This window comes from Lysobacter sp. ISL-50 (genome assembly GCF_018612875.1).
Lineage (GTDB): Bacteria > Pseudomonadota > Gammaproteobacteria > Xanthomonadales > Xanthomonadaceae > Lysobacter.
On the sequence record NZ_JAGGRI010000017.1, the window covers coordinates 173014 to 230684 of the forward strand.

The 57671-nt window shown below is 63.9% G+C and carries 34 protein-coding genes and 3 pseudogenes (2 of these 37 only partly in view); 16 read left to right on the plus strand and 21 right to left on the minus strand.

The genetic code is table 11. From position 1 onward, the window contains the following. Together J7J50_RS10795 and J7J50_RS10800 are read left to right on the plus strand one after the other, a co-directional pair. Nucleotides 1-218 carry the 3' portion of an aspartate aminotransferase family protein gene (locus J7J50_RS10795; protein WP_215055885.1) on the plus strand. The gene continues 1159 nt to the left of window position 1, outside the view, so only the last 218 of its 1377 coding nucleotides appear in the window; its start codon lies off the left edge, out of view; it ends in the stop codon at nucleotides 216-218. Between the two features lie 102 nt (nucleotides 219-320). After that, entirely contained in the window at nucleotides 321-545 is a 225-nt protein-coding gene (locus J7J50_RS10800) for a hypothetical protein (RefSeq protein WP_215055886.1), read from the plus strand. Nucleotides 546-610: 65 nt separating this feature from the next. Here J7J50_RS10800 and J7J50_RS10805 read toward each other — a convergent pair whose 3' ends face one another. Together J7J50_RS10805 and J7J50_RS10810 are read right to left on the minus strand one after the other, a co-directional pair. Then, nucleotides 611-1921 carry a VOC family protein gene (locus J7J50_RS10805; RefSeq protein ID WP_215055887.1) on the minus strand — a complete coding sequence of 437 codons (1311 nt, stop codon included), beginning with the start codon at nucleotides 1919-1921 and terminating at the stop codon, nucleotides 611-613. A gap of 91 nt (nucleotides 1922-2012) precedes the next feature. After that, nucleotides 2013-2675 (minus strand): hypothetical protein, encoded by a 663-nt coding sequence (locus tag J7J50_RS10810; RefSeq protein WP_215055888.1) that lies wholly within the window; start codon nucleotides 2673-2675, stop codon nucleotides 2013-2015. Between the two features lie 210 nt (nucleotides 2676-2885). Here J7J50_RS10810 and J7J50_RS10815 point away from each other — a divergent pair. Further along, nucleotides 2886-3463 (plus strand): annotated as a pseudogene (locus J7J50_RS10815) (IS5 family transposase); the annotation flags it as partial. A 158-nt stretch (nucleotides 3464-3621) separates the two neighbouring features. Here the strand turns inward: J7J50_RS10815 and J7J50_RS10820 are convergent. The 4 genes and pseudogenes from J7J50_RS10820 to J7J50_RS10835 form a co-directional block, all read right to left on the minus strand. After that, on the minus strand, nucleotides 3622-4167 hold the full coding sequence (locus tag J7J50_RS10820) for a GAF domain-containing protein (RefSeq protein ID WP_215055889.1): 546 nt from the start codon (nucleotides 4165-4167) through the stop codon (nucleotides 3622-3624). A 156-nt stretch (nucleotides 4168-4323) separates the two neighbouring features. Then, entirely contained in the window at nucleotides 4324-5325 is a 1002-nt protein-coding gene (locus J7J50_RS10825) for a TauD/TfdA family dioxygenase (protein ID WP_215055890.1), read from the minus strand. 14 nt (nucleotides 5326-5339) lie between these two features. Further along, on the minus strand, nucleotides 5340-5879 hold the full coding sequence (locus tag J7J50_RS10830; RefSeq protein ID WP_215055891.1) for a GNAT family N-acetyltransferase: 540 nt from the start codon (nucleotides 5877-5879) through the stop codon (nucleotides 5340-5342). 249 nt (nucleotides 5880-6128) lie between these two features. Next, a pseudogene (locus J7J50_RS10835) lies at nucleotides 6129-6616 on the minus strand (IS3 family transposase); the annotation flags it as partial. A gap of 448 nt (nucleotides 6617-7064) precedes the next feature. On the opposite strand from J7J50_RS10835, the gene J7J50_RS10840 reads away from it, so the two are divergent. Further along, nucleotides 7065-7877, plus strand: a complete 813-nt coding sequence (locus J7J50_RS10840) for a sulfotransferase (protein WP_215055892.1) — start codon at nucleotides 7065-7067, stop codon at nucleotides 7875-7877. A gap of 683 nt (nucleotides 7878-8560) precedes the next feature. Continuing rightward, nucleotides 8561-21328, plus strand: a complete 12768-nt coding sequence (locus J7J50_RS10845; protein ID WP_215055893.1) for an autotransporter-associated beta strand repeat-containing protein — start codon at nucleotides 8561-8563, stop codon at nucleotides 21326-21328. Nucleotides 21329-21373: 45 nt separating this feature from the next. Here J7J50_RS10845 and J7J50_RS10850 read toward each other — a convergent pair whose 3' ends face one another. The 4 genes from J7J50_RS10850 to J7J50_RS10865 all read right to left on the minus strand — a co-directional run bounded on the left by J7J50_RS10850 (nucleotide 21374) and on the right by J7J50_RS10865 (nucleotide 27429). Then, nucleotides 21374-23401 carry a serine hydrolase domain-containing protein gene (locus J7J50_RS10850; RefSeq protein ID WP_215055894.1) on the minus strand — a complete coding sequence of 676 codons (2028 nt, stop codon included), beginning with the start codon at nucleotides 23399-23401 and terminating at the stop codon, nucleotides 21374-21376. A gap of 91 nt (nucleotides 23402-23492) precedes the next feature. Then, the gene (locus J7J50_RS10855; protein ID WP_215055895.1) at nucleotides 23493-24536 is read right to left on the minus strand and encodes a helix-turn-helix domain-containing protein; all 1044 of its coding nucleotides are present in this window, start codon (nucleotides 24534-24536) and stop codon (nucleotides 23493-23495) included. Nucleotides 24537-24862: 326 nt separating this feature from the next. Then, nucleotides 24863-26359, minus strand: coding sequence for an MFS transporter (locus J7J50_RS10860; protein ID WP_215055896.1), 1497 nt, complete (start codon nucleotides 26357-26359; stop codon nucleotides 24863-24865). A 35-nt stretch (nucleotides 26360-26394) separates the two neighbouring features. Then, on the minus strand, nucleotides 26395-27429 hold the full coding sequence (locus J7J50_RS10865) for a LacI family DNA-binding transcriptional regulator (RefSeq protein WP_215055897.1): 1035 nt from the start codon (nucleotides 27427-27429) through the stop codon (nucleotides 26395-26397). A gap of 319 nt (nucleotides 27430-27748) precedes the next feature. Between J7J50_RS10865 and J7J50_RS10870 the strand changes: the two genes are divergently transcribed. From J7J50_RS10870 to J7J50_RS10880, 3 genes and pseudogenes are all read left to right on the plus strand, one after another. Then, on the plus strand, nucleotides 27749-30199 hold the full coding sequence (locus tag J7J50_RS10870) for a TonB-dependent receptor (RefSeq protein ID WP_215055898.1): 2451 nt from the start codon (nucleotides 27749-27751) through the stop codon (nucleotides 30197-30199). 280 nt (nucleotides 30200-30479) lie between these two features. Then, a pseudogene (locus J7J50_RS10875) lies at nucleotides 30480-32930 on the plus strand (exo 1,3/1,4-beta-D-glucan glucohydrolase); the annotation flags it as partial. Between the two features lie 47 nt (nucleotides 32931-32977). Next, complete coding sequence (locus tag J7J50_RS10880) at nucleotides 32978-33202, plus strand: hypothetical protein (RefSeq protein ID WP_215055900.1); 225 nt, start codon at nucleotides 32978-32980, stop codon at nucleotides 33200-33202. Between the two features lie 279 nt (nucleotides 33203-33481). Here the strand turns inward: J7J50_RS10880 and J7J50_RS10885 are convergent, their stop codons facing one another. The 9 genes from J7J50_RS10885 to J7J50_RS10925 all read right to left on the minus strand — a co-directional run bounded on the left by J7J50_RS10885 (nucleotide 33482) and on the right by J7J50_RS10925 (nucleotide 43633). Then, nucleotides 33482-34363: an alpha/beta hydrolase gene (locus tag J7J50_RS10885; protein ID WP_215055901.1), complete on the minus strand. Its 882-nt coding sequence runs from the start codon at nucleotides 34361-34363 to the stop codon at nucleotides 33482-33484. Between the two features lie 142 nt (nucleotides 34364-34505). Beyond that, the gene (locus J7J50_RS10890; protein WP_215055962.1) at nucleotides 34506-34784 is read right to left on the minus strand and encodes a hypothetical protein; all 279 of its coding nucleotides are present in this window, start codon (nucleotides 34782-34784) and stop codon (nucleotides 34506-34508) included. Further along, entirely contained in the window at nucleotides 34750-35598 is an 849-nt protein-coding gene (locus tag J7J50_RS10895; RefSeq protein WP_215055902.1) for a methyltransferase domain-containing protein, read from the minus strand. The genes J7J50_RS10890 and J7J50_RS10895 overlap by 35 nt, the downstream gene beginning before the upstream one ends. Nucleotides 35599-35659: 61 nt before the next feature. Beyond that, nucleotides 35660-36949 carry a salicylate synthase gene (locus tag J7J50_RS10900; protein ID WP_215055903.1) on the minus strand — a complete coding sequence of 430 codons (1290 nt, stop codon included), beginning with the start codon at nucleotides 36947-36949 and terminating at the stop codon, nucleotides 35660-35662. Nucleotides 36950-37325: 376 nt separating this feature from the next. Further along, nucleotides 37326-37631 carry a ubiquitin-like protein gene (locus J7J50_RS10905; protein ID WP_215055904.1) on the minus strand — a complete coding sequence of 102 codons (306 nt, stop codon included), beginning with the start codon at nucleotides 37629-37631 and terminating at the stop codon, nucleotides 37326-37328. Nucleotides 37632-37697: 66 nt separating this feature from the next. Then, nucleotides 37698-38807, minus strand: a complete 1110-nt coding sequence (locus J7J50_RS10910; protein ID WP_215055905.1) for a hypothetical protein — start codon at nucleotides 38805-38807, stop codon at nucleotides 37698-37700. A gap of 561 nt (nucleotides 38808-39368) precedes the next feature. After that, nucleotides 39369-41198, minus strand: coding sequence for a S8 family serine peptidase (locus tag J7J50_RS10915; RefSeq protein ID WP_215055906.1), 1830 nt, complete (start codon nucleotides 41196-41198; stop codon nucleotides 39369-39371). A 528-nt stretch (nucleotides 41199-41726) separates the two neighbouring features. Continuing rightward, nucleotides 41727-42713: a lipase secretion chaperone gene (locus J7J50_RS10920; RefSeq protein WP_215055907.1), complete on the minus strand. Its 987-nt coding sequence runs from the start codon at nucleotides 42711-42713 to the stop codon at nucleotides 41727-41729. Beyond that, the gene (locus J7J50_RS10925; protein WP_215055908.1) at nucleotides 42713-43633 is read right to left on the minus strand and encodes a triacylglycerol lipase; all 921 of its coding nucleotides are present in this window, start codon (nucleotides 43631-43633) and stop codon (nucleotides 42713-42715) included. The genes J7J50_RS10920 and J7J50_RS10925 overlap by 1 nt, the downstream gene beginning before the upstream one ends. A gap of 233 nt (nucleotides 43634-43866) precedes the next feature. Between J7J50_RS10925 and J7J50_RS10930 the strand changes: the two genes are divergently transcribed. From J7J50_RS10930 to J7J50_RS10965, 8 genes are all read left to right on the plus strand, one after another. After that, a complete protein-coding gene (locus tag J7J50_RS10930; RefSeq protein WP_215055909.1) occupies nucleotides 43867-44541 on the plus strand; it encodes a Crp/Fnr family transcriptional regulator in 675 nt (224 codons plus the stop codon). 295 nt (nucleotides 44542-44836) lie between these two features. After that, complete coding sequence (locus J7J50_RS10935) at nucleotides 44837-45079, plus strand: YegP family protein (RefSeq protein WP_215055910.1); 243 nt, start codon at nucleotides 44837-44839, stop codon at nucleotides 45077-45079. Nucleotides 45080-45092: 13 nt separating this feature from the next. Then, complete coding sequence (locus J7J50_RS10940; RefSeq protein WP_215055911.1) at nucleotides 45093-45740, plus strand: hypothetical protein; 648 nt, start codon at nucleotides 45093-45095, stop codon at nucleotides 45738-45740. 526 nt (nucleotides 45741-46266) lie between these two features. Beyond that, a complete protein-coding gene (locus J7J50_RS10945) occupies nucleotides 46267-47535 on the plus strand; it encodes a urate hydroxylase PuuD (protein WP_215055912.1) in 1269 nt (422 codons plus the stop codon). Beyond that, nucleotides 47525-48484, plus strand: a complete 960-nt coding sequence (locus tag J7J50_RS10950) for an aromatic ring-hydroxylating dioxygenase subunit alpha (protein ID WP_215055913.1) — start codon at nucleotides 47525-47527, stop codon at nucleotides 48482-48484. The genes J7J50_RS10945 and J7J50_RS10950 overlap by 11 nt, the downstream gene beginning before the upstream one ends. A 69-nt stretch (nucleotides 48485-48553) precedes the next feature. Further along, nucleotides 48554-49594 (plus strand): urate hydroxylase PuuD, encoded by a 1041-nt coding sequence (locus J7J50_RS10955; RefSeq protein WP_215055914.1) that lies wholly within the window; start codon nucleotides 48554-48556, stop codon nucleotides 49592-49594. Continuing rightward, nucleotides 49591-50955: an MFS transporter gene (locus tag J7J50_RS10960; RefSeq protein WP_215055915.1), complete on the plus strand. Its 1365-nt coding sequence runs from the start codon at nucleotides 49591-49593 to the stop codon at nucleotides 50953-50955. Before J7J50_RS10955 ends, J7J50_RS10960 begins: the two co-directional genes overlap by 4 nt. 98 nt (nucleotides 50956-51053) lie before the next feature. Further along, complete coding sequence (locus J7J50_RS10965) at nucleotides 51054-52034, plus strand: Rieske 2Fe-2S domain-containing protein (protein ID WP_215055916.1); 981 nt, start codon at nucleotides 51054-51056, stop codon at nucleotides 52032-52034. A 131-nt stretch (nucleotides 52035-52165) separates the two neighbouring features. Here J7J50_RS10965 and J7J50_RS10970 read toward each other — a convergent pair whose 3' ends face one another. Both J7J50_RS10970 and J7J50_RS10975 read right to left on the minus strand, forming a co-directional pair. After that, nucleotides 52166-55477, minus strand: coding sequence for an autotransporter outer membrane beta-barrel domain-containing protein (locus J7J50_RS10970; protein WP_215055917.1), 3312 nt, complete (start codon nucleotides 55475-55477; stop codon nucleotides 52166-52168). A gap of 434 nt (nucleotides 55478-55911) precedes the next feature. Further along, nucleotides 55912-57671, minus strand: the 3' portion of a protein-coding gene (locus J7J50_RS10975; RefSeq protein ID WP_215055918.1) for a winged helix-turn-helix domain-containing protein. 892 nt of this gene lie beyond the right edge of the window; the window shows 1760 of its 2652 coding nt (coding positions 893-2652); its start codon lies beyond the right edge, outside the window; the stop codon is at nucleotides 55912-55914.

Genomic DNA, 57671 nt, shown 5'->3' on the forward strand with positions numbered 1-57671 from the left:
GCCGTGAACCCTTGGTGCCCTACAACGCGACTGGCGACGAAAACCGTCCCATGGCTGAGCTCGTCGCGGCATGCAAGGCCCTTGGGTTGTGGCCCTTCGTCCACTTCAACCGGGTACATGTCGTACCGCCACTCACCATCGATGAAGCGGACTTGCGAACGGGCCTGGCCATCATCGATGACGCTTTGAGCGCTGTGGATCGCTATGTAACGCGATAGCCGGCGTGCGTATTCGGATACCACAACGCGCAGGTCAGCGCGCATGGACGGCTGCGCCTTCGAAAAATCACGAGCCTGTAGGGAACCGAGGCGGCCGTTGGCTTGATCGAGAAAATGATCGGAGCGTTGGTCGATGCTGGATTTGATCGTCTGTGGTTTACCGTGAAGCCCGACAACGCACACACGCGCGATGTCCATCGTCGGATCGGCGCAAGCGAGATCGACAGCCGGAAGGGATTTCGCGCGCCTGGAGATGAGGTGATCATCGGAGAAATGCGGAGGCCGGCAATGGAAGCGTTCTGGCAAAAGTACGCTGCAGCGCGCTGAGCAAGGCATGGCCGCCAATAAAGCCCCGGCCAGCCGGGGCTCTATATTATTGCCTGCTGACAGGATCAGGCCGCAGCCGCTTTCTCCACGATCGCATCGAGGCCGAAGATGTCCTTGGTGCTGTTGGAGAAGATCACCGAGAAGACCTCGTCGTGGTTGCGGAAGGCCTTGAACTCCAGCGAATTGCCGCTCGGATCGTTCAAGAACATGGTGGCGTGTTCGCCGGGCATGTCGCGCATGCGTACATGCGGCGGATCGATGAACGCGTAGTCCTTGGCCTTGATTCGTTCGGACAAAGCGCTCCAGTCCTGCCAGTTGAGATTCATGCCGAAGTGCGGAACTTTCACGGTCTCGCCGTAGAACGCCGAGCCGAAGGAACTGTCAGAGCCATCGGCAGCTGTGGGCGTCTGATGGATCACCAGATGATGGCCGTAAAAGTCCAGGTCAATCAGGTTCTTGGTTGACCGTCCTTGTTTCGCTCCGAGCACGTCACAGTAGAACTGGCGGGCTTCCTGCAGGTCATGCACGCCGATGGCCAGATGAAACTGATGGATGGCGCCGCCGTCCTTGCCGGCCGTCGGCCCCAGTACGACTTCGGCGATGGCGGCTCGCTCACCGGCGTCCTGGTCGTTGAGCTTGGTCGCCTCGTCCTGAATATTTTTCCAGAACGCCGACCATGCCGTCATGCTGTCGAAGAAGCCTTCCTGGAGCGCCTCCACGCTGCCGCTATCCATGCTGGTGACTTCGTCGCTGATGAGCTTGCGCAAATTCTCGCGATGAGCGATGTCGTGCTCACCGACGTGCAACTCCCAGAACTTCCAGGCGATCTTGTCTTTATTCGCCCGGATGTATGGATTAAGAACCAGATGCTCGTACAGGCGCGCCAGATAGATCTGGCAGACGCACTCGCCGCCCATGCCGCGCAGACCGATGCCGTATGCCGAGTTGTACGCAGGGTCGATCAGGTTGGAACGCGCGTCTTCCAGGAGTTTGATGTTGCTCGCGAGCGCCAGCTTGTCCAACGGCGGATGAGCGATGCCCAGGCTGCCGAGAAACTCGTCGTAGAGCTCTGGATGGGCCTGGGCGTGGTCGCCACCGCCCAGCTCATCGAGCAAAATGTCGGCGAGGAAGCTCCGCATCCGGCCGGGCTTAAGCCTGGCAATCAGCAATGCGATGTCGGTGATGTAGTAAACGGTGAAGTACCGATACTGCACGAGTAGCGTAAACAGGCGCTCCGGGCTGGCCGTCTCCACGAAGGAGAACATATCCTTCGCGTGGTCGACCGTCTTATGCTGGAGATCATCGGCCAGCTTCCAGAACTGATCGATGTCCACGTTGCTGTCGGAGAAACGCTGTGATGGCGAAACAGTCTTCATGTTGATCATCCGTCCTATGGCTTCAAGAGTGAATGACATTGCATTGGTTGGGCCAACGGCCTGTGCCGCACTTTGCCGTGGCTCTCCTTGACTACGTTTTTTTGCGGCGTGGGAAACCGCGCACGCTCTTTCCCTCAACGACCTTCTTCTGCGCCAGGTCCAAGTCGCTACGACGGCGATTGCTGCTAGGGCTATCAACCAACCTTGTGCGACGGAGAACCAAGCGATCACGCCCCCTGCGGAACCCGCAGCGATGGCGGGACCGATTAAAAGGAATGGCGCCGCGCGCCGCACAGGCTGCGGCCGCAGTTGCGGTGGCGGCGACGACCGCCTTAGTCGCCGTGCCCTCGATGGTCTTGGGCGCCACAGGGCTATCGCAGGAACCGCAGCAACCATTGGCGGCGGCTGTTGGTGTGTCGGCCTGAAATGGGGCTGGCAACGTGTCGGCGTCATCCGCGGCGCCGGGAGGCACAGTGATATGAAGTTCGATCTGCTCGTCATAAAGCGAGGTAGCGAACGAGAGAAATGAGCAGCACTCCTTCTCGCGCGCGGCCAATTCCTCAATCTGCGGCCGCGCCGGCGCGGCGCAGATGAGAACCAGGGAACTGTCGCGGCGTTCGGAATGCAGGAGATGTTCCCGATTCAGCTCCGCGATCCCGGCCAGTCGCTCTTGGAAACCCCGGGCTTCCAGTGAGCAAGTGACGCTCAGGTCAGTTCGTTGTTCACAGGCGCTTTCCGGCTGACTGGATTGCATCGTAATCCCTCAAGCTCCTTTAGGTTCAAGCCCCGGGCCGTGTTCATACAGCTCTGAGGCCTGAACTGAAGAGGCCTGGACTGAGCGAAACAGGCCATCACCGTGACTTTCAGATGCTCGACATCTTTTTCATATCATATGCAAGCATGCTCTCCGGAAGAACGGAAAGGGTTCACGAAAAGGAAAGAGATGCGATTGCTCCAAGAACATCGCGGACAGAGCCTGCGTGCGGGCACGATCGTGGATGCGACGATCATCGCTGCGCCAAGTTCGACCAAGAACTCAGGCGGGGAGCTCGATCCGGACATGCACCGGACGAAGAAAGGCAATCAGTGGCACTTCGGGATGAAGGCGCACATCGGCGTGGACGAGCGATCCGGGCTGGTGCACCACGTGGAGTGCACGGCGGCGAACGTGTCCGAGGTGACCCGGACCCATAAGCTGTTGCACGGCCGGGAAGACACGATCAGCGGGGACAGTGGCTATCTGGGCGCGGACAAGCGCGAAGAGTTGCAAGCGACGAAGGCCGCGTTCTGGATTGCCGAGAAGCGATCGAAGGTGCGAGTGATCAAGAGCCAACGCGAGCGGCGCTGGGCCGAGTGCTGGGAGCATCGCAAGGCCAGCCTTCGGGCCAAGGTTGAGCACCCGTTCGGGTGATCAAGCGCCAATTTGGCTATATGAAAGTGCGTTATCGCGGTCCGGCCAAGAACACGGCGCAAGTGCTGACGTTGTTTGCGTTGTCGAACTTGTGGATGGCACGCCGGCATTTGATGCCGGTAGTGGGATAGCTGCGCCTGACGCGCGGGAAACCCCGCGCAAATACGCTGAAATCGGCGTCTGCCTTATCTGATTGAGGCTATCCCCGACAGAGTCCGGATTTTACGCTGCTCGCGCGAGTTGTTCGGACCTTCCCTAAGAAGATCTCAATGTTGGCTTGAGATCGAAGTTATGGAGGATTGCGCGCGGTATTTTTCGCGGGATCTTGAACTGAACTCTGCGCCTCGATGGCTCTTATTTCCTCCACGAAGGCCGGGATCAGATAAGGGGCGACGCAAGCGCCAATTTTCACGTGGTCGTTGGTGAAGTAATTCTCGCGATGAAGAAGGTTCATGGTGCCGAGTATCTGGCCATGAAGGACGACGGGAATATTGATGGCAGAACCGAGGCCAAGGCTGGCTATTAGCCCGTAGTCGGGGAATGCCCATTGTATGTCCCTGCTGGTACGACCCAGCCAGGGCTTTTTGCCTTCTAAGACCGCTGAGCTCCAGGGCGTCGTGCCGATGCGTTTTCGCCCTGCCAGGGGATAGGCAGCCTTATTTGAACTCCAGAAGCGCTCCATCTCACTGCCGCCTGGAAGAATCGCAAGGAGTGTAAATAGGCGATGGCCTACGAGGTGCTGCATTGCAGTTTCCACGGCGTAATAGATGTCGGCGCGGTCACCTGATTGCGCCAGTGCATCGGCAATCCTTTCCATCTCGCTAAATTCATTCACGGCGGATTGGGTTGTCAGGTTGCGCGCAGCTTGCGCACCGGAAATGGGAAATGGATGTTGTGGAAGGGAAGGGCTGCCCAGTTCGGGCAGCCGTCGCCATGCGGAGCCGAGCCGTCGCTTTGGCAAGTCCCGTGGCCATGTTCCGAGTGGCTCGCGTCATGCAAGGGCCGCGGACCGGATGCGCTGATCAGGCGCCCGAAGTTGAAAAGGCACCACGTCAGCATGGCGCGCCGGAATGGAATGAGATGAGCCGCGAACAAATATTCGGGTGAGCCATCGATCCGTGCCGTCAAATCGCGGCGTAAAAGGGGTGCGAGCGTGCGAAGTGCGAATATTGTCGATGAGAACAAGGTCGCCAGGCTGCAGGTAGACAGTAGCTGCTACCTGGTCGGCCGCCGTGGAAAAGGCTTGAAGTGCCTCAGCGGCCTCCTCCGTTTCATGCGGCAAAATGAGTGAGCCGTCATAGCGAAGATTGTCATCGCCATCAGTAAGTAAAAACAGTCGTGTGGTGGGGTCGGGGTCTGCATCGCTTCGGAATGCCAAGTCCACGTGCCATTGCAATGGCGTGGTGCGAAGTGTGTGCAAATCTCTTTCGCCAAGCATTGGCGCTATTTTACGAACCGATGTAATTCGCGTCTGGGCTACGTGCTCATGATCAGCGCGGGCGCATGCGATTACAAGGTAATCGGGCTGCTGGACGTGGTATGCCATTTCCGTATGGAATCGAAGTTCCGTATCGTAGTTGTGCGCGGTAAGTCGATGCGCACCTAGCGCCGGATACACGTCCTGAAAGACGCTCCCGAAGCGATTCTCTTTGTATCCTGTGGCCTTGCCGACGACCATTCCAATGAGCGCGATCCAGGCTTCCGTATCTAGCAACGGGCGATCGACGGGAGTTGGATAACTTGATGGCGTCGGAGGGAGGGCATCTTCGTCGATCGGCAGCCCCTTCAAATGCAGGAAGCCATCATCGTTTCCGCGCTGTCTGAAGTCGCTCACGCGCTTCAGCAAAGGTGCTGGAATTTCGACAGATAGCTGAGCTGCTACCGAGAAAAATCCTGCAAGGTCTTGGCGGGGGTGGGTCGGTAGTCTGCGCTTGAGTTCACAAAGGGCGTCGTGAAATGGGCTGCAGTCAATCGTGCACATTGAAGTTTGCATAGGAGTCTCCATCCTCAAAGTTGCATGTGCATGTGATATACGGCAACGGTGCCGCGGGTTGGGTGGCGGAAGGCATTGGGGACCGTGGCCACGATTTGAAATCCGAGGCTCTGCCAGAGCCGGACTGCAGCTACGTTTGACTCGACGACAGCGAACGCTTCCATGGCGTTGTATCCAGTACGACGAGTAGCATCGATGACGTGCATCGACAACGCTCGCCCCACGCCTCGACAGCGATGCTCCGGGCTCACCATCAGATCGAAATTTGCGATGTGGTCGCCATTTCCGTATCGCATCGGTTTGGTTTGCATTGCGGCGACAACTCTTCCGGATTGTTCGGCTATGTAGACAGCTGAGCGAGCTGGCTTAAACCAAAGAGCGAATGCGTCTTCCTGTGTCGAATTGCGTGCGTATGGATGAGTTTCTCCGCAGGCAACAACTGCATTCCAGATAGGCCAGATGCTAAGCCAGTCACTGGCATGAGCATCGCGAACGACTAGTTCGCGTTCCGTAATTCCGCTAATTTTAGGCGGTTCGATGACTGCAATGGACATTGGCGTCCCCATTGATGAACTCGGCGGGACTATTGTCTTTCTCTCGCTGTTAAAAAGGGTCGCTTTGCACATAATGTGCAACGCTAACGGAGGATCACGTTCCCTAACGGCTTCGATCTCGTGGCTGTGCGCGAACCTGTTGTGCATCGCCGCGTTTCATTGAGTCGATCAGCGCATGTTATTTCTTCGCTGGGAATTCATCATCGAAGACGCGGTGGACTGCCGAGGAAATTAAAACACTGCCAAACTTCAAAGTGAGGTGCTTTCAAAGGTCTCGAGACTGACGCCGCCGAGGTGGCGATGGCGGCGGGTGGGGTTGTAAAATATTTCGATGTAGTCGAAGACGCCGGCGCGGGCCCAGCCCCGGGTTTTGTAGACGCGTTTGGGAATGCGCTCCTTCTTCAAGCTGCTGAAGAACGATTCGGCGACGGCATTGTTTCAGCAGTTGCCCCGTCGACTCATGCTCGGCGAGAGGCGATGCGAACGACAGAACCGCTGCCAATCATCGCTGCCGTACTGTGAGTCTTGGTTTGAATGGACGATCACGTCCTGGCCTGACCTGGCTTGCGCCGCCACAACGCCATCAACAGCGCGTCGAGCACCAGGCCGCACGCCATGGTGGGTTTCATCGATCGACCCACGAGCTTGCGTGGGTACAGATCGATCACCGCGGCTAGGTACAGCCAGCCTTGCCAAGTTCGCATGTAGGCGATGTCGGTGACCCAAGTGCGAATGGGTGCTTCAGTACCCACGCTCAGGTTTCACGGTGAGCTTGGGCCGAGCCAACGGTGGTCAATGGGGCCTGAAGATAGTGGTGCAGCGTGGGATCGTCACGCGGTGCGTTGGGTATGCAGATCTTTCTGAAGTGACGAATCTCTCAGGCGGTAGGTCCGGACGGCACTTGTGTTTTTTTGTGCCGTAGCTACTTGTGGTGCGGGAGAAAAGAGTGAGCTATGGCGACTAACTTTCCTTGCTTAAGTTCATGAATGCGTAATAGGATCTGACGTAGACCGGATGCAGTTTGTGCCGGGAGGGGCGGACGCTGTTGAGGGCTATTGGGCTGCATGAGCGCGGCGGCGTCGCTGCCAGAGTTTCGTCGCAGGCCATGATGGCAACGGCTTCGACGCGACCTTCGGTCCGACCCAAGACGACGGTCCCGGAGCCGGGAAGATTAAAGGGGGAAGGATGCGACCTGTTCATTTCATTTCAGGCTTGCCCAGGTCCGGCTCCACGCTGTTGGCGGCCTTGCTGCGACAGAATCCCCGGTTTCACGCGCATATGAGTGGCCCGCTTGCCGGCATGGTCGATGCCATGTTGGGCGAGATGAGCGGGCGAAGCGAGTTCTCAGTATTCATTACCGATGAGCAGCGACAGCGCGTGTTGCGCGGCCTCTTCGCAAGCTACTACGGCGCCGAGTTCGCGACGGACGTCATCTTCGATACAAGCCGCACATGGTGTTCGAAGCTGCCGGTGCTCAGCGAGCTTTTCCCGGACTTCAAGATCATCGCCTGCGTTCGCAACCTGTCCTGGATCGTCGACAGTTTGGAAAGGGCGGTGCAGAAAAACGCGCTGAGCCCATCCTTCATGTTCAATTTCCAGACCGCAGGTACCGTCTATAACCGTACCGAAGGCATCGCCAGTGGCGACGGCATCCTGGGGCATTCCTTCAACGGGTTGAAGGAAGCGTTCTATGGCGAGCACGCGCGGCATTTGATGCTCTTGCAGTACGAAACGCTGGCGCGCGATCCGGCCAGGGCCATGTCGGCGGTCTACGACTTTATCGGCATGCCGCTGTACCAGCACGATTTCGAGAACGTGCAGTTCGATGTCAGCCAGTTCGATGCGCACACCGGCATGCCGGGCTTGCATGCCGTCGGCAGGAAAGTGGCTGCTCCAGAACGCAAGACGGTGTTGCCACCGGACATCTTCCGGCGATTCGAGAACGAGGCGTTCTGGCTCAACAGGCAGGCGAATATCCGTGGCGTGCGCGTAGTGTGAGCCGCCTCATTTTTCGAGGCGCGCCATCGGCTACTCTCGGCTACTAGATCCGGCTCGAGGTGAGCGAGCCGTTGCTGGAAAACGTCCGCGGCCGATGGGTACAGTCGTCCTGGAAGGAGCGTCACGAATGCTAAGCACTTGTCTGTATTCGCCCGCTTGGCCATCGTGACCCTCTGCCAAGAAGACTTGGAACGGGCGCCAAGATTCTTCCTGATTTCCTTTCAAGACGATCGGGTCTCGCATCAATGGAGGAAAGGATGCGTAGCCATAACCGCTTGACGCAATCTCCATGGGGGTAGGGGTTACGGGCTTCGGTGTTACGCAGGGGGCAATTGCGTTCCAACCGTCGGCTCCGAATGACCGGAGTGGCGGGCGAATGCCGCGCCGGGCGTGGCAATTTCTGCGGGTCCGCATTCCACTGAATCCAGAACAGCCGCTTCGGTTGGCCGACGATTGATTCGCTTTCGCGCGCGTCGTCGCGCAGTTCGCAGGTTTCGAAATCAGCGTTCTTGGATTTTCGTACGTGCAGCATCTAGGCGCAGCGGCGATCTGAAGTCGCGCGTGCGCCGGTAGTAGCGGCAAGTTCCGCCGCCAGGAATCGCGCGTCCAAGTTCAGCGAATTTTAGTCCAACCCGGTCCTGCCAGTTTCTGGTCAGGACGATCGCCGGCCAAGGGGAGTTCCCATGAATCGTGTCTTCCGCATCATCTGGTCCAAGTCGCTGCGTGCGTGGGTCGTCACCTCGGAGCTGTCGTCGGGGCGCGGCAAGGGCGGGCGCACGGTCGACGAGCGAGCCATGACGGTGGCGGAGGGTACGCTCGACCGCAAGGCGATCGAGGGCTCGCCGCCGACGATGATGGGGCCGTTGCGCGCATCCATTCTCATGGTGCTGCTGACGGCTTGTGCACCGGCTTGGGCCGCGGATCGTTGGTGGGATCCCAACCACACGGCGGTGGGCATCGGCGGAGCGGGCACGTGGGGGACGAGCGGCGCGTTCTGGAGTCCGAACAGCGACGGCGTCAGCGGCCCCTTCAGTGCATGGAACAACGGTGCGCTGGACGACGCCTTCTTCGCAGGCACGGCCGGGACGGTGACCCTGAGCGGCGCCATCGCCGTCCACAACATTAACTTCCAGACCTCCGGCTATACGCTCACCGGCGGCAGCCTGACGCCGGGCGGCGCCACTCCGACGCTTGCGGTGGCCACTGGCACGGCGACCATTGATTCATCGATCACCAGTGCCAGTGGATGGATCAAGGCCGGCGGCGGCACGTTGACGCTCAACGGGAGCAACAGCTTCGGCGGCGGCATCGACATCAATGGCGGCGGATTGGTGTTGAACGCGGCCAACAGCTTCACCGGGAACATCAATGCGACGGGTGGCAACCTGAGTATCGGCGCGATCGGCAATGCGGCCTTGGGCAATGTTTCCAATCAGATCTACCTGGCCGGCGGGAAGTCCTTCTCGTCGGTCGGCGCGATCTCGAACCGCACTGTCAACCTCACCGGCGGCATCGCGTCCATCGGTGGGGCCGTCGGCAGCCTGTTCTATACCGGTGCTGGCGGCCTGAATGTCGCCAGCGGCGTGGCGCTGACCAATGATGCGAACAATTACACCGGGCAAACACAATTCACCCAGACCAACGGCAACTTCAGCTTCAGCTCGATCGCGGACCTGGGCGTCGCGAGCGCCCTGGGCGCCCCTACGACCGCAGCGAACGGGACCGTCGTGTTCGGCCCGGGTTGTTGCCAGACTTTCGGGCATTACCTCAGCTATACCGGCACCGGTAACAGTTCCAACCGCAACTGGCTGTTCCAGCCAGGCAACTACGCGGGCCCCGCTTACCTGTACAACTCCGGTAGCGGCACGCTGAGACTAACCGGCGACATTTCCGCTACTGCCGGCACGAACAATGGCATCGGGTTCATTGCCAATACCGCCGACCTCGAACTGCTGGGGGTGATCAGCAGCAACAACAACCGCACCATTTCTTTCAGCGCCACCAGCGGAAATGCGGTCCGACTGGGTATCGCCAACACGTTCACGGGCGCGGCTGCGATCGGCGGTGCCGGTACGGTCGAGGCGTCGGTGATCGCCAATGTCGGTGTGGCCGGGTCCTTGGGGGTCAGCTCGGTTTCCATCAATGGCGGCAACCTCTCCTACGTCGGTGCCGGCGAATCGAGCAACAAACCCTGGGGCATCTCCAATGGTTCGCTCAACAGCAACGGCACCGGGGCGCTATCGCTTAGCGGAACGGTCGGCATTGGCGGTACCGCCACCCTGGGCGGCAACTTCACCGGCGCCGACAACGTCATTTCCGGCGTCGTCTCCGGCGCGGGCAGTTTGCGCAGCGCGGGCAATGCCACGTGGACGCTGACCGGCGCCAACACCTATACCGGTAGCACCATCGTCGACTCCGGCGTGTTGCGTGCCGGCACGGCCAACGCTTTCGGCGCGTCCACCGCCGCGCAGGTCAATGGCGGCACGCTGGACCTCAACGACTTCGACAAGACCTTCACCACGCTCGCTGGCACCGGCGGCACCGTGGACCTGGGCACCGCCACGCTTACCTTGCAGGCGGCGGCGGGCACCACGGCGAGCTACGCCGGCAACATCACCGGCAGCGGCGGACTCACCAAGCTCGGCGCCAGCACGCAGACGCTGACCGGCGCCAATACCTACACCGGCAACACCACGATTGGCGGCGGCGTCCTGGCCCTGGATTTCAGCCCCGCCGGCGGCCCGGCCGGCAACATCGTCAGCAGCAGTTCCACGCTCGACATGGCCGGCGGACGCCTCAACGTCATCGGCGCGGCGGGCGAGAGCAATACTCAGACCTTCAATGGTCTCAACATCAGCGCAGGCAACAACACCCTCGACGCCAAGTCCGGTGCCGGCGGCAGCCTGACCGTGAATCTGGGAGCCATCACCCGCACGGGCGGGTTGATGAATTTCAACTTGCCGGTGAGCGGCAACATCACCACCACCAACATCACGTTGGGTGGATGGGCGACGGTCAACGGTACGGATTACGCCAAGGTGGTGGGCGGCAACATCCTTGCGTTCACGCCGCTGGACTACACCAACAAGGACAACGCGGCCAATTGGCTGGACAACGAATACATCACCGATTCCACCGGCTTCTTCAATACGGTGAGCGGCACCAAACAACTCGCGGGCCTGCGTTATACGGTGGCCAACTCGACCACGGTGACTGTCGATCCGGGCCAGACCCTGGGCGTGGACGGCACGATCATCGTCGCGCCTTCGGTGCTGAACACCAATCAGGTGATCACCGGCGGCACGATGACCGGCGCCAATGGCGGCGACCTGGGCATCCAGCAGAACAGCACCGGCAACTTCACCATCGCTTCGCAGATCATCGACAACGGCGCGGGCATGGGCTTCGTCAAGGCCGGCACCGGCCTGGTGACCCTGAGCAACCCCAACAACAGCTACACCGGCGGCACGCGCGTGGCGCAAGGCACGTTGTCGGTGGGCAGCGTCAAGAACGGCGGCGTCGCCAGCAGCATCGGCGCTTCGTCCGCCGCATCCTCCAATCTGGTGCTGGAAGGCGCCACGCTGCGCTATACGGGGGCCGGCGATACCAGCGACCGCGGATTCACCTTCGGCAAGTCGGGCGCCATCGTGGAAAGCGGCGTGGAAGTGACCAACGCCGGCGCCAACCTCAGCTTCGGCGGACTGGTGACCAGCCCGGACGGCGCCAACTTCACCAAGAGCGGCGCCGGCACTTTGACACTCGCCAATGCCGCCAACGACTTTACCGGCATCGTTACCGTCAACGGCGGCCTGCTGAGCGCGACGACGCTGGCCGACGGCGGCCAGGCGAGCAGCATCGGCGCGGGCGGCAGCGCTTCGGCCAACCTGGTCCTCAATGGCGGCGGCCTCCAATACACAGGCGGCACGATCACCACCAACCGCGGTTTTACCCTGGGGAACAGCGGCGGCATCATCGATGTGACCGCCGCTGCCACGACCCTGACCGACAGCGGCATCGTGACGGGCGGCGGCCGCTTGACCAAGAACGGTGCCGGCACGCTGGTGCTGACCGCCGCCAACACGTATACCGGCGGCAACACCGTCAACAACGGCGTCCTGCGCGCGGGTGCCGCAAACGTGTTCGGAGCGTTGACCGCTGCGACCACCAATCTGGCCGATACGGCCGGCGTGATGCTTGACCTCAACAACTTCAACAACGTCATTGGCCCGCTCAACGGCGGCGGCGCCAATGGCGGCAACGTGACGCTCGGCTCGGGCACGCTGCGCATCGCCGCTGGCAATGGCAACTATTCGGGCGTGATCAGCGGCACCGGAGGCGTCTGGCGCACCGACGGCGGCACGCAGACCTTCAACGGCTGCAACCACACCTACACCGGTGTCACCAACTTGCAGGGCGCAGTCCTGAGCGTCAACTGCTTGGCCAACGGCGGCGCGGCCAGCGGCATTGGCGCGTCCAGCAGCGCTTCCTCCAATCTCGTCTTCACTAACGGCAACCTCAACTACACCGGCGGTACCGTCAGCATCGATCGCGGGTTCAGTCTTACAGGCTACGGCGTCATCGATGTGGTCAACGGCACGACGCTCGGCTTCAGCGGCCAGGTCGTCGGTGGAGGCGAGTTGTACAAAGACAACGCCGGCACGTTGGTGTTGTCCGGCAACAACACCTACACCAGCAACACTCGCGTGAGAGGCGGCATCTTGCGCGCCGGCTCGGCCACGGCCTTCGGCACCACCAACTCATTCTGGCTGGACAATACCGCCGGAGTATTGCTGGATCTGAACAATTTCAACGCCAACGCGGGAGCCCTGATCGGCGGAGGCAGCTTGGGCGGCAACATCGCATTGGGTACGGGCACGCTGACGATCAGGGATGGACTCAATCAGACGTACGTCGGCGCGATCACCGGCACCGGCAACCTGGTGAAGAATGGCGGCGGCAACCAGAGGCTCGCTGGCTGCAATAGCACCTACACCGGCGGCACCACCATCAACGCCGGAATCCTGTCGGTCGATTGCTTGGCGGACGGCGGTCTCAACAGCTCGATCGGCGCCTCGACCTCCGACCCGGCCAACCTGGTGATCAACGGCATGCTGAATTACGTCGGTGATGGTGACAGCACCGACCGACGGTTCACCATAGGCACCAGCGGCGCTACGCTGAGCGCGTCCGGCACCGGTATCGTCGAGTTCACCAATACCAATCCGGTGACGCTGTCTGGCGCGAATACCGCCCGCACGCTCACCCTGACGGGCACCAACACCGGCTACAACCTCCTGGCCGCGCAATTGGACAACAACGGCGCGGGCATCACCTCGCTGACCAAGGCCGGCACGGGCACTTGGCGCCTGACCAATGCCAACAGCGCCTACACGGGCGTCACCCGGATCAACGGCGGCGTGCTCAGCGTCGATCAGTTGGCGAACGGTGGCTTGGCCAGCAGCATCGGCGCCTCGTCCAACGCGGCGGGCAATCTGGTGATCGGCAACGGCTCCACGCTGCGCTACACCGGCGCCGGCGATGCCACCGACCGCCGGTTCACCTTGGACACCGGCGTCACCTTCATCGAATCCTCCGGCACCGGCGCGCTGCAGTTCACCAACACCGGCGCGGTCGCCCTCACCGGCACCAATGCCACCCGCACCATTGCCCTGGGCGGCACCAATACCGGCGCCAATACGATGGGCGGCGCCATCGGCGACAACGGCACCGGCAGGACCACGCTGGCCAAGAACGACAGCGGCACCTGGATACTCACCGGCAACAACACCTACACCGGCAACACCGTCATCAACAACGGCAATCTGATGATCGGCAACGGCGGCACCACCGGCAACGCGGGTGCGGGCAACGTGATCGTGGATTCGCCGACCTCCACCTTGTCGCTCAACCGCAGCGACACCTTCACCTTCAGCGGCACGTTGAGCGGCCCCGGCACGCTGGCGCAGATCGGCTCAGGCACCAGCGTGCTGACGTCGGCGAACAACCAGATCGGCGCCACCACGATCGGCGGCGGCACGCTGCAGGTCGATGGCGGTCTGACCACGCCGACCCTCGGTATGACCGGCGCCTCGGCGCTGACCGTCAACGGCGCGGTGCAGGCCACTGGCGGCACGCAGGCCGCGCTCACCGGCGATGCCGGCAACCAGAGCATCGTCGTCAACGGGACGCTGCTGGCCAACGGCGATCTGGGCGATGGCAGCGATACGGTCAACCTGACCGGAACCTTGAACACCGGTGTGGGCGCCCTGAACCTGGGCGCCGGCGACGACACCCTGACCTTGAACGATGGCGCGGCGATTGCCGGCGTCGGCGTCGATGCCGGCACCGGCAGCGCCGACAATCTGGTGATCAACAACGCCGCCGACCTGACCTTCAGCGGTGCCGGCGTCGCCGGCTTCGAACAGCTGACCAAGCAGAACACCGGCGTGCTGACGATGACCGGCAGCCAGGCGTTCAGTGCCGGCACCGCGATCCAAGGCGGCACGCTGGACGTGGACGGCGCACTGGACACGCCGACCGTGGCGATGTCCGACGGCACCACCTTGAACGTGGACGGCACGGTGCAGGCCGCGGGCGGAACGGCGACCGCGATCATCGGCAGCGCCGGCGTCAACACCCTCCTGGTCAACGCTGGCGCGACCTTGATCGGCAACGGCGACCTGGGCGCGGGCAGCGACGTGGTGACTCTCGGCGGTACCTTGAACACCGGCGCGACCGCGCTGAACCTCGGCGACGGCGACGACACCCTCACCCTGACCGACGGTGCGGCGCTCGGCGGTGTGGGCGTCGCCGGCGGCGTGGGCGGCAACGATCGGTTGGTGCTCGATACGGCCTCGGGGCTGGTCTTCGACGGCGGCACCACCGCCGGCTTCGAACTCCTGTCGAAGCAGGGCGCCGGCACCGCCACGATGACCGGCAGTCAAAGCTTCAGCGGTGGCACCACCATCGATGGCGGCACGCTATCCGTGGTCGGTGCGCTGGAAACACCGACCGTGGCCATGGCCGATGGGACGACGCTGTCCGTCCAAGGCTCGATGCAAGCGGCCGGCGCGACGACCGCGACGATCACCGGCAGCACCGGTGCGAACACCGTCAGCGTCGGCGCCGGCGGCAATCTGCTGGCGAGCGGCGACCTGGGCGACGGCAACGATATCCTCGATGTGGCTGGCCGTCTGGACACCGGCGCCGGCGTGTTCGACCTCGGCGCCGGCGACGACACGCTGACCATCCACGATGGCACCAACATCGTCGGTACGGTCGTGGCCGGAGCGGGCAACGACACCTTCAACACCAACATCGCCACTGTCGCCGATCTCGGCGCGGTGCAGGGCTTCGAGACCCTGAGCAAGAGCGGTGCCGGCGTGCTCAACCTCAACGGCCCGCTGAGTTCGGACTTCACCACGGTCGATGTGCAGGCCGGCGTCTTGAACGTGAGCGCATCCGGCAGCGTCACCGCGGCCCCGGGCAACGTCCTTACGACCACGGTCGGCGCGGGCGCGACCTTGAACGTGGACGGCAGCTACGGCTGCGGCGCCGGCAACGACAGCATGAGCGTGTCCGGTACCGTATCGGGCAGCGGCACCATCGACCTGTGCGGCGGCGACGACACCTTGACGCTCAACGACGGCGCGGTGCTGAGCGCGGCCGTCAGCGGCGGCACCGGCACCGGCGATACGCTCGTGCTGAATAACGCCGGCGCGTTGAGCCTGGATGCCGGCAGCACCAGCAACTTCGAAGTACTGCAAAAAGACAACGCCGGCGTGGCGACCCTGACCGGGGCATCGAGCTTCGCCGCCGGTACCGCCATCCTCGGCGGCACCCTGGATGTGGACGGTTCGCTGGAAACGCCGGCCGTCACCCTGGCCGACGGCACCGTGCTCAACATAGACGGTTCGCTGCAAGCGGCCGGCGCGACCGCTGCGACCATCACCGGCAGCACCGGTGCGAACACCGTCAGCGTCGGCGCCGGCGGCAATCTGCTGGCGAGCGGCGACCTGGGCGACGGCAACGACCTCCTCGATGTGGCCGGCCGCCTGGACACCGGCGCCGGCGTGTTCGACCTCGGCGCCGGCGACGACACTCTGACCATCCACGATGGCACCAACATCGTCGGTACGGTCGTGGCCGGAGCGGGCAACGACACCTTCAACACCAACATCGCCACTGTCGCCGATCTCGGCGCGGTGCAGGGCTTCGAGACCCTGAGCAAGAGCGGTGCCGGCGTGCTCAACCTCAACGGCCCGCTGAGTTCGGACTTCACCACGGTCGATGTGCAGGCCGGCGTCTTGAACGTGAGCGCATCCGGCAGCGTCACGCCGGCACCGGGCGGCAGTCTGACCACCCACGTCGCGAGCGGCGCCACCTTGAACGTCGACGGCAGCTACAACGGCGGCAGCACCGCCGATACCTTCACCGTCTCGGGCACCGTCAGCGGCAGCGGCGGCATCGACCTGGGCGACGGCGACGACACCCTGACCTTGAACGACGGCGCGGTCCTGGCCAACGCGATCAGCGGCGGCGTGGGAGCGGGCGATGCGGTGGTGCTCAACAACGCCGGTGCCTTCACTTTCGACGCTGCCAACACCAGCGACTTCGAAGTGCTGCAGAAGAACAACGCAGGCGAGGCGACGCTGACCGGGACGCAGAGCTTCGCCGGCGGTACCGCCTTGAACGGCGGCACTCTGACCGTCGCCGGTAGTCTGGACACGCCGACCGTGACGATGGCCGACGCCACCACGCTCAACGTTGGCGGCAGCATGCAAGGCGGAGCGGGCACCGCTGCGGCGATCACCGGCAGCGCCGGCAGCAATACCGTCAACGTGGCCGCGGGCGCGAGCCTGTTGGCGAACGGCGATCTGGGCGACGGCAGCGACATCCTGGATGTCGCCGGCAGCCTCGACACCGGTACCGGCGTACTCGACCTCGGCGCCGGCGACGACACCCTCAGCATCCACGACGGCACCATCCTCCTCGGCACGGTCGCGGCCGGCGCCGGCACCGATCTGTTGAACGCGAACATCGCGACCAGCGCCGACCTCGGCGCGGTGCAAGGCTTCGAGGCGCTCAGCAAGACCGGCACCGGCGCGCTCAATATCAATGGCCCGGCGGGTTCGGATTTCGTCACCGTCGATGTGCTCGCCGGCAGCTTGAACATCGCCGGCGCCGGCAGCGTGGTCGCGCAGAACACCACCATCGCCAGCGGCGCGGCCTTGAACCTGGTCGGCAGCTATGCCGGCACCGCCGGCAACGACAGCTTCACCGTGGCCGGCACGGTCGCCGGCACCGGCACCTTGAGCCTGCTCGACGGCGACGACACCTTCACGATCCGGGACGGCGCCGATCTGTCCGCGCTGAGCAGTGCCGTCGACGGCGGCACCGGCAACGACACTTTCGTGGCCGACCTGACCGGCACGGCGACCCTGGGCGGCGCGGTCAACTTCGAGACCTTGACCAAGACCAATACCGGCACCTTGAACATCGACGGCCCGGCCGCGTCGGCCTTCACCACGGTCAATGTCGACGGCGGCACCCTCGACATCGGTGCCGGCGGCAGCGTCAGCGGCGTCAACACCGCCACCGTGGCCAACGGCGCCAGCCTGATGGTCGACGGCACGTTCGGCTTTACCTTGGGCGCGGACAGCTTCACGGTCGCCGGCAACGTCAGCGGTTCCAGCGTCATCGACATGCTCGACGGCGACGACCACCTGATCCTGCACGACGGCGCCGACATGAGCGGCCTGGCCACGCCGATCGACGGCGGCGCCGGCATCGACACCCTGACCGCGGACTACGCCGGCACCGCGACCCTCGGCGGCGCCACCCGCTTCGAGACCCTGACCAAGACCAATACCGGCACCTTGAACATCGACGGCCCGGCCGCGTCGGACTTCACCACGGTCAACGTCGACGGCGGCACGCTCGACATCGGCGCCGCCGGCAGCGTCAGCGGCGTGGTCACCACCACGGTCGCCCACGGCGCCACCTTGAACGTCGACGGCAACTTCGCCGGTTCGGCCGGCGGCGACACCATGACGGTGTCCGGTGCCATCGCCGGCAGCGGCGCGATCGCCTTCGATAACGGCGACGACACCCTGACTCTCAACGACGGCGCCGACCTGAGCGGCTTCAGCGGCCTGCTCGACGGCGGCGCGGGCGGCGATACGGTGGTGCTCAACAACGCCGGCGCGCTGAGCTTCGGCGCCGGCAGCGTGGCCAACTTCGAATTCCTGACCAAGAACAACACCGGCACCGCGACCCTGACCGGCGTCCAAAACTTCAGCGGCGGCACCGCGATCAACGGCGGCGAGTTGGCGGTCGCCGGCGCGTTGAGCACGCCGACCGTGACGATGGGCGACGGCACCGGATTCACCGTCGACGGCAGCCTGGACGCAGGGGCGGGCACCGCCGCGGCGATCACCGGCAGCGCCGGTGCCAATACCGTGACTATCAACGGCACGGCCCTGGCCAGCGGCGATCTCGGCGCGGGCGAGGACGTGCTCGACGTGGTCGGCACCCTCGACACCGTGGGCGGCGTCTTCGCCCTCGGCGACGGTGACGACAGCTTCGTCGTCCATGACGGCACCACCGTGCTCGGCACGATCGACGGCGGCGCCGGCCTGGACACGCGCGTCTACGACATCAACCTGAGCGCCAATCTGGGCTCGCTGGCCAGCTTCGAAGGCGTGACCAAGACCGGAACCGGCGTACTCAACGTCGCCGGCCCGGGCGCGACCGACCTGCAGGAAGTCAGCGTGCTCGGCGGCACCTTGAACCTCGGCCCCGCCGGCAGCGTGGTGGCGACCGCGGGCCGCTCGCTGGCCACGGTGGTCGCGGCCGGCGCCACCTTGAACGTCGACGGCAGCTACGGCTGCGGCGCCGCCAACGACACCATGGCGGTATCCGGCACCGTGTCCGGCAGCGGCACCATCGACCTGTGCGGCGGCGAAGACGTGTTGACCCTCAGCGACGGCGCCGTGCTCAACGCAGTCGTCAGCGGCGGCGGTCACGGGACCGGCGACACGGTGGCGCTCGACACCATCAATGCCTTCAGCCTCGATGCCGGCAACACGATCAACTTCGAGTTCCTGCAGAAGAACGGCACTGGCGAAGCCACGCTGACCGGAGCGCAGAGCTTCAGCGGCGGCACCACCCTCAACGGCGGCACCCTGAGCGTGGCCGGCACCTTGCAAACGCCTACCCTGGCGATGGCAGACGGCACCACGCTGGCGATCGACGGCACTGTGCAGGGCCTCGCCGCGGGCCAGACCGTGCTGACCGGCAGCGCCGGCACCAACACGGTCGAAGTGGCAGCCGGCGCCCGCCTGCTCGCTTCCGGCGATCTCGGCGACGGCGACGACGCGTTCGATCTGGCCGGCACGCTCGACACCGGCAGCGGCACCTTGGCGCTCGGTAGCGGCGACGATCGCTTCATCGTCCACGAAACCACCGTCGCGACCGGCACGGTCGAGGGCGGCCTGGGCAACGACACCCTCGAGGCCAACATCGGCGGCGGCTTCAACGTGCCGCTGGGCAGCATGCTCGGCTTCGAGTCGCTGGCCAAGTCCGGTGCGGGTGCGCTGCAGATCAACGGACCGTCCGATTTCATCAACGTCGAGGTGACCGGCGGCCTGCTCGATGTCGCCGCCAGCGGCAGCGTGGCGGCGCAACACACCACTGTCGCGGCCGGCTCGACCTTGAAGGCCACCGGCCTGTACACCGGCACCGCCGGCAACGACACCTTCGGCTCCGCCGGCACGGTGATCGGCAGCTTCGAGTTCGGCACCGGCAACGACACCGCCGATTTCCGCGGCGGCGACCTGAGCGGCCTGGTCCGCTTCGACGGCGGCGCCGGCGGCGAGGACCGGGTGAACTTCCACAGCATGACCCTGGACCAGAGCGACGTCAGCCCGCTGTCCAACTGGGAGCGCGTGGATCTGCTCGCCGGCACGCAATTGACCCTGACCGCAGCGTTGAACCTGGCCGGCGGTTTGCTGTCGATCGACGGCAGCTCGGAACTGATCGGCATGAGCGGCGCAAGCCTGACCGGCAACGTGGCCAACTCCGGGTTCATCCGGGTCGGCGGTACTCGTTTCGGTATCAGTGGCAACTACACCGGGGGCGGCGGGCTGGCATTGACGGTATCGCCCGGCAGCCAGGCCTCGGGCGGCCTGGACATCGGCGGCGACGTCATCGGCATTACCGCGGTGACCTTCCTCGGCGACGGCAGCGAGACCCCGCAGCAGCCGGCCTCGATCCGGGTGATCTCGGCTCCCAACGACAATGCGGCCACCGCGGGCAGCTTCACCGCGGCGAGCGCGAGCGACGGCGTGGTGCGCTTGAACGGCAGCGTATTCCCGTGGACCTTCGACCGCCAAGGCGATGGCTGGTATCTCAACACCGAAGCCAGCGACATCCTGCCGGAAATCGGCGGCTACGCCGTGCTGCCGAGCATCGGTGCCGCCCTGATCCAGGAGAACAACCGCCTGTTGTTCGAACGCATGGCCGGCGTGCGCGGCGACACCCCGCGTTGCGGCTCGCACGAAGACGAGATGGAGCGCGCCTCCTGGTCGCTGGAAGGCGACTGCCACGGCTTCTGGATGGCGGCCACCGGCAGCGAGCTTGAGATGGGCGCCAACCCGGGCTTCGCCTTCAGCGGCGACACGCTCGGTCTATACGTCGGCGCCGATGCGCTGTTGCAGGAGCGCGAAACGCGCAACCTGCGCGGAGGTCTGTTCATCGCGTTCCAGCACGGCAACTACTGGGCCAGCGGCGCCAATTCGACCGACCTGCAAGGCATCGGCGAAGCCAACGTGCGCGTCGATACGCCGATGGTCGGCATGTACGGCAGCGTGAGCTGGAAGAGCGGCACTTACCTCGACATGACTCTAGTCGGCCAATTGCCCGAGGCCACCATCGCGGTCGCCGACGGCTTCAAGGAAGAGATCGGCGGCAACAGCCTGACCGCGAGCGCGCAGATCGGCCATCGCTTCCACCTGGGCAACGGCTGGACGGTCGAGCCGCAAGTCAACTTGAGCGCCAGTGCGATGCAGTGGGAAGACAAGCTCGATGCCAGCGGCAAGCAACTGGTCATGGACGACGACTTGTTGGGAACCGCGCGAGTTGCCGTTCGCGCCGACAAACTGTTTGAGACCTCGGGCGGCGCACGAGTGCGGCCATGGGCAACGCTTGGCGTGCAGGACACCGTGGGCGAGAAGGACAATGCTCTCGTCGTCTTGCCGCCCGGCGCGACCGCACAAGCGCAGGCGTTCCCGAACCACGAACTGGGCTTGATGGCGACTGTCGACGTCGGTGTGGAAGCCGAGTTGAATGAATCCGTTAGCCTGTTCGGTGTGCTGTCCTACGGCGAAAGCCTGGACGGCAGCGACGCTAAGCAGCGCCAAGCTAATCTTGGGATCAGGATTCGCTGGTGAAGGCGAGTGCCTCATGGTCCAGCTGCGTCCCAGTGCAAGCCGGTCTCAATCCGCTTCAGTGAAAACATATTCGTTCTGCGCATCCCGCAAGCTCAGCGTTCGCCCGGATGGGGAGCTGCCGGCGACCAAGGGCGGCGGCGGGCTGGGAATCGCGCCGACGAACTCGACGGCGCCATCGGGACCGCGACGCGAGGCGACCGGCATGTCCCAGGCGTCGAAGCGGAAGTGCAGCTTGTCCTGGGATCGCTCCACGCGCAGCTCGCCGAGCAATTCATTGCGATAGCGCGACGCGAGCAAGGCCGCGTGTTCGCGGCCGGCCGGGAACGTCCATTCCCGGCGCCGGGTCTCGCGCTGCTCGCGCTCGGTTGCCGCGGCGGCGGCCACCATGCTGTCGGCCTCGGGCTGTCCGTCGAACACGACCTCCATCAGCTTCCTCGGCAAGGCGTCCATCAACACGTTGCCGGTGCTGGAGTTCATCAGGACGACCAGGCCGACGTCGTGCTCGGGCCACCAGACCATGTTGCTGCGCTGTCCGTACAGGCGGCCGCCGTGGTACAGCATCGGGGTGCCGCTCGACGCATCGGTGTCCAGGCCCAGCCCGTACCAGGCTTGCCGGCCGGTGCCGATCTGCGGTTTCCAGCGCTCGCGCAGCGCCGACTCAGAGAGATGGCGGCGGCCGCCGGGCAGTCGCCCGCCGCTCAGTTCCAGTCTCAGATAGGCGAGCAAATCGTCGACGTTGCTCCATGCGCCGCCGGTCGGGCGCACGGCGTGCATCTGACGGTCCCGCCTTGCATCGACGAGTGCGATGCCGCCGTCCATGCCCACGCCGTGCGAGCGCGCGAAGTTGCCGCGCATGGCCCGGTCGAAGTCGAAGGTGGTGCGCGTCATGCCCAGCGGTTCGAACACCCGCGTCGCCATCGCCCGGTCGTAGGCCTGGCCGAACTCCAACTCGGGATAGGCGACATGGCCGCCCAGGTAACCCGCGGCGGCGGCCGGCGGATTCGTGTACTGATAGCTGCTGCCGAATGCGCTGGTAGGGCGCATCCGGCGGAGGATGTCGAACACGATGGACGCCGGCGCGTCGGCCGGCGCGAACTCCCAATCCAGGTTCCGGTAAGGCAGCCCGGCGCAGGCGCAGGAAAGATGCCGGACCTGCATCTTTGCGGCGACGTCCGCGTCGGCCAGCGCGAATCCGGGCAGCAGTTCGGCGACCGGCGTATCCCAACGGAACCGGCCTTCATCGACCAGCTTGGCCAGCATCAGGGTGGTCAGGGATTTGGTGTTGGATGCGATCGGGTACAGCGTGTCGGCATCCACCGGCTCGGGCTTGCCGTTCTCGCGCACGCCGAAGCCGCCGGCGTACACGACCTTGCCGCCCTGGACGATGCCGATCGAGATTCCGGGCACACCCAGCAGCAACCGCGACCGGCCGACGAAGGCTTTCAGTTCATCGAGCTTATCCGCATCGAACGCGTGCGCCTTGCGGCCGGCGAAGCGCTCCCTGACATAGCCGGCCGGCAGGAATTCGTCGCGGATCAGGCGCAGGTCGGCCGCGCGCTTGCCGGCGAGGGCCGTGGCGATGTCGTCGATGCGCACGACCCAACGCGTGCCGTTGCGCATGGCCCGCGCGCTGAGCTGGCGCGGCTCGCCGGCCGGGGCGCGGTAGATATGGTTGCGGCCGTCGGTCCAGCCGTTGCGGTTGGCCAGCGGCGGCGCCATGAGCGGTTCCGGCGGCGGCCGGCCGGCGTAGCGCATCCAGGCCTGCGCCACCGCGTCCGCCGCATTGCCGGCATCGACTTCGACCAAGGCGATCCACGATCCGCCCTCGGGAGCCTGCAGCACGACTGCATGGCCGCGCCGTGCCTGGGTCCAATCCGGTGGAACGATGTAGCCATGCCCTGAGGGCGTCTTGCCCGGCGTGCCCATTGCCGATTCGGCCGTCGCCGCGCTGCCGGCCGTTTGCGCCCAAGTGGCGCCCCCTGCCGTGCAGGCCAGCAGGGCGGCGAGCAGGCACCGTCGAAGCGCCGCGGCGGTCGCGGATGAAGGCGTGCGTTTCGGCAAGGCGTGCGACATGGATCGCTCCGTTGGGTGAACGGCGCCCAGTCTGGCTAAATCCGCGCCGGATCTATTCCTGGCGCGCCTTGCCGCGCTGCGGAAACCTGTTTCAGGAGTCGCGCGCGCCGGCGAGCTGAGCCTGCCGCCAGGCCGCGGGCGTCATGCCTTCCAGCTTCTTGAAGCTGCTGTAGAAGGTGGACATGGACAGGAAGCCGGAGGCTTCGGCCACGTGCTCCATCGCCACGTGGCCCGGTTCGCGCAACAGCCGCTTGGCGGCGCCGACCCGCAGTTGCATCAGGTAGGGCTTGAAGGCGGTCTTGTGGTTGTCGTTCAACAGTTGCGACAGGCGCGCCGGCGGCAGATTCAGGCGGCGCGCGACCCGGGCGAGATTCAGGCGCGCGTCCTGGTACAGCGCTTGTTCGGCCATCAGCCGGTGCAGGGACTGCAACGCGGCCCGCGCCTCGTCGTCGGCGATCTTGCGGTCTTGGTAGGGTGCGGCGGCGACGCGCGCCTGGCGCCGGGCGAGCAGCACGACCGCGCCCAGGTAAAGCACCAGCGAGAACGACAGCGCGCCGACGATGTACGAGGTCAGCCCGGCGGTGAAGTACGCCAGCCAGACCACCGCGACCCCGGCGATCACCGCCGCGGCATGGCCCCGGCCGATGCCGTCGGCGGCGGCCGCCGGATCGGTTCGCCGGACAGCGCGCAGGTACAGGCCGACGGCGGCCAGCAGGCAGGCCAGCCAGCTGTAAGTCACTCCGCGCCAAACCGGCATGCCCCACCATTGCGGATGGTCGGTATAGGGGAAGGCCGCACCGAACCCCGTGGCGGCCGCGAGCAGGCCCGCGGCGACCATCCAGTCTCTGCGCGTGCGCTCGCCCGCCGGATCCGCCCACGCCCGCACGAAGCCGACCAGGCAGGGCCCGATCAGGAAACAGGCGGTCAGGCCCACTTGCAGAACCGTCCGGGGAATCTCCGGGTAAAAATAGAACAGCACGGACTTCCCGGTGCGGATGCTGATCGCCAGGATCAGCACCGCCAGCCACCGCTGCGCCGGCGTGACCGGGCGCCGCAACAGCAGATAAGCGGCCAAGACCGATCCGTTGAACGCGCCCAGGCCGGCGAAGAAGAACAGCATGTAGGGAGCGATCATGATGGCGGCATGGGCGAAGGCAGCCTGGGCGGGGTGGGGCTGCATCGGCGGAGGATACGGCTTGGGAGCACGAGATGCCCTGGATATCCGAGCGCCGCGAAAATTTTCTGGATGCCGGCGATGTTTGTCGGATACATCATCGATCCGGCGAGATACATCAACGCCAGCAGCGCAGTACTGATCCAGTAGATCTACTTCTGCATCAGGTCATTGCCGCGCTGGTGGGGCGTCGGCCTGCCCTGGCGGACCGACCGCCGGTTGCGGCCATGGTCGGCGGTACCGCGCTGCGCAGGGCCTGGCTACTGTGCGCAGGTACGTCGTCGGCGTCATGGCGGGCGGCTATTTCCAGCGACGTCGCCGACGCGTAAGACACAAAGCGCCGCCAGCAATAAACTGATGCCGCCGATCAGCAGGGCGAAAATAGGCGCATTGCCGAAGAACGTCTTCAACAGGAAGCCGAGGAGGCTGGCGGCGAGCAATTGCGGGATGACGATAAACAGATTGAAGATGCCCATGTACACGCCCATCTTCCCCGCCGGCACGCTGTCGGACAGCATCGCGTAAGGCAGGGACAGGATGGACGCCCAGGCGAAGCCGACGCCGACCATCGACAGCAACAACCAGTGCGGATCGCGGATCAGCAGGAAGGACAGCAGGCCGCAGCCGCCCAGGACGAGATTGATCAAGTGGCTCAGGCGCAGGCCGAGCCGGCGCGTCATCCATGGAATCAGCACCGCTGCGAAAACGGCGAAACCGTTGTAAGCGGCGAACAGCACGCCCGCCCAGTTCGCGCCGTCGTTGTAAGCGGCCGAGCGCGTGTCCGCCGCGGCGAAATGCACGCCGGTTACCGCCGCCGTCGTGTAGACCCACATGGCGAACAGCGCGAACCAGGAAAAACACTGCACGGGCATGAGCTGTCTCATGATCGTGGGCATCGTCAGCAGGTCGGCGATGATCGCGGTGACCGGATTGCGCGCGCGACTGTAGCCGGCGATCAGCTGTATCGCCCCGTAGGCGAACAGGCCGGCGGCAACCAGGTGCAGGCGCGCATCGGCCTGGCTCAGGTGGATCGTGAGGAACGTTGCCAATCCGGCCGCGCACCCAAGCATGCCTTTGTATCGAACGTGCGCCGGAAACGGCGGTGGCGGCGTTGCCGGCGTTGCGTCCTCGAACGCGGCGAGCGCGTCGGGCGGATACTCGCGCGTCGACAGCACGGTCCAGGCGAGCGTGCCGAACAAGACGGCGGCGCCGAGATAGAACGCCAGCTTCACCGTGTCCGGTATTTCTCCGGCGGCGGAGAGGTTGCTGACTCCGCATTGGGTGAGCAGCCAGGGCAGCAGGCTGGCGATGATGGCGCCCGCCGCGATGAACGTGGTCTGCATCGCGTAGCCGGCCGGCCGCTGCGACGACGGCAGCTGATCGCCCACGATCGAACGCAACGGTCCCATCGAGACGTTGATCGCGGCGTCGAGGAGCCACAGCAGCGCCGCCGCGCTCCACAGCGTCGGCGAATTCGGCATCGCGATCAGCGCCAATGCGGCGAGGATGGCGCCAGCGAGGAAATACGGCCGGCGGCGTCCGAGCCGGCCCCACGTGCGATCGGAGCAATAGCCGATGATCGGCTGCACCAGCAGGCCGGTGAGCGGCGCGGCGATCCATAGCGCGGGAATATCGTCGATGCTGGCGCCGAGGGTGTGGAAGATGCGGCTGACGTTCGCATTCTGCAGCGCGAGGCCGAACTGCAGCCCCACGAAGCCGAAGCACATGTTCCAGATCTGCCAGAAGCCGATCGCAGGCTTGCTCGTCGTGGCAGGCGTGGACATTTGGCGTCGGCGTGCGGCGTTCGCGGCGGCGTCGCTCAGCGCCGCTTCGCCGCAACGGGCGCGGGTCCGCCCGATTGCCGGATCATGAGTTCATACGGCACGCGCACGAGCGAGCCCGCCTGCGGGTCGCGGATCGCGGCGAGCAGTTGTTCGGCGGCGATGCGGCCCATCTCGCGGCACGGCTGTCGCACCGTCGTCAGGCTGGGCCAGATCTGGCGCGAGGCCGGCGTGTCGTCGAAACCGAACACGGACAAGTCTTGCGGGACGCGCAGACCGCGCTCGAACGCCTCGTGCATGACGCCGCAGGCGCTGTCGTCGTTGGCGGCGAAGATCGCGGTGGGTGGATGCCTCAGATCGAGCAGTTGCCTCGTACCTTTGACGCCGTCGTCGAAGGTGAAACCGCCATCGACGACAAGCTTGGGGTCGAAAGGGAGGCCCGCGCGGCGCAGGCCGTCGCGATAACCGGCCAGGCGCCAGGCACGCCCGCCATGCAGCGCGGGGCCGGCGATGTGGGCGATGCGACGATGACCGAGCTCGACCGCGTGCGCGATCATCTCCACCGCCGCCTTGCGCTCGTCGAGGATAGTGCCGATGCGTGCGTGGCCGAGCTTGGCCTTCGCGGAGATCGTGGCGTAGCGCATGCCGAGGGCGTCGAGACGGTGCAGCAGCTTGACGTCGTCGGCGAACGGCGGCACCAGGATCAGGCCATCCGGACGGTATTGCTCGATCGATTCCTCCACGGCGCGGACATGGTCGGCATTGGAATATTCGAGCGGACGCAGCATGGCGCTGTAACCCTGACGCTCGCAGGCGGCGAGCATGCCGACAATGATCTCCATGATGTAGCTCGATGCCGCGGCGGGATCGTCGTACACCAGCGAGATCAGGTAGGAGCGGTTCCCCGCCAAGCTGCGCGCGGAAGGATTCGGGCGGTAGTTAAGCGCCTGCGCCGCCGCCTCTACCTTCAACCGGGTCTTCTCGCGCACGTTCGGCTCCCGGTTGAAGACGCGCGAGACGGTCGTCATGGAGACGCCGGCGGCCTGGGCGACGTCTTCGATTCTGGCGCGCATCAATGCGTTTCCGAAGGGGTTGGGGGCGAATCATGTTATCGCACACCGCGATGGCGGGGATGAGGTCGCCGCGCGAAAACCGCGGTTGCGCAGGCATCCGCCCCAGTGAACGTCGCGCAGATTCGTTGCTGCGGTGCGGCATCCACGCCTCGCGCGACGCGAGGCCGTGACGCCGTAAGAGCAAATTGGTAGCGCTACCATTTTCACATTGACAGCGCTTCCATTCGGGCGTATCACTCGCTCCGCCCCACGCCGGCCAGCGGCGATTGCCGCCATGAGAGCTGGAAGATGGGAACGTCCGAACTGGAGGGAAGAGGACATGGCGTACCGCTTGCACGCGCTGTATGGCGCGATTCTCGTCGTACTCGTTTCATCAACTGATGCTTTGGCCGGACCTGCCGATCAGCCTCAGGCCGCGGGTCCCGCACAACCGCAGACGCCTGCGGCAGCCGCGCCGCAGGAAAGCGCGCCCAAGACGCTCGACGGGGTCGTCGTCACCGGCACCAAGCGCGAGACGCCGCTGCAGAAGACGCCGGTCGCGATCAGCGCGCTCAATGCCGAGACGCTCGAGAAAGAGCGAGTGATGACCGTGCAGGACCTCACCAAGCTGGTGCCGAGCATGCAGGCCACCCGGCAGGGCGATCACGACGTGATCACCATGACCCTGCGCGGCATCGGCAACGACCAAGCCAAGACCGAATACGCCGATCCGGAAGTGGCGATCTTCGTCGACGGCGTGTATTCGCCGCGGGCCGAAGCCGCCGCCGGCCTGCTCCTGGACGTGGCGGCCGCGGAAGTGCTGCGCGGTCCGCAGGGCACGCTATGGGGTCGGAACTCCACGGTCGGCGCGGTCAACTTCCGCACCGCCACGCCGGAGATCGGCAGCTACTTCGGCAACGTCCAATTCAGCGTCGGCAACTACAACGCGATCGGCGCGCGGGCGGTGGTCAATCTGCCGATCAGCGACACCTTCGCGATGCGCATCGCGGTCGCTCAGGAACAGCACGATGGCTATGTCGATTATCAGAACCCGGTGGGACAACTGCCCTCTGTCGACGCGCAGCGCGCCGCCCATGCGGCGGCCGGCGGCAGTCCGGCCACGTTTCGGCCCATCAATCCGAACCAGTACGTCACCGGCGGCGACAAGTACAGCGCCCAGAACCAATCGGCCGCGCGTGTCAGCGCGTTGTGGCAGCCCAACGATGCCTTCAGCTGGAACCTGGCGCTGGAGTACTTCCGCGATCGCGGCACGCCAAGCATGAACCTGATGCAACGCCCGCGGGCCGGCCAGGACTTCTGGTCGGCGCTGATCGACACCGCGCCGTACATCGAGCGCGACTCTTATGCGCTGCGCAGCCGCATGGACTGGGATATCAACGACGGCCTGCGGCTTTCCTACATAGCCGGTTTCAGCCGCTTCGACGGCCGCTCGACTTACGACCAGGACAGCGGCGTGCTGGTGCCGACCTGCTTCGCCTGCGGCCCCGCGCAGTTCCAGGAAGACCGCACCAACGATTCCGAATACAAGACCACCAGCCACGAGTTCAACCTGTCCTCGACCGGCGAACAGGCCGTCGACTGGATCGTGGGCCTGTACTACGCGGCCGAGAAGAATTCGATCCGCTTCGACATTCCAATCTTCAACGGAACTCAAGAAGGCACTGTCGCCTGGCAAGGCTCGTTCATCCAGCCCAAGGAGACGGTGGATTCGTACGCGGCGTTCGGCCAAGCCACCTGGAATGTAAACGACAACTGGCGCCTGACCGCGGGAGCGCGCTATACCGACGACAAGAAGAGGAATGTCGGCGGCCGCGGCTGGGGCTGGGCCTACGACCCGAACGTGCCGCAGGTTCCGATTTCCCCAGGCGCGTATCCGAGTCCGCAAAACGGATTCAACGTCTCCACCGTCAACGACGGCGAGTACGGCCACAGCCAGGTAACGTGGCTGGCCCGCACCGATTTCGACGTCGGCGAGAAGGGGCTGCTCTACGCCAGCGTCTCCACCGGCTACAAGTCCGGCGGCCTGCAAGACGGCGGCGCGACCTACAAGCATGAGGAGCTGACCAACTACGAGGTCGGCGGCAAGTTCAGTTTCCTGGAAGGGCGCCTGACCTGGAACAGCGCGATCTACTACATGGACTTCAAGAACTTCCAGTTGTCGGCGCCGGTCACCTTTCCCGACGGCAACCGCGGCCTGGGTTTCAGCAACGTGAAAGACAGCACCAAGGTGTGGGGCTACGAGAGCGAACTGTCGGCGCTCATTGGCGAGAACGACCGCGTCAATCTGACGGTTTCGGGCATTCCGAAGAAGGACCTGGGCACACTGCTTTACGCAGGCAGCAACGACTACCAGGGCTTGCCTGCGTGTCCGCCGGAGTCGGGCATCAGCAACTGCATGAACGTGACGGGCAACGAATTGCCGCATGCGCCCGACTTCGCGTTGACGCTGATCTGGGAGCACGACTTCCACCTCGGCAACGGCGGCACTCTGACGCCCCGATTGACGGGGCATTACGAAACCGAAACCTGGCTGAGCGTGTTCAACCTCGGCAACGAGGACAAGCAAAAGTCCTACGGCCGTGGCGACTTCTCGCTGCGTTACGAGGAACCTCAGCGGCGCTGGTGGGCCGGCCTGTACGCGCAGAACTTCACCGACGAAAAAACGCGTACCGCGGCGGGCCGTTTCAACCCCGGCGCCGGCGAGTACCTGTGGGTGTCGCAGTACTTGCCACCGCGCACGTACGGAGTGAACTTCGGCCTGCACTTCTGATAGGCATCCGGCTTTCCTCGCTCGCACTGCGGGCGGGGAAACGTCGCTGCGCACATCGCGATTCGCTCCTGCCTTGGGTGGCCTTGCGCAGGGGCATGCGGCGTCGCGGACGATCCCGCACGCCGCCCGCACGGACATTATGGAGCACGGTTTGAAAATCGTATCGAAGAATCTTCCGCTGCGCGCAGTGGCGCTGCGTCGGAAAGGGCTGGTCTTGGCGGCAGCGCTGGGTTTGACCGTCGGCCCCGGCGTCGCCGGGAACGCGCCGTCAGGCGGCGTGATCCAGCCCGAGCGCTGGCCGGCACCGGCCTGGCCGTTACCGGCCGATCCGGCACTGGAGGCGCGCGTCGATGCGCTGCTGGCAACGATGACGCTGGAAGAAAAAGTCGGCCAGATCGTGCAGGGCGATATTTCCAGCCTCACCCCCGATGATGTGCGCAAGTACCGCCTCGGTTCGGTGCTGGCCGGCGGCGGCTCCGATCCGGGCGGCAAGTACAACGCCGCGCCGGCGCAATGGCTGGCGCAGGCCGACGCGTTCTACGAGGCCTCGATGGACACCCGCGGCGGCGGCAAGGCGATCCCGATCCTGTACGGCATCGACGCGGTGCACGGCCAGAGCAACGTGATCGGCGCCACCGTGTTCCCGCACAACATCGGCCTCGGTGCGACGCGCAATCCCGACCTGATCCGCGAGATCGGCCGGATCACCGCGATCGAGACGCGGACCACCGGCATGGAATGGACCTTCGCGCCCACCGTCGCGGTGCCGCGGGACGACCGCTGGGGCCGTAGCTACGAAGGCTATTCGGAAGATCCGAAGCTGGTCGCGGGCTACGCCGGCGCGATGGTCGAAGGCCTGCAGGGCAAGGTCGGCGGCAAAGAGTTTCTGGACGGCGCGCATGTGATCTCCTCGGTCAAGCACTATCTCGGCGACGGCGGCACAAGCGACGGCAAGGACCAGGGCGATACGCAGATCGGCGAGGCCGAGCTGCGCGACATACACAACGCCGGATACCCGCCCGCCATCGCCGCCGGTGCGCAAGCGGTGATGGTTTCCTTCAGCAGCTACCAGAGCGTGAAACTGGCGGGTCACAAGCCGCTGGTCACCGACGTGCTGAAAGGACGCATGAACTTCGGCGGCTTCGTCGTCACCGACTGGAACGCGCACGGCCAAATCGCCGGCTGCGACAACACGCAGTGCCCGGCGACGGTGAACGCCGGTGTCGACCTGGTAATGGCGCCCGACAGCTGGAAACCGTTCTACGAGAGCACGCTGGCCGCGGCGAAGGCCGGCACGATTCCGGTGGCCAGGCTCGACGATGCGGTGCGGCGCGTGCTGCGGGTGAAGTTCCGGCTCAACCTGTTCGACGCCGGCAAGCCGTCCCAGCGCATGCTGGGCGGCAAGTTCGAGTTGCTGGGCGCCCCCGAGCATCGCGCGGTCGCGCGCCGGGCGGTGCGCGAATCGTTGGTGCTGTTGAAGAACCAGCGCGGCGTGCTGCCGCTGGACCCGAAGAAGAAGCTGTTGGTCGCAGGCGACGGCGCCGACAGCATGGCCAAGCAGAGCGGCGGCTGGACATTGACCTGGCAGGGCACGGGCACCACGCGCGCGGATTTCCCCAACGGCGAGACGATCTGGGACGGGCTGAAGACTGCGGTGCAGGTGGCTGGCGGTAGCGCCGAGCTCGCGCTCGACGGCCGCTATCGGAGCAAACCCGACGCCGCCATCGTGGTGATCGGCGAGAACCCTTACGCCGAGTTCCAGGGCGATCTGCCAACGCTGCTTTACAAGCCCGGCGACGACAGTGAGCTTGCGCTCATCAGGAAACTGAGGGCCGACGGCATTCCCGTGGTGACGGTATTCCTCAGCGGCCGGCCGCTGTGGACGAACCGCGAGATCAACGCGTCCGATGCTTTCGTCGCGGCCTGGTTGCCGGGCAGCGAGGGCGCCGGCATCGCCGATGTTCTGCTGCGCAGGCCTGACGACGGCATCCATTACGACTTCAAGGGCAAACTCAGCTACTCCTGGCCGCGCCGCGCCGATCAGTACGCCAACAACGTCGGCCAGAAGAATTACCGCCCGCAGTTCCCCTATGGCTACGGCCTGACGTATGCCAGCACGGGCGATCTCGCACCGCTGCCGGAAACCGCCGGCGTATCGCTTGCGCAAGCACAACCGGGCCAGTACTACGGGCTTGGCATGTTGGCGCCGGGACTGTCGCTGGCGCTGGAAGCCGCCGACCAGCGCACTGTCAGCATCAAGACGCTGCCCGCGGCGCTGGACGACGGCAGTATCCGCATCACCGCGGTCGATCACCGGCGCCAGGAGGACGCGCGGCGCGTGACCTGGTCGGGGTCGGCGCCCGCGCGCTTGTCGTTGATCGCGGACGCGGCGAAGGACCTGACGCGGGAGGCCAACGGCGACGTGCAGCTGTTGCTGGCGCTTCGCGTGGACGCTCCACCGAAGGGTGAGGTAACCATGAGCGTTGCCTGCGGCGAAGGCTGCGGCGCCATGCTGCCGCTGCGCGAGTCGTTAGCGTCGCTGCCGCCCGGCCAATGGACCACGCTCGGGATACCGTTGAAGTGTCTCGCGCTGGCCGGCGCGGACCTGTCGAAGTTGTCCGGCCTATTGACGATCGAGACCTCCTCGCCTTTACAACTGTCGTTCTCGCGCATCGCGCTTACCCCGCAAGGCGAAGCCGAGCGGACGTCCGGATGCAGGGCCGCCAAGTAACCTGGAACCAGAGATTCTCCGCGCTTCGGCACGAAGCCCACCGATGCATGGGTATTTCCCGCATGCCCTGGCTACTGCCTCTGGCGTGCGCTCAGCCCACTTCTGAGCATTCACCGAACTCGGGCGCGCAATACGGCGAATCGAATTCCACCATCTGGAATCGAGTCGCGCAGTACGGGAGCATCGGCTCAGGCTTCTATCCGAAGGACATCTCGCAGCCGACGCCGCTTTGCGACCCGGCTGAACTCGACAAGCTCTGGACAACGCGCTGACAGTGCATTCAGCGATGGCGGCTGCATCGGTCGGCATCCAGAACGCATGCGCCATCGACGCCGGGCCGGTGGCGTTTTTCGTGCCTTCCCCGGCTCTGTGTATCCGGCAAGAATCGATCATTTCGGGTCCAACACGTTCGGCGTCGCTTCTCGTTGCCGGATGGGAATGGCCGCCGCACCGCGCCTCGGGCGGCGGTGGGAAAGACGGCGTCGCGGACGCCGTCGGTGGTTGTTTCGCGGGCTGGGCCGCTCGCCGTTAACCCAGCCCGCGAACGGACTCTATTTTAGGTGAGCGACGATTCCGGCGGCGATCGCGTCGAGAAGCGGCTGCGGCAGATCGTGCCCCAGACCCTCGACACCCTTCTCGGGGTCCCCCAGCCATTCGGCCCCGGGGATCGCGCTGCGTGTGGCCTTGCCGCCGGAAATGTGGATGAGCGCGTCCTCGTTACCATGGATGACCAGCGTCGGCAGGGTCAGGCCATTGAGTTCCTTCGTACGATCGCCTGCGAGCAGGATCGCGCCGACCTGGCGTGCGCCGCCGCCGGGGTGGGCCGGAGCGCCGTTCGAATCGAGCGAACGCTTGTAAGCCGCCTCGGCAAGCGCTCGACGACGTGGGCCCTCTTCGGCGGCATAAGTATCCGAGCCGATAAGATCGTACAGCGCCGCGACATGATTGATCGCGCCTTCCGGGTCGGACGGCGGCTCCTTGATCAACTCCGCAATGACGCCGGGCTGCGCATATCCGACCCAGATATTGCCGGTGGTGCTCATGATCGAGCATAGGCTGCGCGTTCGCGCGGGATAATTGATCGCCAGTCTCTGCGCGATCATGCCGCCCATCGAAGCCCCGACGATATGGGCTTTGTCGATCCCGAGGTGATCCAGCAACTGGATGGCGTCGTCGGCCATGTCCACAAGGCGATACCCGTCGGCGGGCGACTCCCCTGTCCGCCATCGGGTCAGGCCGCTGTCGCGGTTGTCGAAGCGGATGACCAGATGCTCCTCTTTCAGCTTGTCGACGAGTTGCTGCGGCCAATGGATCAACTGGGAGTTCAGGCCCATGATCAACAGCACGGGCGGGTGCGACGGGTCGCCATCAACCCGATAGCACAGTTTCACGTCTTCGATTTCAACGAACAAGTCTTCGGATTTCACCGTCATGAGATTTCTCCGCTACGGGCATCGTGGATAGGTACTTACAGAGCTGGGAGTGGAACAGTCCAGCGTGCGATGATCTCGGCGCGAATGAGTTCGAAACGATAGATCGAGCGCGCCGATCAGGTGTCTACACAATCCTGACAACTCAACCGGAGCCTGCGAACCCGGCGACTCCAGGCGGCGCGCAGCTAGTTCGCGCCAATTTTTCTGAACCAGACGTTCTTGTCCGACGCCACAACGGGTTGGATAATTCGCGGGGAGCCGGAATTGATTGCTTGGTATCGATGAAAAGAAAGAGCAGTGCTTCTTTGTAAGGATTGACGGCTGAACTGGTGCGGCGCGTTCCCGGTATCGCGTGTTGTTCAAACGGTGCATTGGATGCGATGAGCTTATTCTTGCGCCTGGCCAAAGCCATCGGCAGCATGCCGCTTCCTTCCCCAGGCCTGGAAGAACAGGTGCGATATCACGAGCGTATCCGGATCGCTCAGGTGGTTTCTCAGGCTCGCTAAAAGCGAGGAAACGTCTCGTCCACTCACCAGCTTCTGATCAACAAGGCGATCGGCCACGTTCTCCGCGAAATCCACGGCAATGAATCGCCGCTCGTGGTCGATCGGATAAACGTGCACGATCGGACGAACGGCGATGTCCACCAGGCGAGCCACCTCGCGAAGCATGCGAGGCATCCGCCTTCCTATGTAAGGATCGATGCCGTTGTGCACTGCGTAGCGCCGGAACAACTCCATGAGGGCATCCCAGGCTGCGCAGGGAGGATCGCAGAGGAAGCTGACATAGTCGGCTTCATGCAAGGCGAGCCATCCTCCCGGTTTCAGCAATGCCGCGGCTTCCGCCACGATCTGCTCCGGCTCCGGCACATTCACCAACACCAGGCGCGCCGTGACCAGGTCAAATGAGGCTCTGGGCAGTTCGGTGTTCCGCGCGTCCTTCACCCGGACCTCCACGTTTGCGAGCTTGGACGCCGATATCCACTCTTTTGCCAGCGCCACCGCCTCTTCGCTTCGATCCACGCCGACCACCCTCCCGGATGGCCCCGCGCGATTGGACAGTATTTCCAGACAGCCTTGTGGACCGCATCCGATCTCGACGATGCGTGGGTTCTCGGGGAGCGGTATCTGCTCGAACAGCCATCGCGACTCCCCCGCCAACTGCCTGGCCTGAGCCTGGAGTCGGATCTGCTCTTGTCGGCGATAGCCGAGTATGTACTCGTCAGCCTTGTCCATATCGACCATCCTGTGGTTGCGGCCGGGAGATTTCATCGCTGCCGACACAACTTCATCAGACTCAGCGCGGCTCCATCGCCAGATAGGGCGCCACGCTGCCCAGCTTCTCGACCGTCTCGATGAATTCCCGATGCGGATTGGACTGAGCGATGATCCCGGCGCCCGCCTGCACCCAGCTCCTGGTCGCGTCTTGATACACAGCCCGCAACACCAACGCCGCTTCAAAGCGGCGCTCCCCTTCGATCATCAGCACCGCGCCGGAATACAGCTCCCGAGGACTGGCTTCCAAGCGTCCTATCGCAGCGATCGCGGCTCGCTTGGGAATGCCCGTTGCCGTGATCGAAGGAAACAGGACGTCCAGCGCGTCCCATGCATCCGCGTCCGCATTCAGTTGTCCGCTCACCCGCGAGCCGAGGTGCTGGACACTGCCTCGGTTGCGAACAGACATGAAATCGTTGACCGCCACGGTGCCTTTCACGCAAATCCGCATCAACTCATCGACCGCTTCCCGGACCGAAATCGCATGCTCCACGATTTCTTTCGGATCATTGACCAACTCCTGTCGGTTGCGCGCATCGGCTTCAGGATCGATGCTCTTGGCCCGAGTGCCCGCCAGTGGTTCCGTTGAGACGATGCCGCCGTCCACCGACATGATCAACTCCGGACTGAATCCGACCGCCTCGCGCGAACCGAATTTCAGCGCGAACGCTCTCGCGGGCGTATTCCTGCGACGACCCAGCGCCAGGCTGGCCGGCATATCGATTCGCTCTTGCGTCGCGACCGCGCGAGACACGATGATTTTTTCATAGAAACCGGAACCTATCTCTCCCAGCGCGGTGCGAACGATTTCCTGATAGGCAACCTCGCCGGCGTGAGTTTCGATCGGACATGGCGTGGGCAACGAGATGATCGCCTGCTCCGACACCACTCTGACGACCTCGTCCAGCTCGGCTTCATCGTCGCAGCAGACTTCGATGGTTCCTGAAGTAACCATGACGTCGACGCGGGGGACCATCAAAATCAGCAACGGCCAAGTCCCTGGCGTATACGGCTGGCCATTCACGCACGGCGCATAGTTGAATGCTACTTGCCCATAGACTCGTCGCCCGGACGGGGCATGCTCAGCCATGAACTGTCTCGCCACCGAGGCCAGCTCGGCGTTCGTCGCGCCTGTCCGCACGCCATTTTTCGACGCCACCTCGTACTGATCGCCACCCGGGCCGATAGCCAGGGTCGCCGTAGCTCCGAGGCCGACATGCCACTTCCCATCGCGCTCATACGCGCAATATTGATCCCGCCCAAGCACGCTAAGCAATCGCTCGGCAATCTCCAGCCCATTGGCATCGCTCACGCTGATCACACGTCTAACCCGATCTCCGCTCATCTCAAATCCTTCGCCCCTGGAGCGATCACGTTATGGATATTGGCGGCATCGAAGCACGGGCGAATCGCAGCGATGGCCCGTGACTCATAACGTCCGGGGCATAACTCCGCGGGACTGCCTCGGACCAGAGATGTTTCTGTATTCGATCTAAGCTGGACACAATTACTCAGTGTTATCCACCGTCATCGCATCGCATCAGCTTTCTGGCGCCGAGTCGCGGCGACAGCGACGAAGCGGAAATCGACACCGCACCGACAGCGATGGCGGCGCAGGCGCAATGATCCTGCTGCGCGCTGTCGAATATCCCGGCGAGGGCGGCGACGGGCCTTCGCTTGCCAGAGGGTTAGCCACCCCGTAGCCGCAGTACGAGGTGAATCGTCTCCTCCTTCTCGATCGCATAGTCGCTCAGGGTTCGGCCGTCTTCCATCTGCTTTCCCTTGGCGATCAAGCGCTGTTGGTCTGGCGGAATCCCTTCACTGTCCTGGATCTTGGCTTTTACATTTTCAATCGAATCGGACGACTCCACTTCAAGAGCGATCGTCTTTCCGGTCAGGGTTTTTACATGAAGGGGGAATGCGTGCGACGACCACGAGGCCATCAGCAACACAAGTGCGGCCAGGTAGATCAGCGGACGGAAAGTCGTTGTCATTTGGGGCCTCTTCTTCAACCAGGCAAGAATTGGTCGGTGCCGGCGGCGATGGATTGAATCGTTCGACTAATTGGTTTCGACCGCGCTTGGGTACTCTCCCTCAGGGCCCTGGCCGGCGCTGCCGAAGTTGCTGATCGCCAGCCGAGATCCTGTCACCGGATCGACCTGAAGCAAGAGTCCCTTCGAATCGGTTCCGGCCATCGCATCGACGACGTAAAGCCATTGCCGATTGGCGGACCAGCTCATGGCGACGGGCACCTCTCCGACCGGCCCTTGACCGGCATTGCCCAAGTCACTGACCAGATTTCGATAGCCCGAGGTCGGATCGACTTGGACGATGGCGCCGCGTCCGTCGGTTCCACCGAGCGACACCAACACGAGAATCCCCCCGTTGGGCGCCGTTAGAACAAAGACGGGACCGCTTTCAGATCGGGGATCGGTCCACCCCTGATTGGGATTCCCAAAATCGCTCAACACGGTCCGTGCCTTGTTGATCGGATCGACTGCGAACAATGCGCCGTGCTGATGGGTTCCTGCGCTGCTGTCGACCACCAGCAGGCGCCCGCCCAGTCCCAGAAGGCCGGGCCTCCACGCCAAAGCCGTGGGATAGAAGCCTTTCGGGCCATGGTGGTCGCCGAAGTCCACCATCAAGCTCCGGCGTCCATTCGCTCCAATCTTGAACACCGCGCCGAGCTGATCGGTGCCGCCAAAGGGATCGACCACGAACGTCCCACTGATGGGGGCCAATAGTGCCGGCGGAATATAAAGCGCATCTTCCGGATAAAGGCCTAGCGGACCTTGTTGTGGATCGCCCAGATCGCTAACCAAAGTCCGCATGCCCGTCGACAAATCGACTTCGTAGAGCGCGCCGCGTCCATCCGTTCCACCACTGGCATCGGTGATCAGCCAACGATCGTTTCCGCCTAGCAGGCCCGCGGGTATTCGGGTCATGCCGCTCGGATCGATGCCGAGGATTCCTTGCGACGAGTCGCCGAAATCCGAGATGACGGTTCGATATCCATTCGCCTGATTCACGGCGAACAAGTAGCCGCGCCCTCCCGGTCCGGCAAGCTGGTCGAGCGCAAGGATCGATCCGGAATATGGCGTGGCTGCGAGTACCGTCATTGCGGTAGCGCAGAACAGCAATACCGATAAGAACACAGTCGAAGGGCGCATGCGATTTCTCCGGCAACACAGATCCAAGGCTCGACGCCGAGTGTCGGCACCAGCACGGCAGCTGCGTATGGCTGACGACCCATGGCTTGGTCGGTCGAGACTCATTTTCTACGCAGTTGCCGGCGCTGCTGTGATCCACCTCGCCATGTGAAGTTTCGTGAGCGGGCGGCCGTTGCTTCCGCAAAAGCGGCGACGACGCCAAGGTCTCGTGGAGGGGGCGCGTCGCAGGGACCAATCGCACGGCGCCCGAACGCGCCGAGATTCGCAGCCAGACGCTTGGCGCCGCGCGCTCGCAGCCGAGTCTGCGTCTGGCCTGGACGCGCGGATGTTCTCCGTGCCTGTGGTCCGCGGGCCGCAGGCGCTGTTCTTCGGAGTCTTGCGGATCAAATGGCGACGCGTGTTGTACGCGTCATCGGGACATATGCAGGGAAAGCGGCGCACCATAAGGCGGCGGCTGCCCGCGCTTGTGCAATCACATAGTGCGCGGCCTCGTAGTTTCGGCTTGGCGAATGGCTGCCTGCGCGTGGGCGCGCAGGCAGCCGCAACCGGCCGACGAACCCGTCAGAACGTGATGCTCCAGCTATCGATCTTGCCGGTATCATCCCCAGCGTTATCGTTTACGCGCAAGTTCCAGGTCCCGTTCAACGTCTCGCTCGACAAGTTGAGTGACACGGTCTTGTTGACGTTGTCGATACCATAGCCCGTGCGATTGTGGATGTTATAAAGCGTACCGTCAGGCGCCACCAAATCGACTTTCAAGTCGCCCTGATAAGGGTGCGCGATCGAGACCGTCACCGATGCGCTGTTCGGTGCGTTGCCGCTACGGCCGGAGACCACGATCGGGCTGTTTACCGTCGTATAGTCATTGATCGTGTAATCGATGGTGTTGCTGTAGGTTTTGGTAGTGCCGCCGCCTGCCGCTGCGGTTACAGCCGCATCCACATCGACGAAGCCCGCACCGCAGCCACCGGGGCAATTAGCCGCGGGAATTTCGCGAACGCTGCTCTTAAGGGTCGATTCCACCTGGGTCGGCGTCAACGGCGTCTTGGCGACCGCTTGCATCAGTGCAACAACGCCCGCCACATGGGGGGTCGCCATTGAGGTGCCTTGATAGAAGCCGTAACCGCCGCCAGCGACCGTGGACAGCACGCCTTTTTCCGGATGACTCTGCAGCGATCCGCAGTTAGCCACGGTCACAGAACCCGAAACGTCGAGATCGACGGTAAGCGGCAGGAACTCGCTCTTCGTGCAGCTTTGCACCTCGCCACCAGGCGCGGTCACATCGATGCTCGCACCATAGTTGGAATAGAAGGCTCGGTTACCGTTGATGTCGCCCGCCGCAACAGAGATGACCTTGCTGCAGCCACCCGGTGAGTACTTTGAAACATCCTGATTGCTGTTGCCAGCCGCCACGACCACCGTCGCGCCATTGCCGACCGCGGTGTCGATAGCGGTCTGGTATACGGAGGTGCTCGTACAGGTGCTCTTGCCACCCAGGCTCAGGTTGATGACTTCGGCCGGGTTGGCGTTGTCCGGAACACCCGGGACAGAACCGCCGGACGCCCAGACGATGGCATCGATGATGTCCGACGTGCTTCCGAAACCATTGTTGCCTAACGCACGCAGCGGAACGACCTTTGCGTCATAGGCGACGCCGGCGACGCCGGACGCGTTATTGGTAACCGCCGCGATCGTGCCGGCAACATGGGTGCCGTGTTGAACATTGGACGAATCGGTCGGGTCGGCGTCGCGACCGTCGCCATCGCCCGAACCTGCGTTGCCTGAACTGGTGGATGAGACGAAGTCATAGCCGGGCAAGATGTTGGCATCGAGGTCGGCATGGGCGAGGATGCCCGAGTCTACGACCGCAACCACCACGCCGGCACCGGTTGATTTACCCCAAGCGGCCGGCAGGTTGAAACCGCCCGTAGGCTGGTGGTAATGCCACTGCTCGGTGTACCGCGTGTCGTCGGGCGTGACCAACGCATGCATCAGCAAGTCGGGCTCGATGCTCTCAACGTTCGGGTCGGCTGCGATCTGACGCATCAATGCGGCAGCTTCGACGCGATCCAGCATTCTATCGCTACGGATCACTTCGCGGCTCAGCGACATGCGGCGCTTCAGCGACAGACCTAGTGCCCGCCCCTTGGCATCGGCTGGCAACGCAAGCGCCGTGCGGCTTAGCGATTTCGTCAAGGCCGAAGCGCTACTGCGCTCGACGCTGTTGGTGCGGTACTTGACGATAAATTGGTTGAATGAAGTGTCGGACTGCAATGAAGCCAGATCCGGCCCGCCCGCAAGAGCAGGGGCTGCGACCAACGACGACAACGCCACGACAGTGGCCGTGACTAATACACGCAAACGCAAATCCTGCTTTGATGAATAAGCCATTTTAATCCCTTTACATGGATGAGTAAGCGTCGTGGAACATCTTTTGTTCGACAGTGGCCGGAACTCGGAGAAAAAATCCGGCGAAAATTCTCGGCTTCTCCGAAGCGAAACAGCGCCTTTCATGCTCACGTGCCGAGGCTCGCGTCGAGCGAGCTATGTATAGGAACGCGACAAAGTTCGACGTACCCTACCCTCATGCATTGTGTTTTGGATCTGGTCGAAAAGGTCAGTTGTGAAATGCGGCCGGCGCCACGATTGACGTTAGCGCAATCAACAGGAGAGGCAGCGAGAAGCGCCGAACATAACAATAAAAGCGGGATTTATAGGGGGTTTTATGAAATCGCCGCGTCCGAAAAAAGTCGGCGCCGCACAGGCGGCGCGCGTAAGGAGTGATGTTCTGGAGATTCGGGGCAGAGAGTGAGCTGCGGCGCCTGACGTCAACTCGCAACGAGCGATGCGTCAGGCGTGTCTTCACCGCCAGATGTTTTCCGGCCAGGTGCGCCGATGGTTGACTGCCCTATATGCCGCCTACGGAAGCGCACCGTTTCGATCCAGCGCATCGACGCGTAGCTGCTCCTTGACGTTGAAACTGTGTCGACGCAATTCGGCCAGTCTGCGAGATTGGTCCGCGGATGGCGTATCGCCATCGCCGAGGATCTGGCGCCGCTGATGCGCGTAACGCCGAAGGCGCGCATCCCACTGCTCGCGCTGGAGATCCAGGGCCGCCAACCGCTGCGCGGCCGCGGCGCCATACTGCTTCTGGCGCTCCGCATACCTTTCGCTCGGAAGAACCTGGCGGAGCCGGTAGTCTTCGCTCTGAACAAACGATAGCTCGGCTAGCGCCTCGTCTTTGCGCTGGTCGGCCCGTGCCTTGTCCAGGGTCTCATCCAGTTCGTCCAACTTTAGTTGCCGAGAGTGCTCATCCAGTTCGCCGGATTTCAAAACATCTTCGCGTGCCAGCGTGTAATCCAGGTAGCGATCTTCATCTCCCCACCAAGCGTCGGCGATTTCCGGGCCCATGCGGTCGCGCCTCAAGGACCGCAATGCGTTGACTGCCAGGCGGGGATCTCCGCCTTGCCGGGCAAGTCCGGCGGCAGCTTTTTCGACTGACACATAGGCGTCGAACCAGGCCATGACTTGCGCCAATGCTTGCGGGGTAAGCCTCGCAGACAGGTACGCGCGAATATCGGAACGAATTTGCTGTTCGGTCCGTTCGCCGATTCGGCTGATGAAGTAGTCGAACAGGCGCCGTAGCTCGCGGTCGGCCGCCGGCGCACCGAGGGCATCCAGTCGAATAGCCCCATCGACCGAAGTGCCCTGCAACGAGCTGCGTGGGCCTCCCAAAGAGCCGGTGGCCGTAAATTGACCGCGATTACCGGGCAACGGACTGTTCTCGCCGTTACGTACGGGAGCCAGCGTTGTCGCTCCGCCGCCGCTCGACGGCGGGCCCCACATCGCGACGAGGGCGCAAAGCGCCCCCGCCACGACAGCGTACGGGAAAAATCGCTTGATCATTACAGGCCGAGATTTTTCAAGCGGTTGGCGTGCGCGCGATATACGGTCACGGGGTTGGAGGAAAACATCGAGCGCAGTCCAAACGTCTGGTTCACCGAGTCAAAGTGATTCCAGAAATAGTCGTCGCGCAGAACGGTGCCCCAATGGGAGGAGCATTGCCCCACTATTCCGTCATTCGGCTTGCCCAAGTACGTCAAGCTTGCTGCCTGGGCGGAAAGGTCGGTCGGATCAAGCAAGTTGGTCGCCACGCCTACTCCGCCGAAAGAGTAATAGCGCACCGCGTCCACGACCTCTTCGCCTTCGCCGCAGGCGGTGGCGGGCTTGCCTTGGGGATAGCGTTCCGTGAATTCCGCGGCCCCGCTGGAAGACAATTGGCCCAGCGCCGCCAGGGCGTCGGCCTTACCGCCCATGAGCGAGGCAAACGTGTTGATTACTCCGGCCACGATGGGGCGCAGCGGTGATCCTTCCGGAAGCACCGCCTTGATCAGATCAGCCGGAGCCGCACCCTGGTGAGGCGTGTGACCGGTGGTCACGGAGGCCACCAAGTCGGGACGAACGGCTGCGACGTAGCGCGTCGTCAGTCCGCCCTGGCTGTTGCCGATCAGGTTGAACTTCTCGTACCCGGAGGTAGCGCGGAGATTGTCGAGATACTTGATCAGCTCTTCTCCTCGCACTTCATCCGAGTTGAAGCCAGAGAGCTTGGCGGCGTACACCTTTGCGCCGCCTTTTTTAAGTTCGTCCGGGATGTTGTAGAACGTACTGAATCCGAGCACTTGATCCGAGCTCGCGAAGCCATGAACGAGGATGATGGGGTACTTGGTCTGGGTGTAGGTATCGGTGGCCGCCGATGCTGTGGATACGGCCATGACCGAGAGCATGCCGGCCAGAACTGCATTCAGAATTAGCTTGTTTTTCGACATGGGGTGCGCTCCGAAAATGAGGACGATCGCCGGCTTGGCCAGCTCGTGGACATGGCGCGCTGCCGGTTGAGTGGGGCCCCGTCCCCGACCTGCTGGGCGCAGGCCAAGGTTACTTGCGTTCCAAAAGCCGCACCGCCATATTTCTTTCAATTGGCGCAAGAGTTTTTGGGGCGCAAATCACAACTGCTGCGCCGGTGCAGGGTGGGTACCCGGCTTGGCGCTGGAGTAAAGAGATGGTCCAGCAAGCAAACGACCCTTGGTTCAAGTCATTGCCAGAGGAATGTCGGCGCACGTTGCTGCAAGAAGGTGTGGAGATCCAGCTCCAGCCGGGCGAGTTGGTGATGCGTAGAGGCGAGCCGCCCAAGGGGTTTTATGGTTTGGTTGACGGCTTGGCGAAGGCTCGAACCTTGCGGGCGGACGGACGTGAGTCGGTGCTCGCCGTGGTGGAGCCGGGGCACTGGTTCTCGCAGGTGTCTTTGTTCGATGGTGGGCCAAGCATGCATGACGTGGTCGCGCTGACAAAAACAGTTGTACGTCGCGTCGATGTTCCGACCTTTAACCGGCTCCTGACGAATTACGATTTTGCAATGGCGATCTTGCGGCTGATGGCAACCCATAGCCGGGGGGTCTATGCATACATGGAGGATGCCGGCCTTCGCTCCACGAAGGCTCGGATTGCGAGAAGGCTCCAACGCTTGTCGCGTGGCGATGTCGAATTGGATTCGCCGATGGAAAAGCGCACGATCGAGGTGACTCACGACCTGTTAGCGGCCATGCTCGGCCTCACTCGTCAGACGGTATCCCTCGAATTGCGACAACTCGAGGCGTTGGGTGTGATTGAGATCGGCTACCGGAATATCACAATTGTTTCGATGGAAAATCTGCGAGCCATCGGGAAGGAATCTTGAGATTGTGATTGGCCACAAGACCGAAAGGCTGCCACGAACTCCGGATGACTCCGGTCCGTAGAAGCAGGCCAAAGAATTCGTTCAGGCCGAAGCCGCTTCGCGGCTGTGCTTGAGGTGATTGCTTCCTGCTGGCTGCCGCTTTGGCTCGGGCCGCCTTTTTCAGGCTCGTAGGCAGGGAGCCGCTCGTGACGCTGCAGAAGGTCGCCCATTTCCAGGGCCTCGACCACTTCTGATGACCGCTGGCCGCCGGAAGCGCCGTGCGCCGTTGTCCCCAGTGGGCTCAGGAGGGACCGCCATGGGTGGCAAGCCGCACTTTGAGGTTTATCGCGAAGGCATGAGCGCGGGTGGGCAGCGCTCATTGTCGAATGCATTTTTGGCCGGGTCGCTAACCGATGGACAATGGCGATGGCGACTGATCGGTGGCAATGGGGAACCGATGGCCTATGGCGAGTCCTGCCTCGACAAGGAATCGATGATGCGGACCATAACCATCATCGCGAACTTGGGCGACGCCGAGATACGGGAAGTCAGCGGCTGATGAATCATTAGCCATGGCGCAGTCCACGGGGCCGGTCAACCTGAGGGCGGAACGCTTTATGGGAATTCACGTCACTTATCACCCATGCGCGCCGTCCGACGTACATGGCTTGTACTTCGACCAGATAGGGCGCGATGCGTCCATCGAGCGCCTGGCCTTGCAGCTGGGGCTGGACCCGGACGCTTCGGCCAGGCTGAAAGCTCTCCTGGCGCATGGCGGCCGCTCTCGTCCCAGGGAGATGAGCCTCTGCCAAGCGCATGTGTACAACGCGGCCAAAGTATCGGAACTGCTATGCAACTGTTGGTATACGAACTGTTGCCGTTTTTCCGCGTTACTGGAGCTTCCCGATTTCGGTCAATACGCGACCGATTGGCACGACCTCATGGCCGGGGTAGTTGTTCTCGAGCGGACTTCCAATGAGAGGCTGGTGCCGCGCAACGACGGTATCGTATTCCTTGGCTGCGAAGGGCTGAAGCGATTGCGTGCCGACTATGCCGAATATTCAGCGTTGCGCTTCCAGTTGGATCGCGTGTTTCCACGCGGCTGGCTCCCTGTTTTCTGGGCGGCGGCGGACTACGCTGTCGCGCGTGGCGGTGGGTTGATTGAGGCGGTAAACCTCGTACGCCCCGACGTTATCGCGCCTTCGTCGCTCATGGCGTAGTTCGTCGGGCCGACGGTAGATGCCATGCGCTCTGCCGGCATGACGGTTCATCCCGCGCAACTGCGTACCAGTGAGGAATGGTGAGCATCCGACGTTATGAGTATCTGTACACAGAAGTAACCCGCACCCTATCTGATAGCGTTACCTGCCGCATCCGCAGTGCGGGCCAGGGACAAGGGGGATTTGCAAAACGATCAGCGCGGCTGCTTTGAGCGGCTCGACCGGTTGCACCTGTTTCTCGGGGCTACAGAATCTGTCTCTCGCCGTGGCCACAGCGGGCGAGCGTCAGGTACGGATGCCGAGCCCTCGCGCGAGCCCGAGCCCCGCTCGAGTCGCGGTCGGAAACTACTCGATGCGTACGCGACGGAACCGGGGCTGAGTGGCGCCGTAGCTCGCGCGGCCCGCCTACCGCCCTCTTGATCAGGACGGAACCATCGGCGGTGCGGTCGATTAACCACCCTCCCAAGCACCAGGACATGCGAAGCAAATTTTGTGGCGATCGTCAGGAAGGCGAGGAGATTCCGCAATGACAGGCACATTGCTCGATTTGGCAGCCGATGCGATTCGTTGGCTGCATGTGCTCGCCGCATTCGCCTGGCTCGGCGCCGGGTTATGGATAAGACGCCTGACGCTACGGGCGAGACCGCTCCTGGATCAGCGGTCGGAGCTGGAGGTCTGGGACACGCACAGCCTGTCGTTCTGGCGGACCGAAAAAGTCGCCGCACCTGCTGCGGCCGAGCTGGATGGCCTGGTCTGGTCGTTCAATCAGATTCGATGGCTGGTCGGGACCGGCGTCGTGCTGTTCTGCCTGATCTACTATCGGCAACCTCTGGCCTACCTGGTCGACCCAAGCATCGCGCGGCTGTCGGCCCGTGAAGCGATCGCAGCCTCGATACTCGGCCTGACGGGCGCGCCTGTTGTCAACGAGCTCGTTAATCGCATACCGCTGCATTACAACACCCTGTACATGACCGCGTCCGTCGCTCATGTCCTTGGCTGGGCATGGCTGTATGCGAACCTGTTCTCCCAGCACGGCGCCATGATCCAGATTGGCGCCATGATGGGCATGGTGATCGCCTTCAATGTCCTGTGGTTCCTCTATCCGAGGATGCGCAAGGCGTTCAACGCGGCGCTAAGGGGCGAGAAGCCGGATGCCGTCGATAAGCAACACTGGGATCGACGAGGCCTTCATTCGTACATCACCATGGCTGTCGTCTTCCTGATGCTTTCCGGCCACATGGGAAGTCTCGTGCGCGCCAACGGCCATCCTTTCCTGACCATTGCCACCGTACTGGCGTTGAGCGTGGCTGCTCGATGGGCACTCGACGCCACCCATCGCAACGGCGGGGTCATGCCGATGGAGATCCGCTGGATTTCCGCGATTGCGATCGTGGCGCTCGGGCTGATGCTGACCTGGATGGCATTGCCGCGGACTCCAGCCGAACAGGTCGCCGCTCTCGCTCGTACCCACGTTTCAGCAGGCGGTGCCGCGCTCCCGCCCAAGCCCTCAAGCGCGAATTCAATCCCGAGTCCAGCCGCGACGGGCGAAGCTCCATTGCGCGCGGATGCGATCGTTCAACGACGCTGCGCGGTTTGCCATGCCGCGCGACCCAGCTTCCCTGGCGTGGCCTCACCCCCGCGCGGAATCGTCTTCACCTCTGAAACCCTGCCGCTTTATGCGGGCCTGATCGCTGCGGTGGTGCAGAGCGAGCGCATGCCGCCCGGCAACGCCACGGACATGCAGCCGGACGAGCGCAAGGCGGTGACGCAATGGGCGACCGACCATGCACGCTGAGCTGCTCCGCTATTGGTATCCGATAGCGCGCAGCGAAGACGTGCGCGAACGTCCCGTCGCCGCGTCGCTGTTGGAGACCGATCTCGTCCTGTATCGGGCCGATCATCAGATCGTGGTGGCCGTCGATCGTTGCCCGCATCGCGGCATGCGGCTCAGCTTGGGGCAGCATCGAGATGGCGTGTTGATATGTCCCTACCATGGCCTGGAATTTGGACAGGAGGGGCGCTGCATTCATCTGCCGGCACATCCCCGCCTCGCGCCATCACAGCAGTTCAAACTCGCCACTTATCCCGCGGTGGAACGTTACGGTCTGGTCTGGACCTGTCTTGGGGACTCGCCGGCGCCGTTTCCGGAACTGAACTCCGATTGGGACGATCCAGCATTTCGCAAAGTGACGCCCGATCCAGTGCCGATCGCCGCCAGTGCGGGCCGGCAAGTGGAGGGCTTCATTGACGTGGCGCATTTCGCGCATGTGCACACCGGTACGTTCGCCGACCCTGCCAACGCGGCGGTGCCCGCGTACTCAGTCGAAGTCGACGAAGATGGGTTGCGTTTTGATTACTGCAGCACGGTCTCGAATTACGCCCTCGGAAGTGGAACGACCGCGCGGGACTTCGTATGGCGTCGAAGCTTCGAGGTTCGCCTTCCGTACCTGGCCCACCTGACAGTGCACTTCCCCGGCGGGCGCCTGAATATTTTGAACGGCGCCAGCCCGGTGGCGAGCGATCGTGCCGTGCTGTTCTCTCCGGTGTGTTTCGATTTCGAGATCGGCACCGACGAGGCGGTCAAGGACTTCAACGCCCGCATCTTCGCGGAAGACCGTCTGATGGTCGAGAACCAGCAGCCGCGCCATCTTCCGTTGGCGTCCGGCGACGCTTCCTTCGCCGCGGACCTCGCATCCGTCTATTACAGACGGCTGTTGCGACAGATGGGGCTGTCCACCGCATGAGCAGCGCTTCCCCATTTCTGGCGAATTCTCGGCGTGGATCGAAGTACTGATGGGCGCCAATGCAACGGCATGGAACACCTGCCGGATTACTCGGTGGAGACTGACGTGATTGATGCTTTGATCGATTTGACGACCGATATCGCACGTTGGCTACATGTGCTCGCGGCTGTCGCCTGGATGGGATTTGGCTTGTGGCTGCGCAGACTGGCGATGAGGGCCCGCCCATTGGTCGACTCGTCGGCGGAGCTCGAGGTGTGGGACACGCATAGCCTCGGATTCTGGCGGACCGCAAAAATCACTCAGCCACAAGCATCCGATATCGAAGGGCTGGTCTGGTCTTTCAATCAGATTCGCTGGTTGTTCGGTACGGGCCTGCTCCTGTTCGGCCTGATTTATTACCGGCAACCGCAGATTTACCTGCTCGATCCCAACGATCCGTCGCTGTCATCCCGCGCGGCGATCGCCCTTTCGCTGGCCGGATTGACGGGCGCTGCGCTGATCAATGAAGCGATCAATCGTATCCCATTGCGTCGCAAGGCCATCTACAATTTCGCGTGCGCCTTCCACCTTCTGGCCTGGACCTCGCTCTACGCGAATCTGTACTCGCAGCAAGGCGCGATGATCCAGATCGGCGCGATGCTGGGAACCACCATAACAACCAACATACTGGGTTATCTCTATCCGGCGACGCGTGAAGCGACGGCCGCGCTGATGCGGGGCGAACGACCCGACCCGACCAGGAAGCAGTATTGGGATCGGCGCAACCAGCACTCATTTCTCTTGCCCGCTGTCGTCTTCCTGATGCTTTCCAGCCACATGGGGAGTGTCATAAAGGCCAATGGCCATGCGTTTACTACCATCGCCGCGGTACTGGTCCTGAGCGTGGTATCGCGCTATGTACTGGAGAGTATCCATCGCAACAGCGGCACCGTGCCACCGCGACTTGGTTGGGTAGTCGCCGCCGCCGCGTTCGCCGTGGCGATGGCATTGGCATGGTTGATAGGCGACCAGAGCGGCGCCAATCTTCAGGCGCTGGCGGAGGCAACCTTCAACGCTGCCGATGCCGCCGCGGCGGTCGCGACGATTGCCTCGAACTCACCCGCGTCATGAGCGCCTCGCGTATATCGCGACGCGTGTGGTCGATCGGGTTAGTGACCGGCATGGGCGGCATGCTGGTGATGCTCGACGCAACCCTCGCCGCGCTCGCCCTTATCGCTGTCCAGGCGGATCTGAACGCACCTGTGGAAGACGCGCAATGGGTCGTTTCCAGCTATCTGATCTCGATGGCCGTTTCGCTGCCGGCTTCGGCATGGTTCGGTAACCGGTTCGGGCACGGGCGCATCTGGAGCGTTGCGCTGGTCGCCTTCGTTGCCGCGTCGATCGGGTGTGCGTTTGCGGCCAGCCTGGGCGCGCTGATTGCCGCTCGTATTGCTCAAGGGCTGGCTGCCGGAATCATGCTTCCGACAGGGCACGCCATCTTGGTAGGAGTCGCCGAGCGCGACCAGTTGGGCCGCGTCCTCGGCGTTGTCGGCACCTTGATCAGCTTGGCCGCGGCAATCGGGCCGGGCATAGGGGGCTGGTTGGTTGACGTCGCCTCGTGGCGCTGGCTGTTCTGGATCAATGTGCCGCTGGGAGCGGCCGCCGTAGTGTGGGCGGCGAGGGTGATGCCGAGGGGCGTCGCCCAGTTCGGCCTTGGACTTCCCATGGGCCAGCTTTTCCTCATCGTTACCGGGCTACCTTTGGCTCTGTACGGCGCCTCGGAGATCACCTCTCGCTATCCGGCCGGAAACGGCTGGCTGTATATCGGCGCGGGCGCCACGCTTCTGGCCCTCTTCATCGCGGTTGCCCGTACGAGCAAGTCGTCGCTCCTGGCGCTCGACTTGATGCGAAATCGCCAGTTCCGCGCGTCGTCGCTGCTGGCCGTTGGAAACAGCGCAAACCTGTTCGGAGGGCTTGTGCTGTTCCCGCTGTACTTCCACGCCAAGCACATGAGCCCCACACAAATCGGTGTGATGTTGGTATTCATGGGGGCCGGAACGACATCCGCACTGTACCTCGCCGGCAACTTCGTAGATCGCTGTGGCCCGCGGCCGGTCGTCCTGGCCGGAGCAGCCATGCTGGCGGTGTCTGCGGCGCCGTTCGCCCTGGTACCCGTGCCATCCGACATCGCTGCGGTGTTTATGTTCGTGCGTGGCATCGGGCTGGCCTGGACTACGAACCCGACCACCACGGCCGCTTATGCCGCGGTGGACCGAAAGGACATTGGCGGCGCGGCCACGCTGGTCAACACCGTGCAACGCGTAAGCGGCGCGCTGGGCGCGGTGGCGGTGGTTGCATCAATAGGATGGCTGGACGGAGGCGAGGGCCGCGGCGAAGTTCGCGCAATGGCAATCATGGTGGTTTTGCCGGTGCTGCAGGCCTGGTGGGGAACCTATCTGACGGGATATCGCGCCATGCGCGAACCGGGTTAATTCTTTCTGTGGTCAAGCGGCACGCTGCCGGAGCGCTACTGACAGAACGGCTGCGTCCGCGGCGACGCCAAATTTGACCGGCTGCAATCGGAGGCTTTATGGGCTACCCGCAGAACATCATGGATTATTACTATCCAGTCGCCAGATTACAGGACCTCGAAGCGGCCACGATGGAAGGCAAGCCCCTGGCGGCAGTGTTGCTTGGCAAACCACTGGTGATCTATAAAATTCAAGGCGAAGTTGTAGTCGCCGATGACCGCTGCCCGCATCGGGGTGAAATGCTTTCCGCGGGAGCTGTGAGTGAAGCAGGGTTGCAGTGTCCCTATCATGGTTTGCAATTCGCCCATCTCGGGGCATGCGCCAGAATTCCAGCTCATCCCCAAGTGCAAAACTTGAAGAGGTTCGATCTGCGCTCCTATCCGGTCGTCGAGTTTCATGGGCTGCTGTGGACTAACCTTGGAGCAGGTGCGTTTTACGACCTTGAGCTTGGGGGCGCAGGGGAAAGCCAGCGGCTGGTGGTAGCGCCACCGGTGAACGTCAATGCTTCCGCTGGCCGGCAGGTTGAAGGCTTTATGGACATTTCACACTTGCCGTTTGTGCATCGGGCCACCTTCAGCGAATGCAGTGCCGAGGCCATGCCGGCGTATAACGTTGAACCATTTGATGGGGGCTTTGGTTTTGAGTACAGCAGCTCGCTTGGGAATTATCCATTTGGTTACTCGTCGCCAAAGGATTTCATATGGCGTCGCGCCTACAGGATTCATGCGCCTTTTATCGCCATCCTGGATATTTATTTTCCGGACGGACTGTTTACCATCTTCAATTGCGCGTCCCCCGTCAGCGAGGAGCAGTGCGTCTGGTTCTATCCTATCCAGTTCGATAGATCATTGGGGCTGGGCTCGGATATGGATGTCAATGCATTCTCGCAAAAGGTGCAGATGGACGATCTTGCTGTGGTGGAGAGGCAACGTCCCAGATATATCGATCTGACAAGTGACTCTGAGCAATCCTTTGGCGCAGATTTGGCATCCACTGCCTATAGGAAAATGTTGCGGAACCTTGGCCTGGTCAAAGCCTGAGCTTCCACGACATCGTCGGATTGTTGAGATCAATGGGCGCCACTGAAGCCCCGGGATTCTGACGGTCCACTGACGTAGCTGCGCAGGCCACGGGCGGACTCATGACGTCGGCGCGGAAATGCCGGCCGAGATTACCAACTGTGCCGCAATCCCGCCTGGATAGCCCAGTGTCGCTCCGTTTCAACGCCCGTGGCGCCGGACGCTTCAAAGAACAGCGCGGTCTGCTTGTTGCCGAAGCCGACATCGCCGCCAAGCATGAACTCGCCGCTCGTACCTTTCCGGTCGGCCGTATCGGGAGCAATGCTGCCGCCATCCTTGGAGGCGACGATGTCCAGGTTGTCGCCGAAAGAGTGCAGCGCCGACGCTCGCGCATAAATATTGCCATCCAGCCGCGCGCCCTGCAGCCTTCTCCCCAGGGCGATGCCGACCCGCGCGAATGAGGTATCCAGTTTGTCCTGGCTGATCCGCACACCGTTGCGAGTGGTGTGTTCGCTGTCGCGGATGGCGCCCAGCGACAGGCCGAACTGGGGTTCGATGTAGTAGGACTTGGCAAGCTTGAAGGTGCGACCGCCTTCGGCGTACAACTGGCCCGCTTGGGTGCGGTATTTGCCGACGATGTCGCGGCCTTCGATATCGCGTGCGGCGTATCGGCTCTTCAGCGACGAGGCGCTCGCCCCGAGCAGCAAATAGTTGCCATTGTCGGTACTCCAATGGCCATAGAGCCCCAGCGTGGTTCCGCTCAGATCGCCCCTGCCGCGCACGTAGTCCGCGGTCGAGCGGACCTGTCCTGCGCTGAAGCCGATGACGCCGGTGCCGGTCCCCGGCGCGAAACTGCGATCTGCTCCGATGGTCATGCCGCTGTAGTTCTGGCGATAACGACGCGAATACGCGGTCTTCGCCGTGATTTCGCCGGCATCGGCCTTCGCCCATACCTGGCCGTGATCGGCGTCGGTGTCGCGCAGTTGATTGCGCACGTGCTGCAGCGAGCTTTGCGCGCTGACCTTCCACAGATTGGCGAGGCTGTCGGCGGCATCGGCTGCTGTCAGCACGGTCTGCGATGGCAGGATTCCGATGCTGGTCCCACTTCCATTGCCGTTGCCGTTGTTCGCGCCGCCTCCCGGGTTCCCTCCAGTGCCGCCCCCTGTGTTCCCCCCGGTGCCTCCTCCCGCGTTGCCCCCGGTGCCGCCCCCCGGATCGCCGCCGGGGTTACCGCCGGGACTACCACCAGGGTTGCCGCCGGTACCGCTGCCTGTTCCCACGATCTTGAGGCCGGTCAACACGATCTTCTTGCCGTCAGCGGCCAACGCCACCTGCGGCGTGTAGGTGAACTGCACCAGATCGTTTTCGTAGGTGCCGCTCCATCGGCCATCCAGGCCGGTCGCCGCCGAGAACGCGGCGGTCCCGCCCGCGGCGGCGCTGGCGTCGACGATGGTGATCGGCGCAGTGGCCGCGATCGACCTGCCGTCGCGAATGGCCGCGGCGTTGACCCAGGATGTGTCGTCCAGCACCGGGTCGTAGACGATGCCCACGCCCTGCGTGCCGCTGGCGGAGAAGTTCTTGATGCCGCTGCCGAAAACGATCTGGTCGGCGGTGGCGGTGCCGGACTTGCCGGTGATGTCGCTGAGCAGCATGAACCGGGCGCCGTCGGCCAGTACGACGCTGGCGCCGGTGCCGGTATTGCTGCTGTCGACGAGCAACCGGCGATAAGCATGCGCCGGCACCGCGCCGGGTTCAAAGCGGCCCCAGTGTCCGGCCATGTCGATCGCGCCGTTGCTGCCGATGGTCAGCGAGCCTGCGCCGAAATCGTTGCTCAGCGTGCCGGTGCCCTCCGGAATCCACGCGGCGCCGCCGGAGAACGCCAGCTCGGTCCTGCCGACGCTATATCCCCCATCGGTCCGCCGGCCGACGACGCCGCCGCGCAGCCACGAGTCGGCGGTGTCGAATTCGATATCGGCCGAGCCGACGCGGCCGTTGGCGGCATCGGATGCGGTCAGGATGTCGCCGTCGAGTTGCACCTTCTGCCCGCCGGCCTGATTGACGGCGACGCTCGCGTTCTGGATGTCGAGCGGCACGCTCCAGATCGAATACGCCGCGCCGGCACCGGTCGCGGCCGTCGACACGGTCAGGCCGCCGGCGACGTTCACGGTGCCGAAGTTGCGGATGCCGTAGACGTCGCAGCCGTCGCAACCGGAGGCGACGGCGAACGACACCGGCGCGGTGGGCGAGGTGAAGTTGATCGTGCCGGTGCTGACCAGGCCGTAGGTTTCCGCCCGCGAGGCGATGTCGACGTTCACGGCGCCGTTGTACGTCATCACCGCACCGGGCGAGCGGTCGTTGCTGAGGCCGGAGGGATTGCCGAACGGCACGTAGCCCGTGCTGCTGCGTACGCGCACGTCCACGTCGCCGTGCCAGATCATCCGCGCCGAGCGATGGGTGTTGGCGATGCCGTGGGTGGAGCGCGTGCCCTCCACGTTGACGCTGGCGTCGCCGGCGACCTCCATGAAGCCCTGGTTGCGCACGCCGAACGCGGTCGAGCCCTGGGCGACCGTGGTCAGCGACAGGTCGCCGTTGACCACCAAGCGGGTGTTGACGTTGTCGTTGTAGATGGCATGGGCGTTGTCGCTGGGCCAGATCGACAGCGCCGAGATGGCGGTTTTGCCATTGAAAGTGATGTGGCTCCCGTCGGAATTGTAGACCGCATCCAGCGTGCCCCGGCTTTCGGCGAGGATGGTGGTCGGGCCGTTGAAGACGATGTTGCTGCGCCCCATGGCCCAGACCGCGCGCGCAAAGCCCTGCGTGCGGGCGTGGAAGTCGGTGGCGCCGTTGAACACCGTGGTGCTGCCGCCGCGTCCGATCACCGCGTGCGCGCCGTTGCCGAGACCGCCGCCGTGATCCGTGTCGCGGGCGTTGGCGGAGATCCGGGTGTTGCCGTTGACGGTGACCGTATTGCCGTCGTTGAGGATGCCGACCGCCAGCCCGCGGTTGGTGCTTTGCGGGCGGTTCGCGGACAGGTCCAGCCAGCCGCCGCCGGCTACGTCCACAACGACGGGCGGGTTGCCGCCGGCGATGGACATCGCGAGCACATCGCGGTCGACGCCTTCCAGCGCCACGCTGTCGCCGTCGGCGAAGCGATAGTGCAGCGCCCCCTTGCCGTCGGTCGTAATGTCGTAACCGGGGTCGTAACCACCGCTGCCGCCATCGCGATCGTTGTCGGCGACGCCGGTGACCGAGCCTTTGTAGTCGGTCGCCTGCACGACGGCGGGCCGCGCCATCGCCCCTGTCACCAGGGCGGTGACGACGGAAAAATACAGCGTCTTGCGGCGGCGTTGGGCGAGATCGCGCTCGGCTTGCTCGCGCGCGTTGTCGATGATCGATTGCTGCCACAGAAGCGGCAGGCTCGAAAGATCTTCGTTGCCGCGCGCGGCGGAGCACGAATAGGACATGGGTTTCCTCGGATGGTGTTCAAAAATGGCTGCATGAGCGGCCAAGCCATCCGACGGAGCGCGCCCGGGCATGCTCAAGCGTGCGGGCTGGCCTCCCGGCTCGCGTGGAGAGGGCGGCCAAGTCAGCCCCACTCGATGTTCCCGCCACAGCTTGACCTCGACCATGGCGGCGGCGCATGCATCGCAGGTGCAAGATTCATGCAAGGTGCGTGGGCAGTTGCCGATTGCATGAGCGACAGCACGCTTGTGCATTGACGAAGGTCACGCCGCGCAGGATCGGCCGTCGCTTGCGGCGCCGGCCTGCTTTGGCAGGAGCGCAGCCAGGCGCGGCCGCCGCTTGCGGCAAGCCAGGTCGCGCCCAAGTGCGTCCCCGCAGGCATGCCACCGGTTTGCCGTGGGGTTGTTGATTCGCAAGAGGCCGGCTTGACCGACGTCTACGGTAGCCGGCGTTCTCCAGCCAGCCGTCTCGCCCGCTGCTCTGCCGCACGCCCGGCCTCGACATCGCCCAGCGCCTGATGCAGGCGCGCCTGCACCCAGGCGGCGCGCATGTCCTGATCGGCCCAGGCGCCGATACGGCCGCCGATCACGCCCGCCTGGTCGAGGCGATCGGCTTCGATCAACGCGGGCGCATAGGAGTAACCGACCGCCACCAGCCATTCCGGCACGCCCAGGTGTTCGGCGCTGGCCATCGCTTCGGCGTAGCGGCGCAGCGCCGGTTCGAGCCGGCCTTCGGCCAGGTCCTGCTCTGCTTCCATCAGCAACGCACCGGTGCGCAACCAGTCGTCGGGTGCCGCATCGGTCCAGGCGCGCAGGCGCTCGACCTCGCGCCGCGCGGCATCGAGTCGGCCCAGGCTGCGCAAGCCGCGGATCAGCACCATCTGGTTGCTCAGATATTCGCGGCGGTCGCCTTCCTCAAGCACCGGCGCGGCCACCTGTTGCGCCAGCCGTACCGCATCGTCCGCCAGCCCTCGTTGCAGCGCGATCCGCGCCAGCAACGCCTGCGCCTCCGTGCGCAAGGCCACTTCCTCGATCGGATCGGCTTCGGCCAGGATCAACTCGGCCAGGGTCGAGGCTTCCCGCAGCCGGCCGTTCTGGGCCAGCACCCAGGCGCGGCAGATGCTGCGCCCCCAGTCGCGGGTGAATTGCGGCGACCAGAAGCGGTCGGTGGTCGCCAGTGCCTGTTCGAATTCGAGCAGATTCTCCTGGATCTCGGCGGTCGCGATCAGGGTGTTGGCCAGGTCGCTTTGGGCGCCGACTGCCTCGAAACGGCCGGCGGCACGCTGCAGCAGCGCCAGCGCGGTGCCCGACTGGCCGCGTCGACCCGCGACCACGCCCAGGCGCTGGTCGGTGCGGGCGATCTCGCGGATATCGCCGCTGCGGACAAAGGCCAGCCGCGCCTGGCCCAGATCCGCCACCGCCTCGTCCAGGCGCGACAGCGTCAACCGCACCCAGCCGCGCAGCGAGTAGATATTGCCGAGTGCGTCCGGCGCGTTGTGGCCGCGCAACAGTGCCAGCGCTTCGGTCAGCACGCGTTCGGCCAGGTCGTACTCGGCGCGGTTGGCGTGCAGCCAGGCCACCGATGTCAGTACGCGCGCCCGCAGCACCGGGTTCTTATCCGCCGGAAGCTGCTTCAACAGTGCGTTCAATCGTCGCTCGCAGGCTTCGCGATCGCCGCGATCGCAATCGACCCTGGCGGCGATCAGCGCGACTCCGGGCTGCCGCCGCCATTGCGCCGGAGCGCGTTGCAGCAGTTCCAGCGCCAGCGGCAAGCGTCCCGCCAGCCGCGCCGCGGCGACTTGTTGCAGCAATTTTTCCGGGTCCGCCGGCGCGCGGCCGCCGTCTATCGGCGGCGCGTGTCCCAGCGCGACCAGCAGATCGTCCGTGGCCAGGCGTGCCGCGACCAGAACATCGTCGGCCTGGGCCTGAGCGCGCAAGACGCGGCCCTCGTTCGGATACGCCGCCAGACTCACCCGCCAGGCGTTACCGATGCGTTCGACCCGCGGCTGCACGCGCAACGAGATGCCGAGCCGTGGATCGGCGGCGGCGCGGGCCGGGTCTTGTTTCCAGTGGGTCGATAACGCCAGCGCCGTCTCGCTGGGCACCGTCGCCAGCGCGCCGAGCCGTAGCCGGTTCGCCACCAGATCCATCAGCCCCAGACGCAACCAGGCCCAGTCTTCGGATGCGTCGATTTCGG

Bases quoted from the DNA above. Each gene is read 5' to 3' on its own strand.
- J7J50_RS10830 (WP_215055891.1), bottom strand. From the start codon at position 5,879: ATGTCCATTGCAGTCATCGAACCGCCTAAAATTAGCGGAATTACGGAA.
- J7J50_RS10810 (WP_215055888.1), bottom strand. From the start codon at position 2,675: ATGCAATCCAGTCAGCCGGAAAGCGCCTGTGAACAACGAACTGACCTG.
- J7J50_RS10855 (WP_215055895.1), bottom strand. From the start codon at position 24,536: ATGATCGCTCCCTACATGCTGTTCTTCTTCGCCGGCCTGGGCGCGTTC.
- J7J50_RS10845 (WP_215055893.1), top strand. From the start codon at position 8,561: ATGAATCGTGTCTTCCGCATCATCTGGTCCAAGTCGCTGCGTGCGTGG.
- J7J50_RS10905 (WP_215055904.1), bottom strand. From the start codon at position 37,631: ATGACAACGACTTTCCGTCCGCTGATCTACCTGGCCGCACTTGTGTTG.
- J7J50_RS10950 (WP_215055913.1), top strand. From the start codon at position 47,525: ATGCACGCTGAGCTGCTCCGCTATTGGTATCCGATAGCGCGCAGCGAA.
- J7J50_RS10895 (WP_215055902.1), bottom strand. From the start codon at position 35,598: ATGGACAAGGCTGACGAGTACATACTCGGCTATCGCCGACAAGAGCAG.
- J7J50_RS10960 (WP_215055915.1), top strand. From the start codon at position 49,591: ATGAGCGCCTCGCGTATATCGCGACGCGTGTGGTCGATCGGGTTAGTG.
- J7J50_RS10805 (WP_215055887.1), bottom strand. From the start codon at position 1,921: ATGAAGACTGTTTCGCCATCACAGCGTTTCTCCGACAGCAACGTGGAC.
- J7J50_RS10970 (WP_215055917.1), bottom strand. From the start codon at position 55,477: ATGTCCTATTCGTGCTCCGCCGCGCGCGGCAACGAAGATCTTTCGAGC.
- J7J50_RS10915 (WP_215055906.1), bottom strand. From the start codon at position 41,198: ATGGCTTATTCATCAAAGCAGGATTTGCGTTTGCGTGTATTAGTCACG.
- J7J50_RS10935 (WP_215055910.1), top strand. From the start codon at position 44,837: ATGGGTGGCAAGCCGCACTTTGAGGTTTATCGCGAAGGCATGAGCGCG.
- J7J50_RS10945 (WP_215055912.1), top strand. From the start codon at position 46,267: ATGACAGGCACATTGCTCGATTTGGCAGCCGATGCGATTCGTTGGCTG.
- J7J50_RS10850 (WP_215055894.1), bottom strand. From the start codon at position 23,401: ATGTCGCACGCCTTGCCGAAACGCACGCCTTCATCCGCGACCGCCGCG.
- J7J50_RS10825 (WP_215055890.1), bottom strand. From the start codon at position 5,325: ATGCAAACTTCAATGTGCACGATTGACTGCAGCCCATTTCACGACGCC.
- J7J50_RS10930 (WP_215055909.1), top strand. From the start codon at position 43,867: ATGGTCCAGCAAGCAAACGACCCTTGGTTCAAGTCATTGCCAGAGGAA.
- J7J50_RS10865 (WP_215055897.1), bottom strand. From the start codon at position 27,429: ATGCGCGCCAGAATCGAAGACGTCGCCCAGGCCGCCGGCGTCTCCATG.
- J7J50_RS10955 (WP_215055914.1), top strand. From the start codon at position 48,554: ATGGAACACCTGCCGGATTACTCGGTGGAGACTGACGTGATTGATGCT.
- J7J50_RS10880 (WP_215055900.1), top strand. From the start codon at position 32,978: ATGGGTATTTCCCGCATGCCCTGGCTACTGCCTCTGGCGTGCGCTCAG.
- J7J50_RS10860 (WP_215055896.1), bottom strand. From the start codon at position 26,359: ATGTCCACGCCTGCCACGACGAGCAAGCCTGCGATCGGCTTCTGGCAG.
- J7J50_RS10965 (WP_215055916.1), top strand. From the start codon at position 51,054: ATGGGCTACCCGCAGAACATCATGGATTATTACTATCCAGTCGCCAGA.
- J7J50_RS10840 (WP_215055892.1), top strand. From the start codon at position 7,065: ATGCGACCTGTTCATTTCATTTCAGGCTTGCCCAGGTCCGGCTCCACG.
- J7J50_RS10870 (WP_215055898.1), top strand. From the start codon at position 27,749: ATGGCGTACCGCTTGCACGCGCTGTATGGCGCGATTCTCGTCGTACTC.
- J7J50_RS10920 (WP_215055907.1), bottom strand. From the start codon at position 42,713: ATGATCAAGCGATTTTTCCCGTACGCTGTCGTGGCGGGGGCGCTTTGC.
- J7J50_RS10885 (WP_215055901.1), bottom strand. From the start codon at position 34,363: ATGACGGTGAAATCCGAAGACTTGTTCGTTGAAATCGAAGACGTGAAA.
- J7J50_RS10910 (WP_215055905.1), bottom strand. From the start codon at position 38,807: ATGCGCCCTTCGACTGTGTTCTTATCGGTATTGCTGTTCTGCGCTACC.
- J7J50_RS10925 (WP_215055908.1), bottom strand. From the start codon at position 43,633: ATGTCGAAAAACAAGCTAATTCTGAATGCAGTTCTGGCCGGCATGCTC.
- J7J50_RS10890 (WP_215055962.1), bottom strand. From the start codon at position 34,784: ATGCTGCCGATGGCTTTGGCCAGGCGCAAGAATAAGCTCATCGCATCC.
- J7J50_RS10940 (WP_215055911.1), top strand. From the start codon at position 45,093: ATGGCGCAGTCCACGGGGCCGGTCAACCTGAGGGCGGAACGCTTTATG.